General features: G+C 33.8%; 58 protein-coding genes. 36 read left to right on the top strand and 22 right to left on the bottom strand.

Annotation, left to right across the window (positions count from 1 at the left end; translation table 11 throughout):
* Positions 1-154 precede the first annotated feature (154 nt).
* Positions 155-682 (top strand): hypothetical protein, encoded by a 528-nt coding sequence (locus tag LNP22_RS11050; RefSeq protein ID WP_229973507.1) that lies wholly within the window; start codon positions 155-157, stop codon positions 680-682.
* A 104-nt stretch (positions 683-786) separates the two neighbouring features.
* On the opposite strand, the gene LNP22_RS11045 is transcribed toward LNP22_RS11050, so the two are convergent.
* Complete coding sequence (locus tag LNP22_RS11045; protein ID WP_229973506.1) at positions 787-1,497, bottom strand: hypothetical protein; 711 nt, start codon at positions 1,495-1,497, stop codon at positions 787-789.
* Positions 1,498-1,813: 316 nt separating this feature from the next.
* Here LNP22_RS11045 and LNP22_RS11040 point away from each other — a divergent pair, with 316 nt between their 5' ends.
* The 8 genes from LNP22_RS11040 (at position 1,814) to LNP22_RS11005 (ending at position 9,042) form a co-directional block, all read left to right on the top strand.
* Positions 1,814-2,734, top strand: a complete 921-nt coding sequence (locus LNP22_RS11040) for a DnaJ C-terminal domain-containing protein (RefSeq protein ID WP_229973505.1) — start codon at positions 1,814-1,816, stop codon at positions 2,732-2,734.
* Positions 2,724-3,029 (top strand): chaperone modulator CbpM, encoded by a 306-nt coding sequence (locus LNP22_RS11035; RefSeq protein ID WP_229973504.1) that lies wholly within the window; start codon positions 2,724-2,726, stop codon positions 3,027-3,029. Before LNP22_RS11040 ends, LNP22_RS11035 begins: the two co-directional genes overlap by 11 nt.
* A 151-nt stretch (positions 3,030-3,180) precedes the next feature.
* Positions 3,181-3,564, top strand: a complete 384-nt coding sequence (locus tag LNP22_RS11030) for a RidA family protein (RefSeq protein ID WP_229973503.1) — start codon at positions 3,181-3,183, stop codon at positions 3,562-3,564.
* A 139-nt stretch (positions 3,565-3,703) separates the two neighbouring features.
* Positions 3,704-4,939, top strand: a complete 1,236-nt coding sequence (locus LNP22_RS11025; RefSeq protein ID WP_229973502.1) for a voltage-gated chloride channel family protein — start codon at positions 3,704-3,706, stop codon at positions 4,937-4,939.
* A gap of 178 nt (positions 4,940-5,117) precedes the next feature.
* Positions 5,118-6,122 carry a DHH family phosphoesterase gene (locus LNP22_RS11020; RefSeq protein WP_229973501.1) on the top strand — a complete coding sequence of 335 codons (1,005 nt, stop codon included), beginning with the start codon at positions 5,118-5,120 and terminating at the stop codon, positions 6,120-6,122.
* A gap of 19 nt (positions 6,123-6,141) precedes the next feature.
* Positions 6,142-6,783, top strand: coding sequence for a gliding motility-associated peptidyl-prolyl isomerase GldI (gene gldI, locus LNP22_RS11015; protein WP_229973500.1), 642 nt, complete (start codon positions 6,142-6,144; stop codon positions 6,781-6,783).
* A gap of 14 nt (positions 6,784-6,797) precedes the next feature.
* Positions 6,798-7,880 (top strand): peptidylprolyl isomerase, encoded by a 1,083-nt coding sequence (locus tag LNP22_RS11010; protein WP_229973499.1) that lies wholly within the window; start codon positions 6,798-6,800, stop codon positions 7,878-7,880.
* Positions 7,881-7,920: 40 nt separating this feature from the next.
* A complete protein-coding gene (locus tag LNP22_RS11005; protein WP_229973498.1) occupies positions 7,921-9,042 on the top strand; it encodes a peptidylprolyl isomerase in 1,122 nt (373 codons plus the stop codon).
* A gap of 67 nt (positions 9,043-9,109) precedes the next feature.
* Here LNP22_RS11005 and LNP22_RS11000 read toward each other — a convergent pair whose 3' ends face one another.
* The 9 genes from LNP22_RS11000 to LNP22_RS10960 all read right to left on the bottom strand — a co-directional run bounded on the left by LNP22_RS11000 (position 9,110) and on the right by LNP22_RS10960 (position 18,479).
* Positions 9,110-9,553 carry a hypothetical protein gene (locus LNP22_RS11000; RefSeq protein WP_229973497.1) on the bottom strand — a complete coding sequence of 148 codons (444 nt, stop codon included), beginning with the start codon at positions 9,551-9,553 and terminating at the stop codon, positions 9,110-9,112.
* Between the two features lie 79 nt (positions 9,554-9,632).
* Positions 9,633-10,001, bottom strand: a complete 369-nt coding sequence (locus LNP22_RS10995) for a hypothetical protein (protein ID WP_229973496.1) — start codon at positions 9,999-10,001, stop codon at positions 9,633-9,635.
* 78 nt (positions 10,002-10,079) lie between these two features.
* Positions 10,080-12,413, bottom strand: a complete 2,334-nt coding sequence (locus LNP22_RS10990) for a GH92 family glycosyl hydrolase (protein WP_229973495.1) — start codon at positions 12,411-12,413, stop codon at positions 10,080-10,082.
* A 165-nt stretch (positions 12,414-12,578) separates the two neighbouring features.
* A complete protein-coding gene (locus LNP22_RS10985; protein WP_229973494.1) occupies positions 12,579-13,175 on the bottom strand; it encodes a GNAT family N-acetyltransferase in 597 nt (198 codons plus the stop codon).
* 14 nt (positions 13,176-13,189) lie between these two features.
* Positions 13,190-13,537, bottom strand: coding sequence for a hypothetical protein (locus tag LNP22_RS10980; protein WP_229973493.1), 348 nt, complete (start codon positions 13,535-13,537; stop codon positions 13,190-13,192).
* Positions 13,538-13,543: 6 nt separating this feature from the next.
* The gene (locus LNP22_RS10975; protein WP_229973492.1) at positions 13,544-14,173 is read right to left on the bottom strand and encodes a SatD family protein; all 630 of its coding nucleotides are present in this window, start codon (positions 14,171-14,173) and stop codon (positions 13,544-13,546) included.
* A gap of 75 nt (positions 14,174-14,248) precedes the next feature.
* The gene (locus LNP22_RS10970; RefSeq protein WP_229973491.1) at positions 14,249-14,605 is read right to left on the bottom strand and encodes a hypothetical protein; all 357 of its coding nucleotides are present in this window, start codon (positions 14,603-14,605) and stop codon (positions 14,249-14,251) included.
* Positions 14,606-14,764: 159 nt separating this feature from the next.
* A complete protein-coding gene (locus LNP22_RS10965; protein WP_229973490.1) occupies positions 14,765-15,943 on the bottom strand; it encodes an AIR synthase related protein in 1,179 nt (392 codons plus the stop codon).
* A 346-nt stretch (positions 15,944-16,289) separates the two neighbouring features.
* Entirely contained in the window at positions 16,290-18,479 is a 2,190-nt protein-coding gene (locus LNP22_RS10960) for a glutamine synthetase III family protein (RefSeq protein ID WP_229973489.1), read from the bottom strand.
* Positions 18,480-18,906: 427 nt separating this feature from the next.
* On the opposite strand from LNP22_RS10960, the gene LNP22_RS10955 reads away from it, so the two are divergent.
* A complete protein-coding gene (locus LNP22_RS10955) occupies positions 18,907-19,920 on the top strand; it encodes a glutamine synthetase beta-grasp domain-containing protein (protein ID WP_229973488.1) in 1,014 nt (337 codons plus the stop codon).
* 307 nt (positions 19,921-20,227) lie between these two features.
* A complete protein-coding gene (locus LNP22_RS10950) occupies positions 20,228-21,199 on the top strand; it encodes a TerC family protein (protein WP_210666437.1) in 972 nt (323 codons plus the stop codon).
* A 73-nt stretch (positions 21,200-21,272) separates the two neighbouring features.
* Here the strand turns inward: LNP22_RS10950 and LNP22_RS10945 are convergent, their stop codons facing one another.
* The 3 genes from LNP22_RS10945 to LNP22_RS10935 form a co-directional block, all read right to left on the bottom strand.
* Positions 21,273-21,782 (bottom strand): hypothetical protein, encoded by a 510-nt coding sequence (locus LNP22_RS10945; protein WP_229973487.1) that lies wholly within the window; start codon positions 21,780-21,782, stop codon positions 21,273-21,275.
* A gap of 86 nt (positions 21,783-21,868) precedes the next feature.
* The gene (locus LNP22_RS10940) at positions 21,869-22,744 is read right to left on the bottom strand and encodes an alpha/beta hydrolase (protein ID WP_229973486.1); all 876 of its coding nucleotides are present in this window, start codon (positions 22,742-22,744) and stop codon (positions 21,869-21,871) included.
* A 101-nt stretch (positions 22,745-22,845) separates the two neighbouring features.
* Complete coding sequence (locus LNP22_RS10935) at positions 22,846-23,718, bottom strand: AraC family transcriptional regulator (RefSeq protein ID WP_229973485.1); 873 nt, start codon at positions 23,716-23,718, stop codon at positions 22,846-22,848.
* A gap of 187 nt (positions 23,719-23,905) precedes the next feature.
* On the opposite strand from LNP22_RS10935, the gene LNP22_RS10930 reads away from it, so the two are divergent.
* The 3 genes from LNP22_RS10930 (at position 23,906) to LNP22_RS10920 (ending at position 25,872) form a co-directional block, all read left to right on the top strand.
* Complete coding sequence (locus LNP22_RS10930) at positions 23,906-24,316, top strand: T9SS type A sorting domain-containing protein (RefSeq protein ID WP_229973484.1); 411 nt, start codon at positions 23,906-23,908, stop codon at positions 24,314-24,316.
* A gap of 386 nt (positions 24,317-24,702) precedes the next feature.
* A complete protein-coding gene (locus tag LNP22_RS10925) occupies positions 24,703-25,113 on the top strand; it encodes a T9SS type A sorting domain-containing protein (protein WP_229973483.1) in 411 nt (136 codons plus the stop codon).
* A 372-nt stretch (positions 25,114-25,485) separates the two neighbouring features.
* The gene (locus LNP22_RS10920) at positions 25,486-25,872 is read left to right on the top strand and encodes a secretion protein (RefSeq protein WP_229973482.1); all 387 of its coding nucleotides are present in this window, start codon (positions 25,486-25,488) and stop codon (positions 25,870-25,872) included.
* 65 nt (positions 25,873-25,937) lie between these two features.
* Here LNP22_RS10920 and LNP22_RS10915 read toward each other — a convergent pair whose 3' ends face one another.
* Complete coding sequence (locus LNP22_RS10915) at positions 25,938-29,378, bottom strand: methylmalonyl-CoA mutase family protein (protein ID WP_229973481.1); 3,441 nt, start codon at positions 29,376-29,378, stop codon at positions 25,938-25,940.
* 304 nt (positions 29,379-29,682) lie between these two features.
* On the opposite strand from LNP22_RS10915, the gene LNP22_RS10910 reads away from it, so the two are divergent.
* The 3 genes from LNP22_RS10910 (at position 29,683) to purU (ending at position 31,980) form a co-directional block, all read left to right on the top strand.
* Positions 29,683-30,102 (top strand): cytochrome c oxidase assembly factor Coa1 family protein, encoded by a 420-nt coding sequence (locus LNP22_RS10910; RefSeq protein ID WP_229973480.1) that lies wholly within the window; start codon positions 29,683-29,685, stop codon positions 30,100-30,102.
* Between the two features lie 198 nt (positions 30,103-30,300).
* Positions 30,301-31,020 carry a DUF4197 domain-containing protein gene (locus LNP22_RS10905; protein WP_210666428.1) on the top strand — a complete coding sequence of 240 codons (720 nt, stop codon included), beginning with the start codon at positions 30,301-30,303 and terminating at the stop codon, positions 31,018-31,020.
* Between the two features lie 105 nt (positions 31,021-31,125).
* A complete protein-coding gene (purU, locus tag LNP22_RS10900; protein ID WP_229973479.1) occupies positions 31,126-31,980 on the top strand; it encodes a formyltetrahydrofolate deformylase in 855 nt (284 codons plus the stop codon).
* Between the two features lie 144 nt (positions 31,981-32,124).
* Here the strand turns inward: purU and katG are convergent, their stop codons facing one another.
* From katG to LNP22_RS10875, 5 genes are all read right to left on the bottom strand, one after another.
* Positions 32,125-34,317: a catalase/peroxidase HPI gene (gene katG / locus LNP22_RS10895; protein ID WP_305070145.1), complete on the bottom strand. Its 2,193-nt coding sequence runs from the start codon at positions 34,315-34,317 to the stop codon at positions 32,125-32,127.
* Between the two features lie 441 nt (positions 34,318-34,758).
* The gene (locus LNP22_RS10890) at positions 34,759-35,559 is read right to left on the bottom strand and encodes an ABC transporter substrate-binding protein (protein ID WP_229973478.1); all 801 of its coding nucleotides are present in this window, start codon (positions 35,557-35,559) and stop codon (positions 34,759-34,761) included.
* A 229-nt stretch (positions 35,560-35,788) separates the two neighbouring features.
* On the bottom strand, positions 35,789-36,352 hold the full coding sequence (locus LNP22_RS10885) for an adenylate kinase family protein (RefSeq protein ID WP_229973477.1): 564 nt from the start codon (positions 36,350-36,352) through the stop codon (positions 35,789-35,791).
* Between the two features lie 97 nt (positions 36,353-36,449).
* A complete protein-coding gene (gene pyrF, locus LNP22_RS10880; protein WP_229973476.1) occupies positions 36,450-37,277 on the bottom strand; it encodes an orotidine-5'-phosphate decarboxylase in 828 nt (275 codons plus the stop codon).
* 114 nt (positions 37,278-37,391) lie between these two features.
* A complete protein-coding gene (locus tag LNP22_RS10875) occupies positions 37,392-39,575 on the bottom strand; it encodes a DUF5723 family protein (protein ID WP_229973475.1) in 2,184 nt (727 codons plus the stop codon).
* A gap of 162 nt (positions 39,576-39,737) precedes the next feature.
* Here LNP22_RS10875 and LNP22_RS10870 point away from each other — a divergent pair, with 162 nt between their 5' ends.
* The 11 genes from LNP22_RS10870 (at position 39,738) to LNP22_RS10820 (ending at position 46,141) form a co-directional block, all read left to right on the top strand.
* Positions 39,738-40,211, top strand: coding sequence for a Dps family protein (locus tag LNP22_RS10870; RefSeq protein WP_210666422.1), 474 nt, complete (start codon positions 39,738-39,740; stop codon positions 40,209-40,211).
* Positions 40,212-40,317: 106 nt separating this feature from the next.
* The gene (locus LNP22_RS10865) at positions 40,318-40,503 is read left to right on the top strand and encodes a CsbD family protein (RefSeq protein WP_210666421.1); all 186 of its coding nucleotides are present in this window, start codon (positions 40,318-40,320) and stop codon (positions 40,501-40,503) included.
* A gap of 149 nt (positions 40,504-40,652) precedes the next feature.
* Positions 40,653-41,210: a helix-turn-helix domain-containing protein gene (locus tag LNP22_RS10860; RefSeq protein WP_229973474.1), complete on the top strand. Its 558-nt coding sequence runs from the start codon at positions 40,653-40,655 to the stop codon at positions 41,208-41,210.
* A gap of 15 nt (positions 41,211-41,225) precedes the next feature.
* Positions 41,226-41,672: a response regulator gene (locus LNP22_RS10855; protein ID WP_210666419.1), complete on the top strand. Its 447-nt coding sequence runs from the start codon at positions 41,226-41,228 to the stop codon at positions 41,670-41,672.
* A gap of 12 nt (positions 41,673-41,684) precedes the next feature.
* Positions 41,685-43,469: a sensor histidine kinase gene (locus LNP22_RS10850; protein ID WP_229973473.1), complete on the top strand. Its 1,785-nt coding sequence runs from the start codon at positions 41,685-41,687 to the stop codon at positions 43,467-43,469.
* Positions 43,470-43,601: 132 nt separating this feature from the next.
* The gene (locus LNP22_RS10845) at positions 43,602-44,171 is read left to right on the top strand and encodes a DUF4142 domain-containing protein (protein ID WP_229973472.1); all 570 of its coding nucleotides are present in this window, start codon (positions 43,602-43,604) and stop codon (positions 44,169-44,171) included.
* A gap of 39 nt (positions 44,172-44,210) precedes the next feature.
* Entirely contained in the window at positions 44,211-44,852 is a 642-nt protein-coding gene (locus LNP22_RS10840) for a porin family protein (protein WP_229973471.1), read from the top strand.
* A 33-nt stretch (positions 44,853-44,885) separates the two neighbouring features.
* On the top strand, positions 44,886-45,038 hold the full coding sequence (locus LNP22_RS10835; protein WP_229973470.1) for a lmo0937 family membrane protein: 153 nt from the start codon (positions 44,886-44,888) through the stop codon (positions 45,036-45,038).
* Between the two features lie 50 nt (positions 45,039-45,088).
* Positions 45,089-45,376, top strand: a complete 288-nt coding sequence (locus LNP22_RS10830; RefSeq protein WP_210666414.1) for a YtxH domain-containing protein — start codon at positions 45,089-45,091, stop codon at positions 45,374-45,376.
* A gap of 35 nt (positions 45,377-45,411) precedes the next feature.
* A complete protein-coding gene (locus LNP22_RS10825) occupies positions 45,412-45,780 on the top strand; it encodes a hypothetical protein (RefSeq protein WP_210666413.1) in 369 nt (122 codons plus the stop codon).
* Between the two features lie 22 nt (positions 45,781-45,802).
* Positions 45,803-46,141, top strand: coding sequence for a hypothetical protein (locus LNP22_RS10820; protein ID WP_229973469.1), 339 nt, complete (start codon positions 45,803-45,805; stop codon positions 46,139-46,141).
* Positions 46,142-46,429: 288 nt separating this feature from the next.
* Here the strand turns inward: LNP22_RS10820 and LNP22_RS10815 are convergent, their stop codons facing one another.
* The 3 genes from LNP22_RS10815 to LNP22_RS18465 all read right to left on the bottom strand — a co-directional run bounded on the left by LNP22_RS10815 (position 46,430) and on the right by LNP22_RS18465 (position 49,916).
* Positions 46,430-47,761 carry a DUF5723 family protein gene (locus LNP22_RS10815; protein WP_229973468.1) on the bottom strand — a complete coding sequence of 444 codons (1,332 nt, stop codon included), beginning with the start codon at positions 47,759-47,761 and terminating at the stop codon, positions 46,430-46,432.
* Positions 47,762-48,233: 472 nt separating this feature from the next.
* Entirely contained in the window at positions 48,234-49,310 is a 1,077-nt protein-coding gene (prfA, locus tag LNP22_RS10810; protein WP_210666410.1) for a peptide chain release factor 1, read from the bottom strand.
* A 333-nt stretch (positions 49,311-49,643) separates the two neighbouring features.
* Complete coding sequence (locus tag LNP22_RS18465; RefSeq protein ID WP_429670521.1) at positions 49,644-49,916, bottom strand: hypothetical protein; 273 nt, start codon at positions 49,914-49,916, stop codon at positions 49,644-49,646.
* A gap of 306 nt (positions 49,917-50,222) precedes the next feature.
* Between LNP22_RS18465 and LNP22_RS10800 the strand changes: the two genes are divergently transcribed.
* The 8 genes from LNP22_RS10800 (at position 50,223) to LNP22_RS10765 (ending at position 57,326) form a co-directional block, all read left to right on the top strand.
* On the top strand, positions 50,223-51,332 hold the full coding sequence (locus LNP22_RS10800) for a PD-(D/E)XK nuclease domain-containing protein (protein WP_229973466.1): 1,110 nt from the start codon (positions 50,223-50,225) through the stop codon (positions 51,330-51,332).
* A 159-nt stretch (positions 51,333-51,491) separates the two neighbouring features.
* The gene (locus LNP22_RS10795; RefSeq protein WP_229973465.1) at positions 51,492-51,989 is read left to right on the top strand and encodes a hypothetical protein; all 498 of its coding nucleotides are present in this window, start codon (positions 51,492-51,494) and stop codon (positions 51,987-51,989) included.
* Complete coding sequence (locus tag LNP22_RS10790; protein WP_229973464.1) at positions 51,986-52,633, top strand: hypothetical protein; 648 nt, start codon at positions 51,986-51,988, stop codon at positions 52,631-52,633. Before LNP22_RS10795 ends, LNP22_RS10790 begins: the two co-directional genes overlap by 4 nt.
* Positions 52,634-52,988: 355 nt before the next feature.
* On the top strand, positions 52,989-53,510 hold the full coding sequence (locus LNP22_RS10785; RefSeq protein WP_229973463.1) for a hypothetical protein: 522 nt from the start codon (positions 52,989-52,991) through the stop codon (positions 53,508-53,510).
* Between the two features lie 396 nt (positions 53,511-53,906).
* Complete coding sequence (locus LNP22_RS10780; RefSeq protein WP_229973462.1) at positions 53,907-54,476, top strand: Crp/Fnr family transcriptional regulator; 570 nt, start codon at positions 53,907-53,909, stop codon at positions 54,474-54,476.
* Between the two features lie 78 nt (positions 54,477-54,554).
* Positions 54,555-55,292, top strand: coding sequence for an SDR family NAD(P)-dependent oxidoreductase (locus tag LNP22_RS10775; RefSeq protein WP_229973461.1), 738 nt, complete (start codon positions 54,555-54,557; stop codon positions 55,290-55,292).
* 765 nt (positions 55,293-56,057) lie between these two features.
* Positions 56,058-56,543 (top strand): glycine-rich domain-containing protein, encoded by a 486-nt coding sequence (locus LNP22_RS10770; RefSeq protein WP_229973460.1) that lies wholly within the window; start codon positions 56,058-56,060, stop codon positions 56,541-56,543.
* Complete coding sequence (locus LNP22_RS10765) at positions 56,544-57,326, top strand: hypothetical protein (RefSeq protein WP_229973459.1); 783 nt, start codon at positions 56,544-56,546, stop codon at positions 57,324-57,326. It abuts the gene before it with no gap.
* The last annotated feature ends 345 nt before the right edge of the window (positions 57,327-57,671 follow it).

The following is a 57,671-nucleotide window of genomic DNA, read 5'->3' as shown; positions in this document are numbered from 1 at the left end:
TTCTAAAAAAGGTTCTGAAGTTCTAAGTTGCTAAGATTCTCAGTTTTGATATCTTGAAAAAAGAAAAAAACTTAGTTACTTAGCATCTTAGAAACTTCGTCTTTTTACAAAAACCGAATCTCTAAAAAAAACGTATTTTAAAAAAAACAAATTTATGAAATCAAAACTTATAGCCTTTGCGGTTTTTGCAACTGTATTTTTAAATTCTTGTAATACAGTTGATGATTTATTGAGCTTCAATATCTCGAACGATACTACAATCGAAATAAAAAGTACTTCGCCGATCAATCTGCCAACTGAAATCGTAACTCCAGATGTTACGACCAACTCTTCTGCCGAATTTGAAAATAATAAAACAAGAGCGAGTCTGGTAAAAGATGTTAAACTCAAAACATTAAAACTCAGCATTACCGATCCTGAAGGAAAATCATTTTCTTTCCTAAAAGAAATTCATTTATACATTTCAACAAATGCAAATGATGAGATTGAATTGGCCTATCAAACCAATATTTCTTCAACTTCAAATACTATCGACCTGATTTGTACCAGCGAAAGACTAGATCAATATATCAAGGCCGACAAATATACCATTAGAACCAAAGTGACCCTTAAAGAAACACTTACACAAAATGTAAAAGTAAAAGCCAATATGAATTTTAGAGTGACTGCGGATCCATTTTAATATCAGGTACAAAGGATCAAAGTTACAAAGGTTCAAGGGTTTTAAAAGTGTAAAAACTTTGTACCTTTGAACCTTTCTTAATTTTATAACCTCTTCTAAAAAACCTACTCTTTCGTCACAATAATTGATGCTTTAAATCCTGCAGCAAGATTGTCCCAATAGTCATTGGTAATCAATGTGCCTTTATCATCAAAAACTTGTATTTCGGCTGTATTTCCTCCTAAAGTACCAATATTTAACGCCTCAAAATCAAGCTTATTAAATCCCATAGCGAGATCAATTTTTACCTGTTTAAAATTACTATCCAAAAATAACTGATCTAGAATGACTCTGTCATTTGATGAAATTTTGACTAAATCACCATCAATTGCACCAAAATCTCTGAATTTAACGATAAAATATGCTGAATTAGTTTTGAAATCACCCAGAGAAATATTCTTTTTGACTAACTCTCCACGCCCCTCTTTCAAACCTGCTGCTCTAAGAGCCTTATCCAAATCTTTCTCCATTTTTGGAATATAACGATCACCGGGATTTGCAAAATGTGTTTCGGTAGACATGGTAAAAGTACTTTTCTTCTCTCCTATCTGATATTTAGATTTAGGCGTAATACTTGTGTTTTCAAAAACGTTAGGTGTTTTGATAGCAGGCATATCCAGATTATCCTCGGTTTTTTTAGCTTCTGGAGGAGGTATTTTTTTAGGCTTTGAACTAAACTTTGGAGCCGGTATAGCTTTAAAGCCCGAGTTGAACTCTGATTGAGCTGTAACTGTGGCAAAGGCAAAAAACAATATGAAAAAAAAGATGTGCTTCATTGAAAAAAGTTTATCGAATCGGCTTATATAATTTTAAAAAATGATCGTATAGCAAAGCAAAAATAGCATAATTTAATTACTCACTTCAACTTTAAGACTTTTATAACAATATATTAGGCTAATTTTTGGAAACAAAAAACCTGCCAAAACAGATCATTTTTCTAAAAAATAAATTCTTTAAAAAAATAGCTCAATTTAAAAGCAGTATCAATTATAATTTATTCATCTATCTGAAAAGAAAACACATCTTTTTGATAATTAACAACTTATTCTTAACTTCACTATTTTAGTTTATCTTTATTAAAAAATAAGCAAAATGGATTATATTGACTATTATAAAACATTAGAAATCACAAAAGCGGCAACGGAAGCTGAAATCAAAAAAGCGTATCGAAAACTGGCCCGAAAATACCATCCTGATTTAAATCCGAACGATAAAGAAGCGGAAAAAAAATTCAAGGAAATAAACGAAGCCAATGAAGTTTTGAGCAATGCTGAGAATCGTAAAAAATACGACAAGTACGGAAAAGACTGGAAACATGCTGACGAATTTGAAAAGGCAGGTTACAATCCAAATCAACAACAACAATCGAGACAACAGCAAAATAATCAAAATTATAGTGAATTTGGCGGAGGCGATTTTTCCGGAAATGATTTTTCTGATTTTTTCAACTCTATGTACGGAAGAGCCGGTAGTGGCCGTGGTCAATCAAAATATAGAGGTCAGGATTTTAATGCCGAATTACAGCTTGATTTGGCCACAGCTTATAACACTACGAAGCAAAATTTAACCGTCAATGGAAAAAATATTCGAATCACTATTCCGGCTGGTGTAGAAAATGGTCAAATTATAAAAATCACAGGACATGGCGGACCGGGAGCCAATGGGGGTCCGAATGGTGACTTGTATATAACTTTTGTTATTGAAAATAATTCTGATTTTAAAAGAGAAGGGAACAATCTGTATGCCGATGTAAACCTCGATTTATATACCGCCATTTTGGGAGGCGAAATTTATGTGAATACTTTTGATGGAAAAGTAAAAATAAAAGTACCGGAAGAAACTCAAGCCGAAACAAAAGTCAAATTGAAAGGAAAAGGGTTTCCGATTTATAAAAAAGACAATCAGTTTGGTGATTTATACATTACCTATAAATTAAAAACTCCAACAAAATTATCTCTAAAAGAAAAAGAATTATTCGAAGAATTAGCTAAATTAAGACATTATGAGCAGTAAAAACTTAATTCAAATCAACCAATTTTGCGTGTATCACGAAATTGAAGATACTTTTATAGCAGAGTTGCACAACTACGGTCTGATTGACATTATTTTTCAGGAAGAAGAGCAATATTTGCATCCCGAACAATTACCAACAGTAGAAAAAATGATTCGGCTACATTACGATCTCAAAATTAATTTGGAAGGAATTGATGCCATCGCACACTTATTGAACAAAATTGAAACTTTGCAACAAAATCTTACGAACACTCAAAATAAACTTCGCCTTTTTGAACATCATTTTAAAGAATAAAACGATTTAAAATATCACAAAAAAGCAATATTTAGCAATTGATTTTATGCAAATTCAACTCTTTTTAATAAGTATATTTTATAAATTGCAACCCAATTAAACAACTACAATTTGTTTGGTTATTTTGAAAAAAAACTCAAAAAAAATACAAATGAAACGAGAAAACATCTTAACAGGCTCTCCATGGGAAGATAAAATGGGATATTGTCGTGCGGTAAGAATTGGTAATATCATAGAAGTTTCGGGCACTGTGGCAATTGTTGATGGCGAAAAAGTAAAAGCCGATGATGCCTACGCGCAGACTTACAATATTTTGGAACGTGTAGAAAAAGTGCTGGAAGATTTAAATGTTGGGATGAAAAATGTAATTCGAACCCGCATTTTCACCACTGATATTACCACTTTTGAAGACGTCGCAAAAGCACATTCTGCATTTTTTAAAGAAATAAAACCAACAACGGGGTTTTATGAAATCAGTAAATTGGTTGCTCCCGAATATTTGGTTGAAATTGAATTTACAGCTGTTATCCAGTAAATTATTCTTGCTGCTAATTTGTTCTAATCATTTTTTCACAACAGTCGAACGATTAAAATGATTTATAATTTCTGCTTTTAAAATATTTAGAATTCATGAAAATTCGTGAAATTCGCAGCTAAAAAACTTCAAATTATTAATGACTTTTCAAAACCCAAAACAAATACTTTTTACAACTTTCAAATGGATTCTAATTTGCGCTTTGATAGGCATTTTGTCTGGATCAGCTTCCGCTTTTTTCTTAATTTCGCTAGAATGGGTGACTCAATTTAGAATTCAGCATGACTGGATTATTTGGCTTTTGCCCATCGGAGGATTATTGGTTGGTCTTAGTTACCATTATTGGGGCGCATCGGTTGTAAAAGGTAATAATTTATTGCTGGAAGAATACGAAAAGCCACAAAAAGTTATTCCTTTTAGAATGGCTCCTCTGGTGCTTTTAGGCACTTTAATCACTCATTTATTTGGAGGTTCTGCGGGTCGCGAAGGTACGGCTGTACAAATGGGTGGCGCGATTGCTGATCAATTCACGAAGCTTTTTAATTTGAATAATTCCGAGCGAAAAATTCTGATTATTTTAGGAATTAGTGCTGGTTTCGCATCGGTTTTCGGAACGCCTTTGGCGGGTGCTATTTTTGCTTTGGAAGTTTTATACTTTAGTAAAATCAATTTAAAAAGTATGCTTTTATCGTTTTTAGTAGCGTATGCGGCTTATTTTACGGTCGAATTTTGGCATATTAAACATACTCATTATCACATTCCTGAAGTGCCTGAAATTACTTTTACTAATTTACTCTATACCGTAATTATTGGTGTTCTATCAGGGTTGGCTGCTTTGCTTTTTTCCAGAACAACTCATTTTTGGGGTTCACTTTTTTCAAAAAAAATCAAATATCCGCCGTTTCGTCCTTTTGTTGGCGGGATAGTTTTAGCCATTGCTATTGCCGGTTTCGGATTTTCTAAATTTTCGGGTTTAGGAGTTCCTGTTATTGTTGCTTCTTTTTCGAGTCCAAATCCGTGGTATGATTTTTTACTTAAAATTTTATTTACGGGATTTACTTTAGGTGCCGGTTTTAAAGGCGGCGAAGTAACTCCTCTCTTTTTTGTTGGAGCCACCTTAGGAAGTGCGCTGTCACTTATTATACCTTTACCCATAGCACTTTTGGCAGGAATGGGTTTTGTTGCTGTGTTTTCGGGTGCTACCCACACGCCTATTGCGTGCACGATTATGGGATTGGAATTATTTGGAATACAACCTGGAATTTTTATTGCGATTGCGTGTACAATTGCGTATTTCTCGTCAGGTTCTGTAGGAATTTATAAATCACAAATTGTAAAAGGTGCCAAATATAAATTGTATCAAAAATGGCTCTAGCCTAATCGAAAATCTATTTTTTTTATGGTATCATTAGTATTTGATAAAATCAAAAAAGCTCAAAAAAAAAGAGCAAAAAAACAACAAAAACACCGACTAAAAACTCACAATTTATAAAAGTGTGTTAATCTATAAAATGATTTCAACATTACATTAAAAAAATGTAAATTCGCACACTATGAAAATACAAGATATTCAGGCGATAAAATTGCTGCTCGCAAGTCCAAAAAAAATCGCCATCATTCCGCACAGAGGTCCAGATGGTGATGCCATGGGCTCTACGCTGGCATTATACCACTTTTTACTAAAAAACAATCACCAGCCTACCGTGATTGCACCCAATGATTTTCCTGATTTTCTGGCTTGGTTACCGGGCTCAGAAACGGTAAGAATATTTGAAAAAGACACCGAAAATTGTACTACAATATTACAAGAAGCAGAGCTCATTTTTACACTTGACTTCAATGCTTTGCATCGTGTAGGCGATATGGAACATACTTTGGCTAAGCTAACCGCTCCGTTTATCATGATAGATCATCATCAAAAACCTGATGATTATGCGGCCTATACGTATTCAGATACCTCTTTTGGTTCGACTTGTGAAATGATTTACAACTTCATTTTATTTTTAGATAAAAAAGAAGATCTTGACAAAACCATTGCAACCTGCATTTACACCGGAATACTGACCGATTCCGGATCTTTTCGTTTTCCAAAAACAACAGGAAACACACATCGAATTGTAGCAGAATTAATTGATTTAGGTGCCGAAAACACTGAGATCCCTGTTTTATTATTCGATAATAGTTCGTACAGCCGTCTTCAATTATTGGGGCGCGCTTTGCAGAATATGAAAGTCTTCAAAGAACATAAAACTTCTTATACTTCGCTTACGCAAAACGAATTAGATTCTTTTGATTATGTAAAAGGAGATACCGAAGGAATCGTAAATTACGGATTAAGTATAAAAGGCATTATTTTTACTGCTATATTTATAGAAAATAAAGACGAGAAAATAATCAAGATTTCGTTCCGCTCTCAAGGTGGTTTTGATGTGAACCAGTTTGCCAGAGATCATTTTAATGGTGGCGGGCATATCAACGCTGCGGGAGGAAAATCTGAGGTTTCTATGGAAGAAACGTTGAAAAAATTTGAAGATTTAGTAACAAAACTAAAAATATAACCAGAAAACACAACTCCGTATGAATTACTTAAAAATAAGTATCTATACCTTGCTTTTTATCGTTTTGCTTGCCAGCTGCAAACATCACGAAGAAGCCAGAAAACCTATATCCAGAGCTTCGGGAAGTTTTATGAAAAAATCGGCTGACAGAAATAAAAAACTGGTTGCAACTGAAGAAGACATCATCAAAAAAATCATTAAAAGCAATCCGAAAGTAAAATATTTTGCTTCTAAAAAAGGATATTGGTACCACTATGAAGAGCGCAATTTGACCGATACTTTAAAACCAAAAAGAGGAGATATAGCCTACTATAATCTGGAAATAAGAGATATAAAAGGCGCCGTGATTTATTCTGAAGCTGACCTTGGCCCGCAAACCTATTATGTAGATAAACAAGACATTATGATGGGATTGCGTGACGGGATCAAACTGATGCACAAAAACGAAATCGTAACGTTTTTATTTCCATCTCACATTGCTTACGGGTATCATGGTGACAATAAAAAAATCGGTACCAACGAATCGTTGATGTGCACTGTTTCGCTTCGTAATTTTGTATCGGAAGAAGCATCAAAAACAGTTACTTCGGGCACACCAATTACCAAAACAACTGTTGTTAAACCTATTACTATAACAAAAAAAGACACTTTAAACCCATAAAAAAGTATTAAAAAATGAAAAAAAGTATTCTATTATTGCTATTAGCCGTTACCTCATTTTATTCTTGTAAAGACGAACACAGCAATTTACCTGATGGTTTATATGCTGAAATTGAAACTAATAAAGGAAACATTATTGTTGAATTGGATTATAAAAAAGCACCCGTTACCGTTGCTAATTTTATAACATTGGCAGAAGGCAAAAATGAATTTGTAACAGATGAAAATCTTAAAAGCAAACCCTTTTTTGATGGATTAAAATTTCATAGAGTGATAGAAGATTTTATGATCCAGACAGGGGATCCTTCGGGAACTGGATCGGGAGATACGGGTTATAAATTTAAAGATGAAATATCAGACTTACGATTTGATAAGCCGGGTGTTTTGGCTATGGCCAACAATGGTCCAGGAACCAATAGCAGTCAATTTTTTATTACACACGTTGAGACACCTTGGTTAGACGGAAAACATACTATTTTTGGCCATGTAGTCGAAAAAGGACAAGAAGTGGTTAATAAAGTGATTCAAGATGACCAACTGATTGCTGTAAAAATCATTAGAAACGGAGAAGCTGCCAAAAAGTTTGATGCTGTAAAAGTATTTCACGATTATTTTTCAGAAAAAGAAAAAGAAAAAGGAAAATACGCTGCTGTTCAAAAAGAAAAAGTAGCCTATTATGCTTCTTTACGATCAAAAGCGATCAAAACAACTTCAGGTTTAGAATACTTAATTACGCAAAAAGGCGCTGGCAAAAAGCCTGCTAAAGGAGCTCCATTATTCATTCCTTATGCCGGATTTTTGGAAGATGGAACATTGTTTGATACCAGTATTGAAAGTGTTGCGAAAACATTCGGAAAATTTGATCAACAAAAAGCTGACGCTAAAGCATACCAGCCACTTCCGTTTGAAGCTGGTCGCAAAGACGGCATGATTCCCGGATTTATCGAAGGTATCGAAAAACTTTCTTTTGGTGATAAAGCTGTCATTTTTATCCCTTCACATTTAGCGTATGGGGAAGCTGGAGCTGGCGGTGTAATTCCACCCAATGCTAATATTATTTTCGAGATTGAATTATTAGAAAAAATGCCGCAACAATAATTATTTTCAATAACTAAATAGTGACTTAAATTGAATCACAATGAAATTTAAAATTTTATTTTTATTTTGCCTGGCGATGTTAAACATTCAGGCGCAAAGCACAAAAAAACCTGTTGCAAAACCAAAAGCTAAAACGTCCGTAACTAAAATTGCTCCAAAAGCAGATCCAAAAGTGGATCCAAACGACGGTATTTTTGCTACAATAACAACCACAAAAGGTGATATTGTTTTGTCTTTAGAATATATAAAAGCACCCGTAACGGTAGCTAACTTTGTTTCTTTGGCAGAAGGAAAAAATCCATCTGTAAAAAAGGAAAGCTTAAAAGGAAAACCTTTTTATGATGGATTAAAATTTCATCGCGTCATCAACGATTTTATGATTCAGGGAGGTGACCCAGAAGGAAATGGTTCCGGAGGTCCGGGATATGCTTTTAAAGACGAATTTGTTCCTGAATTAAAATTTGAAAAAGGCGGTGTTTTAGCAATGGCTAATTCTGGTCCAGCTACGAACGGAAGTCAATTTTTTATTACTCATAAAGACACACCATGGCTCAACGGAAAACATACTATTTTTGGCCATGTTGTTACTGGAATGGACATTGTAAACAAAATTGTGCAAGATGATATCATTACAAAAATCACCATTACCCGCAAAGGAGCAGCAGCTAAAAAATTTGACGCCGTAAAAGTATTCTCTGACGAATTTAAAAAAGCAGAAATCAAAGCTGCTTATTTTTCAAAAATTAAAGCAACAGCCACAACTACAGCTTCTGGCTTGAAATATGTTGTCACTCAAAAAGGAACAGGTGTAAAAGCTGCAGAAGGAACAACTTTTTATTTTCACTACGCAGGCTATTTTGAAGATGGAAATCTTTTTGACAGCAGTATAGCTAATGTGGCCAGAACTTACGGAAAATACGATGCCAATAGAGATGCGAATAACGGTTATCAGGCATTTCCTTTCGTAGCGGGCAAAAAAGACGGAATGATTCCCGGTTTTATTGAAGCTTTGAATATGATGTCTGACGGAGAAAAAGCAACTTTCTTTCTTCCTTCAGATTTAGCTTACGGAGCAGCGGGTGCCGGAGGTGTAATTCCGCCAAACGCTACTTTGATTTTTGAAATCGAAACCTATAAAACACAACCTGTAGCAAAGAAATAATGCTCTAAGGTGAATTCAATAAAAAAAACCGACAATCACTTGTCGGTTTTTTTTATGTTTTTTATTTTTACTTTTTTGCTGGAAATTTCCAATCAAATTCGTCTTTGTCATTGATGATCGCGCCAATTTCGAATTTTACCACTTCGTCAAATTCAGTTTGTAGAATGAACCAATTTTCTTCATTAAAATAATTTTCGAAAGTATCAAAAGTCTCCTGAGTGTATTTTGTAAGTCCTTTTGTTGCCAGATCTTTCTTTATATCTGCAATTTTTCTTCCGATTATTTTGAATCCAAAAACTTCTAAATCATGGCTGGAAGCTACCAGATATCCTAATTTCAAATCTTCTTCTTGATAAAAAGTCAATCTTATTTTGTGTGCATTATACACAAAAATCACATTATCATCTTCATCTTTATAATTTTTATCAGGTTTACCAAAAACTGCTGTTACATCATTTTGCTTCATTCCGAAAAGCAATTTATCAATTCCCGATTTTAGATTTATTTTCATTTTTTTTCTCTATTTATTTAAAAGGCAAATTTCGTGAAGTTTTTATAAAATTGGTACAATTTACCTTTTTATTAATTATTTATTTTATGCGACCAACTTTTTTGGCAACTGTTATATATTCTTCGGATTCAACAAAATCTACAGCTTCTAAAATTATTCTACTTAACGAATTCTTTTCACTCTCAGCTATTTTTATTCCAAATTCAGCAGTTTTAACTTCTGAAAGTATTTCTTTTTCTACTGCTGAACGTATATCTAATTCTTTATTATTTAGCACAAGGCTACCAGGAAATAACTTATATTGAATTTCTCTTTTGCTTTTTTCTAAAAAAACTTTTTGTACAAATTCGACTTCATAAAAAAAAGAATCATTTTTTTTGATTTTTAACGTAATCGTCCCGCCATCCATCCAAAATCCTACATCTTCGATTGTTATTTTATTTTTCATATCAAATAATTTTTTCTATTAGTCCTTGAAATGCAACCTAACAGATTTTTAAAACCTATTAGGCTTGACTCGTAAAAGCTAGTAATTCTTTTTATTGGGTTTATTGCTCATATAAAAAGTGATTTTCCCACCGCTGATGACATCCGAATGTTTTAGAAAAGGCTGATGGATTTGTTTTCCATTTAAAAGCACTTTGCTCACAAATAGATTTTTATCCGATTGATTTACCGTTTCTACTTCAAATGTTTTACCATTTTCTAAATTAAAAATCGCATTTTTCACCAAAGGACTTCCCAAAGCATAATCCACTGAACCCGGTGCGACAGGATAAAACCCCAGACTACTAAAAATATACCAAGCACTCATTTGACCAAAATCATCATTTCCGCCTAAACCGTCTGCTCCGTTGCGGTACATCTTTTTTAAGATCATTCTAATTTTATCCTGCGATTTCCAAGGCGAATTTGTCCAATTGTACAAATAGACGACGTGGTGCGAAGGCTCGTTTCCATGCACATAATTACCGATAATTCCTTCTCTGGTAATATCTTCGGTGTTTTCAAAATATTTATCAGGCAAATTCATGCTGAATAATGAGTCTAATCGAACATTAAAGAGATCATTCCCACCCATCATTTTGATCATTTCTGTCGGATCTTGAGGAACATAAAGGCTATAATTCCATGAATTTCCTTCTATAAAACCTTGTCCATGTGTGTCCAGCGGATCAAACTCTTTTTTGAAAGATCCATCATTTAACTTCGGACGCATAAAACCTGTTTTGGCATCGTAAACGTTTTTATAATTTTTAGATCTTTCGATAAATTCATTATAAATTTCGGTTTTATCCAACTTCTTTGCTGCTTGGGCAATGGCCCAGTCATCATAAGCATATTCTAATGTTTTTGAAACCGAAGCACCATTTTTATCCTCAGGAACATAGCCTTTTTTCATGTAATATTCTAAGCCATCATAATAAGGAACTTTTGCTGTATTCACACAAGCCTGAAGTGCTTTTTCGGGATCAAAATTGGTATTGCCTTTTACAATTGCATCAGCCACCACAGCAACCGAATGATACCCAATCATACACCAATTTTCATTTGCATAATGCGACCAAATCGGCAACATTTTATGAACACTTTGGTCTGCATGTGCTAACATCGAACTAATCATATCCGAATTACGTTTTGGCTGCACAATATTAAATAAAGGATGCAAAGCTCTGTACGTATCCCATAACGAGTAACTGGTATAATTGGTAAAGTTCTCCGCTTTGTGCACATTCATATCCAAACCTTTGTAATTTCTGTCTAAATCCATGTATTCTGTTGGACCTAAAAAAGCATGATACATTGCGGTATAAAAGTTAATCAAATCCTCTTTTTGAAGGGTTTCTATTTGAATTTTATTGAGCTCTTGATTCCAAACTTCCTGACTTTGCTTTTTTACCTTTTCGAAATCCCAGTCAGGAACTTCTTTTTTCATATTTTCTAATGCGCTGGCGGAACTAGCAGGAGACAACGCCATTTTTATTTTGATCTTTTCGCCTTCTTCTGTATTAAAATCAAAAAATAATTTTAGGTTTTGACCTGCCATTTCTGGAAAGTTTTTGGTTTGATCAAATCTTCCCCAAAAACCTCTGTATACACTTTTTTCTTGCGCTGCTTGCCCGTAGCTTTTGATTGGTTTACTAAAAGACATAGCAAAATAGACTGTTCTAGTTCTCGCCCATCCCGATGTTTGACGATATCCTGTAATGAGCGTATCGTTTTCGACGCGAACAAAAGTCCAGACATTTTTTTTATCGTAATTGTAAATTCCGGAAGTTAAATCGAGAATAATATGCGCTTCGTCCGACTTCGGAAAAGTATATTGATGCATTCCAACGCGCGTTGTAACGGTCAGTTCAGCTTTGATGTTATGATCTTCCAAAAGCACGCTGTAATAGGCAGGAACTGCTTTTTCGGTAGCATGAGAAAATGCCGAACGATAACCCGACTCAGGTTTTGAAGCCACTCCGGGATTCAGTTGCAACTTTCCAGTTGTGGGCATAATTAGAAAATCTCCTAAATCAGAATGTCCGGTTCCGCTAAAATGCGTGTGGCTAAAACCAACAATTGTTTTATCTTCATACTGATATCCCGCACAGTATTTATAGACATCTCCGTTGTATTTTCCGTTTAAACCGTATGCAATCGTATCTGTTTCCGGACTTAATTGTACACTGCCAAAAGGCACCGTTGCACCCGGATAAGTATGTCCCATTTTGGCAGTACCAATCATGGGGTCTACATATTGAATTAAATCCTTAAGATTGTCTATTTTTTTCTGCGCATTAATTTTAGGCACACAACCCAGTATTAAAAGTAATAATACAAAAAGAAAAAATTTACTATTTAGAATATTCATCAAGTAGTTTATTTAAAAAATTATTTGAAAATTAAAATAAAATATGGTTCTAAAAAACAAAAAACTCAAATCTACTATGTTTTGGATAGGACAGTTAAAGCGGAGTTTACATGAAATGCTTTTACTCGAGAATCTTAAAAAAAATCATAAAAGAAAGGAGCTAGCCTATAATTTTTGCTTTAGATTTTCTTTTACCTCATCAAACCATTCGCTCCTAAGAATACTTAAAACAATCGAGTCGCGACGGATAGCACCTTCTCTGGTAGGCATATTGCTGCGTAAAATACCTTCTACCTTGCAGCCGATACTTTTCATGGCGGCAATACTTCGGACGTTATTGTTATCGGCACGAAATTCTACGCGCTCCATTCCGAGAGTTTCAAACGCAAATTGCAGCAATAAAAACTTGCAATGTTTATTGAGTCCGGTACCTCTAAAAGCTGCACCGTACCACGTATAGCCCAATTGAAGGGTTTTGAATTCGAAATTTATATCGTAAAAACGTGTAGAACCGGCGTATTTCTGAGATTTTTTATCGAAAACAATAAAGGGAAATTCTTTTTGATTTTCACGCGCTTTTATAGCCAGTTGTATATAATGAATAAGATTCTCTTTTCCGGCGGCAGTTACCAAAGAGAATTTCCATGTTTCGGGTTCGTTGAGTGAAATTTCGAGTAAATTATCGACATCTGACTCTTGCAAAGGGCGTAAAATAACACAATCGTCTTCGAGGATTATATTGGATGAAAAAGTAAAGTTCATGAAAAAAATAAGTTTTAATGAATGATTAGATGGTACAAATACGAATACAAAATCGCAACCGTGATAGATATAAAATTACCAAATAAATAAAAATCATTGTACAAAGATTCTTTTACTATATCGCCTTCGCTATCTCTTTTTAATCGTGTGGCTAATTTTAAAGTTCCGAATAAAGTCAGGGCGTGCGGATAATCATGGATAAAAGAAATCAGTAAAAACATTCTTTCTACAAACCCTTTGAGCAGTGATTTATAATCGATAATTTGTCTTTTTCGAATGGATTTTGGAGTAATAAAATAATAGAAAATACCTAAAAGACATTCGCTGGTTATCAACAATACTATAAATTTTAAGACATCCATACTGCTTTATTTTTCAGTTATCAATTGCATTATTTTTTTGGTCGCATTGTACGATTCTATGTTTAATGTTTTTTTACGTTTCCAGATTTGCGACCTTGTTTTATCGAGTTTTTCTGCCACTATTTTATAATCGTCTAAGATGATAAAATTTGAAACCAATTCGTAATCACTTTCCATATCCCATTTTTGTGTAATGTTTTCGAAAACTATAAACGCATTATTTAAAATATCATTTTGTAATTTATTCTCAATTGAAACACCAAATTTGGATTTATCTGTTTTTAAATTGGTTAGTTTGGCTCTTGCATTCGTCAAACCAGAACCTAACATTTCGTAGGCGATATCAGTGTTTATTGGCGTTTCTATTTCGCCCTGATACAAAATATAGCGAAGTTGAAAATTAAGCTTTTTATGAATGATATTTTCTTCTAAAGATAAAATAATTTTGACTGAAGTTGCCAAATCTTTTAGAATACCCTGAAATTCATCGCCCAAAGTGATTGTTAAAGGCGAAAGAATATCGTTTTTATAAGATTGATTGATATCGTGCACCAACTCTTTAAAAGCAATCATGAGCTGATTTTGATCTTTTTTGCCACTCGAAATGACGTCTGCCATTAGAATAAACTGTTTCATTTTTAGTGAAATTATTTAATTTATATCAAATATACTGAAATAAATAATATAATTTCATTTTTAATGAAATAAATCTCACTCAAACATTTCGTCGTAACGTTCTGGAACTTGAGGATCGTAAAGCGGGCATTTGAACTCGGCAAGCAAATCGACTAATTTATCCATGGTTTTTCCTTCGGTGCCATAACAGTCAATTTTGATGCTTTGTGACGTGGTGATTACCTGAAAAGCACCTTTTCCTGCGGTATTTTGCCAGCTATTTTCGTCTACTTTCTCCCAATCTGAAAACACAGAAGCGATCCTGTTTAGGATTACCTCAACAGGAAGAATTTCTAATCCCTCGATCTCTTGCTTTTCGACCAAAGCTTCGTACACTTCGTGGTGGTTTAGGTAAATTTCTTCTACATATTTCCAAAAAAGTAATTCGTACATAACTGGTGTTTTTAGCCCCGATAGTAGCGGTATCCTTTTTCTGGCTTCTTTAGCCGGGAAAAGATACAAGCGGATAGCGGGATTAGCTCCTGAAAAAGCTAATTATTAATAAAAAAGTTCCGTTGCAAACAGCAGTATAAAACCTTTGTATCTCAAAAATTAATATTCGAAAGTACCGTATTCGCTGGTAATTGTCAGTTTTTTGGCATCAGCAGCTTCTACTCTACCTACGATTTGAGCATCGACATTGAATGATTTTGAAATTGCAATAATATCTTGCGCAATGTTTTCTGGAACGTAAATTTCCATACGGTGACCGCAGTTGAAAACCTGATACATTTCTTTCCAATCTGTTTTTGATTGTTCCTGAATTAGTTTGAATAATGGCGGAACTGGAAATAAATTATCTTTTATGATGTGTAAATTCTGAACGAAATGTAAAATTTTAGTCTGCGCACCACCACTGCAATGCACCATTCCGTGAATTTCGTCTGGAGTATATTTATCTAAAATTTTCTTGATAATTGGCGCGTAAGTACGAGTTGGAGAAAGTACCAGTTGACCTGCGTTTATAGGACTATTTTCTACCTCATCTGTTAGCTTTACCTGACCTGAATAAATCAATTCTTCGGGTACAAGCGCATCGTAACTTTCTGGGTATTTTTTGGCTAAATATTTTCCGAAAACATCGTGACGAGCAGATGTTAAGCCATTGCTACCCATTCCGCCGTTATAACTTTTTTCGTAAGTTGCCTGACCAAAAGAAGCCAGACCCACAATTATATCGCCCGGTTTGATGTTGGCATTGTCTACCACATCGCTGCGTTTCATGCGGGCCGTTACCGTAGAATCTACAATAATCGTACGCACGACATCTCCAACATCGGCAGTTTCGCCACCTGTTGAATGGATGGTAACACCAAACGATTTTAACTCGTTGATAAGTTCCTCTGTTCCGTTGATAATGGCAGAAATAACCTCAGCAGGAATTAAGTTTTTATTTCTTCCGATGGTTGATGAAAGCAGGATATTGTCTGTCGCTCCTACGCACAACAAATCGTCGATATTCATAATTAAAGCATCCTGAGCGATTCCTTTCCAAACCGAAATATCGCCTGTTTCTTTCCAATACAGGTACGCCAAAGACGATTTTGTACCCGCTCCGTCTGCATGCATGATCAAGCAATACTGATCGTCTTGAGTCAGATAATCGGGAACAATTTTGCAAAATGCTTGAGGAAATAAACCTTTATCGATATTTTTTATGGCGTTGTGTACGTCTTCTTTTGATGCCGAAACACCTCTTTGCGCGTACCTTTTGCTAGAATCTGAACTCATGAAACTTAGTTTGTGTTGATGTGGTGCAAAGATAATCCCTTTTTTTAATTCTTTGAATGATTCGCATACTTGATTCTAAAAAAAGTTTTGCCACTAATTACACTAATTTTGACTAATTAAAAAAGGAGAGAAGCAAAAAAGCCACAGATTAAAATAATTTTATGGATTAAGGGATTGCGTAGAATTATTAAGCACAAATTTTTATAAAACAAAAATCATCCTTAGCGGATGATTTTTGTTTGTTTAAACTTTTTATAATTGTTTGAAAATACAGCTAATTTTAAATCGAATTATTTAGAAATAAAAAATAGATTCGTGAAAATTTGCGCAATTAGTGACAAAAAAACTATTTCGTAAACAATAATTCTCTGTATTTGGTCAAAGTCCAAGTTTGATCGTCTACCAATAACTCAAGTTTATCACAATGATTACGAATGTCTTCAAAATACGGTTTTACCTTATTACAATAGGCTTCTGCCATTTTTTGAGCATCTGTTAAAGTATTTGCTTTTTTTCTTTCGTTGGTCATCGCCGCCACTTTAGAACTAATTCCTTCTATATGACCCGAAATTTCTTTTATTAGAAGAATTTGTTCTTTGGCAATGGTTTCGAACTCTTTTCCGAAGATTTCTTTTAGACCTTTTACATTTTCAATTAATGTATTTTGATAACGAATAGCAGTCGGGATAACATGATTTCTTGAGATATCTCCTAAAACTCTGCCTTCTATTTGAATTTTCTTGGTATATTCCTCCAATTCGATCTCGTAACGCGCCTCGGCTTCTACGTGATTCATGATCCCCAATTCATCAAATAAATCAAAAGCTTGCTTAGATACTTTGGCTTTAATAGCTTCGGGAGTGGTTTTGAAATTGCTCAACCCTCTTTTAGCCGCTTCTTTTTCCCAGGCTTCGCTATAACCGTCACCTTCAAAAAGGATTTTTTTAGACTGTTTGATGTATTCTCTTAAAACATTAAAAATCGCGTCGTCTTTTTTCATGTCTTTCGACTCGATTAAAGCATCTACTTCAATTTTAAAATCTTTTAATTGTTTGGCCACGATAGCATTTAGCGTAGTCATTGCATTCGAACAATTGGCGTTTGAACCTACCGCTCTAAACTCAAATTTATTTCCTGTAAAGGCAAAAGGCGAAGTTCTGTTTCTGTCGGTATTATCTAAAAGTACGTCCGGAATTTTGCCTACTACATTCAGTTTTAAATCGGTTTTTTCTTCTGGAGATAATTTTCCGGTTGTTACACTTTCTAACTCAGACAAAACTTTGGTCAATTGTGCTCCGATAAAAACCGAAATAATAGCTGGAGGCGCTTCGTTTGCTCCTAATCTATGATCGTTACTTGCTGTTGCAATAGAAGCTCGTAACAACGTTTCGTAATCGTTTACTGCTTTGATCGTGTTGATGAAGAATGTTAAAAACTGTAAATTACTCATTGGCGTTTTGCTCGGACTCAACAAATTGACTCCTGTGTCTGTTGCCAATGACCAGTTGTTGTGTTTTCCTGAACCATTTACGCCTTTAAAAGGTTTTTCATGAAACAATACTTTAAAATCATGACGCTCGGCCACTTTTTGCATTACGTCCATCAAGAGCGAGTTATGATCGACCGCTAAATTGGTTTCTTCAAAAATGGGCGCCAGCTCAAACTGATTAGGCGCTACTTCGTTATGACGTGTTTTTACAGGAATCCCTAACAACATACATTCTTGCTCTAAATCTCTCATATAAGTAAGCGCGCGTGTAGGGATTGATCCAAAATAATGATCGTCTAACTGCTGCCCTTTTGCAGAAGTGTGCCCTAATAAAGTTCTGCCCGTCATGACCAAATCTGGTCGAGAATTAGCCAAAGCTTTGTCAATCAAGAAATATTCTTGTTCCCAACCCAAAGTTGCGGTTACTTTTTTGACGTTTTTATCAAAATATTTACACACTTCTGTAGCCGCTTCATCCATCGCAGATAAAGCTCTTAGTAACGGAATTTTATTATCTAAAGCTTCTCCCGTGTAGGCAATAAAAACAGTCGGAATACACAAAGTAGTGCCATAAATAAAGGCGGGAGAAGTAGGATCCCAAGCGGTATAACCTCTAGCTTCAAAGGTATTTCTAATTCCGCCATTAGGAAAACTTGAAGCGTCTGGTTCTTGTTGTACTAATTGTGCGCCGCCAAATTTTTCTACCGGATCACTCCCATCATAAGAAGTCTCAAAAAAGGCGTCGTGTTTTTCTGCCGTAGTTCCCGTCAAGGGCTGAAACCAATGCGTGTAATGGGTTACACCTTTCGCCAAAGCCCATTCTTTCATTCCCATAGCGATATAATCGGCTAATTTTCTATCGATTTTAGTTCCGTGCTGTATCGCATCCCGCACTCCTTTTAAAGCATCCGAAGTCAAATATTGCTTCATTGCTTTCTCATTAAAAACATTGGCACCAAAAAGTGTCGATTTTTTATCTAATTCTTCAAAGTGTACCGGCTTTCTTGTAGAAGCATCTCTTAAAGCTTGAAAACGTAATGTTGACATATCTAATTTTTTTAAAAATTGCAGTTAATTTCGAATTAAAACAAGAAACAAATATAAGCAAATAATGAGCCTTTAAAAAGGATAAATTTTCGATTTTTGAATTATAATCTTTCAACATAACGGTCTTTTATTGAAGAATAATAACTTTGTTTTGAAGATTTATAACAAAATACCGCAGTATAATTCAATAAATAAACAATTTTCCTCAATTTTAGCAAGAAGAAAATCAAAAAACACCCAGAATAATTACGAATTTATTTTTCTAATACTATAAAAATTGCTTTTTTAAAAATATACCCCTTAGAAAATTATGCTTCTGCAAAAAATTATAGTTCTTAATAAAAATACACCCCCTAATTTTTAGGACTAAAAAAATAAATCTATATTTGACCCAAGCAAAAAAACAAAAAAATAAATTTATATTATTATGGCTAAAATTAAGTTAGAGTACATTTGGTTAGATGGATATGAACCAACTCAAAATCTAAGAAGTAAAACTAAAGTTGAAGAGCATGACAATTTCAAAGGAACATTAGAAGAACTTGGAAATTGGTCATTTGACGGATCCTCTACTAAACAAGCCGAAGGAGGTTCTTCTGACTGTTTATTAGTTCCTGTTGCGATTTACCCTGACCCAACCCGTATCAATGGATACTTGGTTATGACAGAGGTTATGAACGCTGATGGTACTCCGCATTCTTCTAACGGTAGAGCTACTATTGATGATGATGGTGATTTCTGGTTTGGTTTTGAACAAGAATATTTCATCATGGATACTAAAACTTTATTGCCATTAGGTTTCCCTGTTGGAGGATATCCTGCTCCACAAGGTATGTACTATTGTTCTGTAGGTGGAAAAAACACACACGGAAGAAAATTAGTAGAAGAACATGCTGATTTGTGTATTGCTGCCGGAATTAACTTTGAAGGAATCAACCAAGAGGTTGCTTGCGGACAATGGGAGTTTCAATTATTTGCTAAAGGTGCTAAAAAAGCCGGAGACGAAATCTGGGTTGCAAGATACCTATTAGATCGTTTGACTGAAAAATATGGTTATTATATCGAATACCACCCAAAACCACTTGGAGACACAGACTGGAATGGTTCAGGAATGCATGCTAACTTCTCTAACGAAGTATTAAGAACATGTGGAGACCAAGCGACTTACGAAAAAATCTGTGAGGCCTTCCGTCCTGTTACTGCTGAGCACATTGCAGTTTACGGAGCTTACAACGACCAACGTTTGACTGGTAAACACGAAACTGCTTCTATTCACGATTTCTCTTATGGAGTTTCAGACAGAGGATGTTCTATCAGAATTCCTTTGATGACAGTTCAAAAAGGATGGAAAGGATGGTTGGAAGACAGAAGACCCGCTTCAAACGGAGATCCATACAAAATTGCCGCAAGAATTATCAAAACTGTAAAATCAGCGCTATAATTCCTAGTTCAAATTATACCCGAAAGTGCCATCGTAATTGATGGCACTTTTTTTTGTTATTAGGTTATAGGCTTGACACAATCTTGTCCTTTCGACGAATGACAAATCACATAAATTGAGAATAGATTCGCAAATCCTAGTAATAATAAACGCGACAGGTTTTAAAAATCTGACCGGTTTATCGAAACGCATTCTATACAAAATAACAGACTTAAACATTAACTAAATATGACAGGAATTTTCTAATAATTAATTTTTAAGTTAAACTTCAAAACCTATCTTTGTAAATCATTAAAAAAAAAGTAACATGATAGTCTGGATTCTCTTTTTATTAGCCGTCGTTTTTATTCTTGCCCTAGACTTAGGAGTGTTTAATAAAAACCCTCATATTATAAGCACCAAAGAAGCAAGCAAATGGACATTAATTTGGGTTACACTATCATTTCTGTTTTCGGGAGTTATTTACTGGCTTTATACTACAAATTATATTGCAAATCCTGATAAATTAGAACCAGCAGTGGCTTCTATGAAGTTTATTACGGGCTACTTAATAGAACTATCTCTAAGTGTCGACAATATTTTTGTGATCGCCATTATTTTTGCCTCTTTCAAAATACCACAGAAATACCAACACCGTGTTTTGTTTTGGGGAATTTTAGGAGCCGTTATCTTTCGTGGACTAATGATTTTCTTTGGCGTAATGATCATCAACAAATTTACTTGGACTACCTATCTATTTGGAGCTTTCCTAATTTTTACCGCTCTCAAGATGCTATTCTCAGGAGAAGAAGAAGATTTTCAACCCAAAGATTCTTTTGTTTACAAAACTTTAGGCAAAATTATTCCGATTACCTCTGAAATGGAACATGAGAAATTTTTCATCACCACAAAAACAGCCAAAAAAGCAGCTACTCCTCTATTTGTAGCTCTAATTGTAATTGAAGTAATGGATGTTCTTTTTGCTGTAGACAGTGTTCCTGCTATTTTAGCTATAACCTCAGATCCTTTTCTAGTATTTAGTTCGAATATTTTTGCTATTCTAGGACTACGTTCTATGTATTTTTTCCTCGCCAACATGCTTGCAAAATTCAGTTATTTAGAATATAGTCTGATCGCCATTTTAAGTTTTGTTGGGGTTAAAATGTTACTTCATGACTACATTCACATTCCGGAATGGGCTTCTTTAGGGTTTATTGCGCTTTCACTTTTAGTGGGAATTTTGGTTTCCTTAAAATTCGGAGAAGAGAAAACACTTACCGATGATGATGTAGAAGAATAATTTTTAGAGACATATATTCATAAAAAAAGGAAATCTTGCGATTTCCTTTTTTTATGAATATAACCTAATGCTATTATTTTGATCTTTTGATATTAGTATCATCAAGATTATATTTTTTAATTACCGCATAATAATCAGAATAATCGGGTTTAACAGCAGACTTATTCGTTAAAGCCGCAGGAATGATCACTACTCTAAAAATTTGGTTCACTCTGTTACCACTTGCAACTGTAGCCAAATCATTTCCAAACATATTAATGCTTACATCATTAATTGTAAAATCATATTCATAACCAAAATTCAATGTACCGTCAGGAAAATAATATGTTTCCGGAACTAATTTCCACACATCTCTACCATTATCAACACCTGTCAATCTGTAAACCAACACCATGTCTGAAGTAAAAATTGCAGGACTCAAATTAATTAAAGCACTATAATTGTTAGCTCCACTGAATGTGATAGTTCTTTCAAAAACTTCACTAATTGTATCGTTATCGATACCATCATTATTAGTATCATCGGAACAACTAGAAAACGCAAATAATCCAACAACTGCGAAAAGGGTGAGTATCTTTTTCATAATTTTTATTTTTTTAAGATTTATAAAGGTATTCCAAAAACCAAACCAAAAAAATGATTTTGGCGATTCTTACTTAAATTATTTTATTATTTTTTTGCAACCTGCTGATTTTTAATTAAAATATCATTAAAAAATAATACGTGATAAGGTAAAGAATTTTCCCAATATACCCAAGTATGCGCACCAGGTCTTTCTATATAATCGTGTTCTACCTTATTATAAACCAATCTTCGGTGTAATTCTTTATTCGATTCGATCAAAAAATCATCAACACCACAGTCTATTATGAGCGGTAGCTTATTTGCTTTTATTTTATCCAATAAATTCAAAACAGCATAAGGTTCGTATGCTTTTACATCATTGCTTCTGTCTCCTAAAATAGGCTGCATAAGTTTTATAACCTGCTGCGCTGCGTTAGGATCGCGCGTAAGCATGACACTCATATCTACAGCGCCACTCATACTGCCTGCAGCACAAAATAAATCGGGATGTTTAGCCGATAAATAAAGAGCTCCGTGACCGCCCATTGAGAGTCCTGTAATAAAACGACCATTTTTATTGGCTATTGTGCGGTAGGTTTTATCAATTTTCTGAATAACTTCCTGAGTAATAAAAGTCTCAAACTGGCTTTCTTTGTTTACAGGGCTATCCAGATAGAAACTAAAAGTTTCGCCTTCCGGCATCACAATTATAATATTATATTGATCGGCCAGATTTTTTACTAAGTCTTTATTAGGAGTACTTTTTAGCCAGTTATCAAAATGACCATAAGCCCCATGCAATAAATACATAACGGGTAGTTTTTTTTTGCTTTTAGCATACGATTTTGGCAAAACAACGGCTGCTTTGTAGGTTTTACTCATTGCAGCACTCTCTATTTTAAGCGTATCAACTGTAGCCGAAAAGGATAAAGTTGATGTAAATAAAAGTACTGCAACTATTAAATTTTTGAATTTTTTCATATTTATATTTTCAGATTAAGGTTTGTAAATATACCTTTTTCTAAAATAAAAACATCAAAAAAAGTAAGTAGAATCTTGGTGTTTTTTATTAAATAAACCAGTTACATAATAATCGTTTTATGTTCTTGACGGTATTGTGAAGCACTTTTTCCTGTGTATTGTTTGAAAGATTTGCTGAAATGACTAAAATTATTAAAGCCACTTTCATAGCAAACATCATTGATGCTGATAGATTTTTCTGCCAATAATTTTGAAGCATGTACCAACCTGTACTCGTTTACAAACTCGGTAAAGGTTTTATTGGAAATTTTTTTGAAATAACGACAGAAAGAAGGCGTTGTCATGCTTACCAAACTCGACACTTCATCAACAGAAATAGGCTCCTGAAAATGATCCTTTACATAATTGAAGATAACATTAATACGATCGTTATCCTGAACATGCAATCCTAACGAAAATCCGTCAGCATTGAGTACCGTGTATTCTACAGAAGATTCTAATTCGTCCAGAATACTCAAAAGTGCAAACAATCGTTCCAGCGGTGCCTGATTTTCCATCATTTCGATCTTAGCCCCTATTCGTCTTTTGGTTTCGCCTCCAAATGCGATTCCTGCTTTGGCCTGATTCAAAATATTTTGCACTCTTTTCATCTCAGGTACGCCAAAAAAATCATTCCCTAAAAAATCAGGTTTGATATGAATCACAGTCTCATTGGTATTTCCCGTATTTTCATTAGTAAAGCCACAATGAGGCAAATTAGATCCAATCAAAAGTAAGGTTCCGTTGGTATAATAGGAAATATGACTTCCTATTTGCCTTTTCCCCGCACCACCATTAATAAAAACCAATTCAATTTCTGGGTGATAATGCCATAAATGTGATTTTAGATTAGCCTTTTGCGCATGTTTTGTGTAGGCAAAAGAACTACCATGCGAGTTGGAAATCACTTCAAGAGCCGGCGCATTTATCTTCATCTGAATTGTTTGAAAAATAATAGCAAATTTAACAAAAACACCTAAAATAATTCAAATTTTAACCTATAACGGTTTCGTAAATGAGAATACAGCATAGAAATTAGTCAATAGAGTTGCGAAAAACACATTTTTATTAAGGTAATTTAGCATCAGAGAATTAGAACTATTAATCTTAAAAATTTAAGTCATGAAAAAGATGTTAAAATTAAGTTTGCTTTGCGCACTGCTTTTCACTGGAACCAGTACTTTTGCAATTGACGGAAATGGAGATCTTGCTCTTCATGTAATAAGAAATAATGATGGTAAATTAATCAGTTTTGCTTTGAACAATATCACAAAAGCACACTTATCAATTTATGATCAGGATGGAACTCTAATTTATTCTGAAAATGCTTCAGGAAAAGATGGAATTTTAAGAACTTTCAGCCTAGAAGAATTTCCGGAAGGAACTTATTTATTAGAAATTGAAAATAATGAAAAAATAATTAAACATGAAATTGTAGTAAATAATGATATCTCAACATTATCAACCAAAGCAATTTCAGCAGTTTATAAAGCAGGTTCTTCTGCTAAAAATGTTAGCGTAGCAGTACGTTAAGTAGTTTTATACTCTCATAAAGTATAAAATGAGGTTAGATAGTTAGTAAAGTTAAAACGTGATTGTTTTAAAAACAGCTCTTGGTGGTTCTCGAGCTGTTTTTTTTATGCTTATTTTTTTGAATTTTGATCCAAGTTTGATCTATGAATGTGTAAAAATTTATTTACAAAAAAAATACTCCCTATCAAAGTTTACAATTTCTTAAACTTTAAAAAATAGTAAGTGAATTAACAAAAATACCTAAAATAATTCAAATTTTAACCTATAACGGTTTCGTAAATGAGAATATAGCATCGAAATGCATCAATAGAGAGGTGCTTAAAAACCAAGTCTTGAAGTAATTTAGCATCAGAGAATTAGAACTAATTAATTTAAAAATTAAGGTTATGAAAAAGATGTTAAAATTAAGTTTAGTGTGCGGAGTACTTTTCACAGGAATTAGTGCTTTTGCGATTGACGGTAATGGAGATCTTGCTCTTCACGTAATTAGAAACAGTGATGGAAAGCTAATTACATTTGCATTAAACAATGTAAAAAAGGCAAATTTGTCGATCTACGAAAAAGACGGTACTCTAATTTACTCTGAAAATGCTTCGGGTAAAGATGGAATTTTGAGAACTTTTAGCTTAGAAGAATTTCCGGAAGGAATTTACTTTTTAGAAATTGAAGATAATGCAAAAAGAGTAAGACACGAAATTGTGGTAAATCATGATAAGTCTATTTTATCATCTAATGCAATTTCTTCAGTTAACAAAACAGGTAGTGCTGCAAAAAACACGAGCGTGGTAGTACGCTAATTAATTATACTTTTTTAAAGTATAAAAATGAGGTTAGATAGTTAGTAAAGTTAAAAACTTTTACAGTTTTAAAAACAGCTCTTTGTGGTTATTGAGCTGTTTTTTTATGCTTTTATTTTTGATAAAATCCTAATTCCTAATTTTTTTGAAAACCAATTCTTAATAATTTATAAGTATCTGATTTTTAGGTGTTAAAAAAAAATAGCTAAAAAACATCCATTAAGTCAAAAATTACGTATATATATCAAACAAAACATGTAAATACTTAAAATTCTGCAACTTAACACTTCGTAAAAGAGTTAATTTTGCAAATAATTCAATTTCTATTTGTATGTTTGTGGCACCATCAATATTATTTAAAATTAAAAAAACATGAAACAAATTTTCAAATTGGGGCTTGTTGTAGCCTTATTTCTAACAACAACTTTTACTTATGCACTTGGTGAAAAAGGGGATTATATCTTGTATATAAAAACCGGAAATGGAAAAGTAATTAGCTTTACTTTAAACAACGTTGAGAAATCAAGTTTTGCCATTTATGACGAAAATAATAATTTGTTGTGCACAGGAGTTTCTGATGCAAACGAATTAGAAATTTCAAAAACATTAAGTTTAGAAGGTTATCCTGCTGGAACTTATATTTTAGAAGTAAAAGAAAACACTAAAGTTGTTAAACATGAGATCCTTGTTTCAAACAAAAAATCAAAAACAGTTCAATTAGAGCAATCTGTAAACGAAAGTCCTGCCCTTCGTCGCTAATAATTGATTTTTTGCCTCAAGATCAAAAAAAAGCAGCTCAATGAGCTGCTTTTGGTTTTTTATAATTACATATTCCTTCTATACTGCCCACCCACTTCAAACAACGCCGAAGTAATCTGACCCAGTGAGCAAACTTTTGTCGCTTCCATTAAGTGGTCGAATAAGTTTTCGTTTTTAATGGCGGCTTCCTGCAATTTGTTTAAATGCTCGTTTACTTTTGCTTCGTGAAATTGATGCAGGTTGTCCAACATTGTAATCTGATATTGTTTTTCTTCTTCGGTAGCACGAATGACCTCAGCAGGAATAACGGTTGGCGAACCTTTTGAGCTCAAGAATGTATTTACACCCACAATCGGAAAATCTCCGTTGTGTTTTAAGGTTTCGTAATACAAACTTTCTTCCTGAATTTTAGAACGCTGGTACATGGTTTCCATAGCTCCTAAAACACCTCCACGCTCTGTAATTCTATCAAATTCTTGCAAAACAGCAGCTTCAACCAAATCGGTTAGTTCTTCGATGATAAATGATCCCTGAATTGGGTTTTCGTTTTTCGCTAATCCTAATTCCTTATTAATAATCAACTGAATTGCCATTGCACGACGCACCGATTCTTCTGTTGGCGTAGTAATAGCTTCATCGTATGCATTAGTATGCAAGGAATTACAGTTATCATAAATAGCATACAAAGCCTGTAAAGTCGTTCGAATATCATTAAAATCAATTTCCTGTGCGTGCAAAGAACGACCAGATGTTTGAATATGATATTTTAACATTTGAGCTCTTTCGTTGGCTCCGTATTTGTTTTTCATGGCTTTCGCCCAAATTTTTCGTGCTACACGTCCGATAACAGCATATTCTGGATCTACTCCATTTGAAAAGAAGAATGATAAATTAGGTCCAAAATCGTTGATGTTCATGCCACGGCTCAAATAATATTCCACGTAAGTGAAACCATTTGACAGCGTGAATGCCAACTGCGTGATAGGATTGGCACCCGCTTCGGCAATATGATACCCAGAAATAGAAACTGAGTAAAAATTACGAACGTTTTTGGTAATAAAATATTCCTGAACGTCGCCCATTAATCGCAAAGCAAATTCAGTCGAGAAAATACACGTATTTTGCGCCTGATCTTCTTTTAAAATATCTGCCTGAACGGTACCGCGAACTTGCGATAATGTTCTGGCTTTTATTTCGTTATAAACATCCAAAGGCAATACCTGATCTCCGGTAACACCCAAAAGCATTAATCCTAAACCATTATTTCCTTCTGGTAGATCACCTTGATATTTAGGACGCTCTAACCCTTTTTCTTTATAAATTTGGTTGATTTTGATCTCAACTTCTTTTTCTAAATCATTGTTTTTGATGTAATATTCGCATTGCTGATCAATAGCGGCATTCATAAAAAAGCCTAACAACATTGGTGCTGGACCATTGATTGTCATACTTACAGAAGTCAAAGCATGCACCAGATCAAAGCCTGAATACAGTTTCTTAGCATCATCCAGACAACATATTGAAACTCCGGCATTACCAATTTTTCCGTAAATATCTGGACGTACATCGGGATCATTTCCGTACAATGTCACACTGTCAAAAGCTGTAGAAAGTCGTTTTGCAGGCAATCCTGCACTCACATAATGAAAACGCTTGTTGGTTCTTTCTGGTCCACCTTCTCCGGCAAACATTCTTGACGGATCTTCGCCTTCGCGCTTAAATGGGTATAATCCTGAGGCAAACGGAAATTCTCCTGGAACATTTTCCTGTAAATTCCAACGTAAAATATCACCCCAAGCTTCGTACTTTGGCAACGCTATTTTTGGAATTTGTTGGTGTGACAAACTCTCTGTATGTGTGGCAATTTTAATTTCCTTATCACGAACTTTAAAGCTATAAACTGGATTCTTGTATTTGTTTACTTTTTCATCCCAGTTTAAAATTATCTCCCAATTGTAAGGATCTAAATCCATTTTTACTTTATCAAATTGATTGAGCAAAAGGTTAAGGAAAATTCTGTTTTCATCATGTTCCTGAATTCCGTTAGGTAAAACAGTTCCATCGTCTATTCCTGCTTTATTAATTTGTGGAAGTATTCCTGAAACCGATTCTATGGTTTTGAAAATTCCGTATAATTTTTGTGCTACTTTTTGTTGAGAAAGAGCTATTTCATCATAATTCCTGTTACTCTCTGCGATTTCAGATAAATAACGTGTTCTATGAGGAGGAATCACGAAGATTTTCTCGCTCATTTCGCGGGTAATTTCAAAAGTCGAATGTAGGTTTGAAGCCGTTTTTTCGACAATTGTATCCATAATCGCTTTGTACAGCGTATTCATTCCGGGATCGTTAAACTGAGAAGCTATAGTTCCGAAAACAGGCATCTCGTCTGGATTTTTGTCCCAAAGATTATGATTGCGCTGGTATTGTTTTTTTACATCGCGAATGGCGTCTAGAGCACCTCTTTTATCAAATTTATTCAGCGCCACCAAATCAGCGAAGTCCAGCATATCAATTTTCTCTAATTGCGTAGCTGCACCAAATTCGGGTGTCATGACATACAAAGAAACATCAGAGTGATCCATGATCTCCGTATCTGATTGCCCTATTCCCGAAGTTTCAAGAATAATCAAGTCATATTTTGCTGCTTTTAAAACCTGAATCGCTTCGGCTACATATTTTGACAAAGCCAAATTTGATTGTCTAGTTGCCAGCGAACGCATGTAAACACGAGGATTATTGATTGCATTCATTCGGATTCTGTCTCCTAAAAGCGCTCCTCCTGTTTTTCTTTTCGAAGGATCGACAGAAATTAATCCGATTGTTTTTTCTGGAAAATCGATTAAGAATCGACGTACCAATTCGTCAACTAAAGAAGATTTTCCTGCACCACCCGTTCCGGTTATACCCAAAACAGGAATCTTAGAGTCTTCGTTATTTGTATGTATTTTATCAAAAACTGGTTTTGCAATTTCTGGAAAATTCTCAGCCGCCGATATCAAACGAGCGATTGCTGTAGGATTTTTATCTTCGATATGATCGAGTTCTCCTTTTAACTGATCTCCAATAGGGTAATCAGAACGCTCAACCAAATCGTTAATCATCCCTTGTAAACCCATCGAACGCCCATCATCGGGAGAATAAATTCGGGTAATACCATATTCGTGCAGTTCTGAGATTTCGCTTGGCAGAATTACGCCACCACCACCACCAAAAATTTTGATGTGACCCGCTCCTTTTTCGTGAAGCAAATCAAACATGTATTTAAAATATTCGTTGTGCCCGCCTTGGTAAGAAGTCATTGCAATTGCATTGGCGTCTTCCTGAATAGCAGTATTTACAACTTCTTCAACGCTTCGATCGTGACCTAAATGAATCACTTCGACACCTGTTGACTGAATAATACGGCGCATGATATTAATAGCTGCATCATGCCCATCAAAAAGTGAAGCAGCGGTAACAATTCTTACTTTATTTTTAGGAATATATGGTTTTTGTTGTTCCATTTTATGAATATGATAATTTTAAGGGAGCAATTTACAAAATATTTTAATATTTGTATCTTCTTTACAACCGTATGTTAATAAAAAAAGCAACTATTAGTTTACAAATAAGGGTAAAAATTTAAAACAATCATAAATAAATCTAGTAAAATTAGCATTTATACAGATGTTTATAAGAGAGAATGAACTTGGACTTTATTTTCGCAAAGAAAATGTTACTTTGAATTAAAAAACTAAAATTTGAATTTATATTTAGAAGAATACTAGTATCTTTCAATTATTATTCTTTTAATTTTTTATTTTAAATATGCACGACGATCACTATCAACCGAAAAAAAGCTGGTGGGACAGGAACTGGAAATGGTTTGTACCCACAGGATGTGTTAGTATTTTAGTACTCATCGGTTTGTTTATAAGCGCTATTTTCTTTGGAGTCACTTCTATGATGGAGAATTCGGATGCCTATCAAGGTGCTATGAATACTGCACAGCACAACCAGCTTGTAATCGACAAACTAGGAAAACCTATTGAAGCTGATGGAATGACTTCTGGAAGCATCAATGTGAGTGACAATACCGGAAATTGTAATTTAGAAATTCCGATAAAAGGTTCTAAAGGCACAGGCATTTTATTTGTAGTCGCTACAAAAAAAGTAAAATGGAAATACAGTGAATTGTCTGTTTATATAAAAGCCACTAACGAAGAAATTGATTTGCTCAAAAGATAAAACAATACGCCTTATAGATAACAAAACCTCTAATCTAGCCCCGATGGAAGCGATATCCCGCGCTTTTTCTGCGCGGAATTTAGCGGACAGCGGGACAATTGTTAGTTATGAAACAAAATGTTACTGCTCCTGAAAGAAAAAAATAGTTTGGTTGTAGATTAAATAGTATTTTTGAATTTGATAAAACCCCCAATTTACATGAAAAAATTAGTAATAGTTATGCTCGCATTTTCGCTAACATCATGCGCACAAATGCCGAAAATATTGAATCAGTTGCCTCAAATTACCTCGCAAATACCAGGTATGGGCGGAGTGGATATTGCATCGGGGCTGAAAGAAGCGCTGAACAAAGGAATTACGGTGCAGGTGAGTAAACTGACCGCTGAAGACGGTTTTTATAAAAATGAAGCGGTAAAAATTTTGATGCCTGCGGAGTTGCAAAAAGTAGATGCTACTTTGAGAAAAATAGGTCTGAGCTCACTTGCAGACGAGGGAATAAAAGTGCTAAATCGTGCTGCCGAAGATGCTGTAAAAGAAGCGACACCTATATTTGTTTCGGCAGTAAAAAACATGTCTTTTAAAGATGCCAAGAATATTTTACTAGGAAATGACAGCGCCGCAACGACCTATTTGCAAGGCAGTACTACGACTTCTTTGTACAGCAAGTTTAATCCTGTGATAAAAAGTTCTTTTGAAAAAGTAGGTGCCGATGTGGTTTGGACCAAAATTATAACGAAGTACAACACGATTCCGTTAGTAAAAAAAGTAAATCCAGATTTGACAGATTACACCACCAATCAAGCCTTGGTAGGTGTTTTTAAAATGATTGCTGTTGAAGAAAAAGAAATTAGAACTAATATTAGTGCGAGAACATCTCCTTTGTTAAAAAGTGTTTTTGCAATGCAGGACAAAAAATAAAAATTATGTTTAATCGGTTAATTGTTTGAACGCATAATCACTAAAAATTCTAGCAATTTTCGATTAAACAAATGAAATGATTAACCGATTAAACACTATATCGAAATGCAAAAAATAACCATTCTGATTCATTGTAAAGACCAAAAGGGAATTATTGCGGCAGTAACGACTTTTATTGCAAAAGTAGAAGGGAATATTACCTATATCGACCAACATGTTGAACTGGATCAAAATGTGTTTTTTATGCGATTGGAATGTGAATTAACCAATCATCGCATTACGATTGAAAATTTAAAAACCGATTTTGAACAAACTATTGCCACCGATTTTGAGATGTCATGGGATTTGTACAATCAGGAACAGAAGCCTAAAATGGCGTTATTTGTCTCAAAATACGATCATTGTTTGTTTGATATTTTAGGACGTTACAGCGCAGGAGAACTAAATGTTGATATTCCGGTGATTATTAGCAATCACAACGATTTACGATCGATAGCAGAACGATTTGATATTCCGTTTCACTGTGTTCCTTTTACAAAAGACAATAAAGAAGAAGGCGAAAAACATCAAATTGAATTGCTGAAAAGATTTCAGATAAATTTTATCGTTTTGGCGCGCTACATGCAAATCATTACTCCTAATTTGATTTCGCTTTACGAAAATAAAATTATCAACATTCATCATTCTTTTTTACCTGCTTTTCCTGGTGCCAAACCGTATCATTCGGCTTTTAAAAGAGGGGTAAAAATTATTGGTGCAACCAGTCATTATGTTACCGAAGAATTAGACGAAGGACCAATTATTGAGCAGGATATTGCAAGGGTTTCGCACATTCATTCTGTTGATGATTTTATTATGAAAGGTCGAGACTTAGAGCGTATTGTTTTGGCAAGAGCGATAAAACTGCATGCCGAACGCAAAACGATGGTATATGGAAATAAAACAGTGGTTTTTTCGTAAAAAAATATAACTCAAAAACTTAAAATAGCAAACCCGACAGATTTTAGAACCTGTCGGGTTTTGTTTTAATGTGAACTTCAAAAAAACAGTATTTTCAATTCATAAAAGTTTTTACTTTTAAGATTGTATCACATTATTTTTGGTTTATTTAGCCAAATCAAATCGATCAAGATTCATCACTTTTGTCCAAACGGCAACAAAATCTTTTACAAATCTTTCTTTAGCATCGCTAGACGCATACACCTCTGCGATGGCACGAAGCTCAGAATTAGAACCAAAAATAAGATCCGCACGTGTTGCTGTCCATTTTATTTCACCTGTAGCACGACTGCGTCCTTCAAATATTTCTCCAGAATCATTGGTCGCTTTCCAAGCCGTACTTAGATCTAATAAATTAACAAAAAAATCATTGCTTAAGGTATCGGCATGTGCAGTAAAAACACCATGCTTAGAACCATCATAATTTGTATTTAATGCTCTTAATCCACCTAGTAAGACTGTCATTTCTGGTGCAGACAAGGTTAATAATTGTGCTTTGTCAATTAATAATTCTTCGGTAATCAGGTCTGTATGTGCATTTTTATAGTTTCTAAATCCATCTGCTTTTGGCTCTAAAACCGCAAACGAATGTACATCAGTTTGTTCTAAAGTAGCATCTCCTCTACCTCCGCTAAACGGCACTTTTACATCGAATCCAGCATTACTAGCTGCTTTTTCTATCGCTACAGAACCTCCTAAAACTATCAGATCGGCTATAGAAACTTGTTTTCCTGAACTTACATATTCGTTTTGTATCGTCTCTAAAGTGTTTAAAACATTTTTGAGTTGGGATGGATTATTTACCTCCCAATTGATTTGAGGTTCCAGACGAATACGTGCGCCATTGGCTCCACCACGTTTGTCCGAACCACGAAAAGTAGATGCGGAAGCCCAAGCGGTAGTTACTAACTGAGAAACTGAAAGCCCGCTTGAAAGAATTTTATCTTTTAAAGCTTCGATATCATTATGATTCAACTCATATTTTGCCGCTGGAACCGGATCTTGCCAAATCAAAATCTCACTAGGTACTTCTGGACCTAAATAACGAGAAATTGGCCCCATATCTCTGTGAGTAAGTTTGTACCAAGCTCTTGCAAAAGCATCAGCAAATTTGTCGAAATTCTGGAAATAATCTCTCGAAATACGCTCGTAAGCAGGATCCATTCTCAAAGCCATATCTGCAGTCGTCATCATAGGTGCATGACGTTTGTTAGGATCATGCGCATCTTCTACAGTAGTCGAAGCACTTTCATCTGTTGGTGTCCATTGGTGTGCGCCTGCAGGGCTTTTTGTTAGTTTCCAGTCGTACTTAAATAATGTTTCAAAATATCCGTTGTCCCAAGTCGTCGGATTGGGTTTCCAAGCTCCTTCGATACCACTTGTGATAGCATCTCCTCCTACTCCAGAACCAAAGCTGCTTTTCCAACCAAGTCCCATTTGTTCGATACTTGCTCCCTCTGGTTCTACTCCTACTAACGCAGCATCACCTGCACCGTGCGCTTTTCCAAAAGTATGTCCTCCGGCAATCAAAGCCACAGTTTCTTCGTCATTCATGGCCATTCGAGCAAAAGTTTCTCTAATATCTCTACCAGAAGCTACAGGATCAGGGTTTCCGTTTGGCCCTTCAGGATTTACATAAATGAGTCCCATTTGTACCGCTGCCAATGGGTTATCGAGCTCACGATCTCCTTTATAACGTGTATCTCCCAACCAAGTGGTTTCGTTACCCCAGTTGACATCAAGTTCAGGTTCCCAGACATCTTCTCTACCACCGGCAAATCCAAAAGTTTTAAAACCCATCGATTCTAATGCACAGTTACCTGTCAAAATCATCAAATCGGCCCATGAGAGTTTTTTACCATATTTTTGTTTGATAGGCCAAAGCAAAAATCGGGCTTTATCTAAATTACCATTATCCGGCCAACTATTTAAGGGAGCAAAACGCTGATTACCTGAACTCGCACCACCTCTACCATCAGAAATACGATAGGTTCCTGCACTGTGCCACGCCATACGAATAAACAAAGGACCATAATGACCATAATCTGCCGGCCACCAATCTTGAGAATTTGTCATTAAATCAAAAATATCTTTTTTGACTTCTTTTAGATCTAAAGTTTTAAAAGCTGCTGCATAATCAAAACCCTCTTCCATTGGGTCTGACAAAGAAGAATTTTGGCGTAATATGCTTAAATTTAAACGATTTGGCCACCAATCTTTATTAGATGTTCCGCTACCTGCAGTTTGTTTCATTTGCCCGTTGTGAAAAGGACATTTACTTTCGTTTGAATCACTCATTTTTGTTACTGTTTTTGGGTGTGTAATAAAGTTATATTCTTAAATCGTAATTTTTCATAAAAATCACATTTACTTGATATTTAACGTTTTATCAAATATACAAACAAATAACTGTTATTTCAATAAACAAAATTGATTGTTTTTATGTTTTAATAGTCAAAAATTATGAAAAATTCAATAAAAGGTAAAATGATCACTTCTTAAATCTTAACTTATGCCCAACAAAGTAATAACAAAACATTAACAACAAAACATACAGATATATAAGACCTTTGTAAGGTAATAAACTGGTTATTTATTATTTTGGTTTTGGTTAGTTAAATGATGCCGGCGTCTTCGAGATGCCGGCATTTTTTTTAGTATTTTTTGCTTCACTTTGGGTTTTATGACACCTGTTTTCTTGAGAATTGAAAAATTAAAAAGGTGATTTTTGTAGTAAAACTATTTTTTTAATCTCTCATGAAGTAATTTAAAATATGGAAAAGCCTTTAACAGTCGGCTTCCGTGCCAGGAAAACATTTCGCCATCAACAAAAATGGTTTTGGCATGATGGGTAAAACGACCAATCTCAAAAGCATCCTCTTCTTTGAAAGGATATGGTTCTGAAGAAAGTAAAACCAAATCAGGATCACCTTCTAAACGCATTTTTTTGAGTTCAACTTCGGGATAACGGCCTTGCTCCTCATAAATATTCTCAAAATGATTCAGCTTTAATAATTCATTAATATAAGTCTCTTTTCCGGCCACCATATAAGGATTTTTCCAGATAAAGTAAGCCGCTTTTTTTTGTGGAATATCCTGAATGTATTTTTTAAAATCGCTTAAAGCGAAAGTCAACTTGTCGTTCCATTTTTGGGCCTCGGTTCTACAATTGAAGAGTTGACCAAAATCATGAATCATCTGAAAATTATCTTCGATCGTAACAATATTGGTAACCCAAACGGGGCAAATCATACTCAATTGAGCCACTATTTCCTGGGTATTTTCTTCTTTATTACAAATGATAATATCCGGTTGCAATAATTTTATTTTTTCAAAATGAATCTTTTTGGTACCGCCTACCACTTTTTTGGTAGCCTTTAAATGATAAGGATGTACACAAAATTTGGTAATTCCAACTATTTTTTCTTCTAAACCTAAATCGTACAACAACTCAGTTTGGGAAGGTACTAGCGAAATGATGCGAGTTGGAGCGGTCTCAAAAGAATGTAAAGTACCCAGCTGATCAAGAAATTGTTTCATATTTGTTTTGTTTCAGGTTTCGCTTTTTTAAATTGTATTAATTTAACCGCAAAGTTCGCTACGGTCTTTATCTAACAGTATTTTTAGAAAACGCAAAGTTCGCAAGGCTAGAATAACCGTTTTGCAGCTTTGAGATGGCTGGATATTCGTAACCGCTCCATTTTCGGCTTAACGAAAACTTAATGTGAAAGGGAAATTCCACTAAATTCTAACTAGCTCAAAATGGCTCTTACAAGCTGGCTTTTATTCTTTTAGTAATTTCGTCAATCGACCCAAGTCCATCAAAAGTCTCAACTTTTATTTTTGATTTCATATATTCTATTGCTGGTCTTGTTGATTCTTCAAAAACTTCAATTCTTTTTATATGAATTTTTGCATCTTTATCGTCTTTTCTGTTAGATGTTTCTGCTCTCTTTTTTGCACGTGCTAAAAGTTCAGATTTAGGAACTTCAATATTTAGAACTTTTCCAATTTTCATCTGTTTTGAATTTACAAGTTCAATTAAGTCATTAACTTGTGGTTGCGTCCTTGGATAACCGTCTAAAATAACTCCAATATTTGATTTGTTTTCATTAAGTATTTGGCTAAAAAGGTCTTTCATAATAGAGTCTGGAACTAAATCTCCTTTCTCTTCATATTCGGACATTATTTTTCCAATTTCAGTTTCATTTTGTTTTTCTAATCTACATCTATCCCCAGTTGATATATGTTCAAAGTGTAAATAATTTTTTAGAATCTCACATTGTGTTCCTTTACCAGAATATGGAGGACCAGTTATTATCAATATTTCCATTTATATTTCGATTTATATTTTTTTAAGCTTCCTTGTAACTAAAAGCTTTGTGTACTTTGCGTTAAAATTTTGGATAAAAGTTAAGCAACTTGAAACTTTAAACCTGAAATTTGGAATTTAGAATCCCTTCCATTTCTTTCTGAACCAACAATGCTTCTTCTCTGGCTCTGTCTGCAAAATCAGTGCCTTTTGATGCATAAATAATCGCTCTGGCCGAGTTGACCAATAAACCAACTTTATCATTCATTCCGTATTTGCATACTTCTGATAAGCTTCCGCCTTGAGCGCCAATTCCGGGAACCAACAAGAAACTGTCTGGCACAATTTTTCTAATCTCAGCAAAATATTCTGCTTTGGTAGCACCCACTACGTACATTAAGTTCTGACTGTTTTTCCATGTTTTAGACGTTTCCAAAACTTGTTTGTACAACTCTTTTCCGTTTGTAATTAAGGTTTGAAAATCAAAAGCACCTTCGTTTGAAGTCAAGGCCAACATGATTGTAAACTTGTTTTCGAATGCCAAAAATGGCTCGACAGAATCTTTGCCCATATAAGGAGCAACGGTTACACTATCAAAATTCAAATCTTCAAAAAATGCTTTTGCATACATGCTTGAAGTGTTTCCAATATCGCCACGTTTTGCATCAGCAATGGTAAAAATTTCAGGAAAGTTTTGGTTGATATACTCGATTGTTTTTTGCAAAGTAATCCAACCTTTTATGCCATACGCTTCAAAAAAAGCGGTATTGGGTTTGTAGCCTACTGCCAAATCATGTGTCGCATCAATTATGGCTTTATTAAATTCGAAAATAGGATCTTCTGTTGCTAATAAATGAGGAGGAATTTTACTAAGATCGGGATCCAATCCTACGCATAAAAATGATTTTTTTTGTAAAATTTGTTCGTGTAGTTGTTGTGTTGTCATTCTTGTTTTTTTAGAACTTCTATTGCAAAGAAATAATTCTTTTTAGAAAGTATGCAAAAATAAAAAAAGCCACTCAATTAAGAATGGCTTTTTTGGTATTATATTCATTTAGGCTTATAAATTGCCTAAATAAACAATTTCTGTTCTTCTATTTTCTGCTCTTCCTGATGCTGTTTTGTTTGATTTAACAGGTTTTGTAGCACCATAACCTTTAGAAGTTAAGTTGGCAGGATTTACTCCTTTCTCTATCAAAAGATCCATAACCACTTTAGCTCTTGCCTCAGATAATTTTTGGTTTGCTTTTGCATTTCCAACATTATCTGTATGACCGTTAATCGCAAATTTAGCATTTGGATAGTTCTTCAAAATTTCTTTTATAGCGTCTAATCTTCCTGATGTTTCTCCTTTTTTTGCATCGCTTAAAGTAGCTTTACCTGTTGTAAAAAAGATCGATTTTGCTTCTACTCTCAATTGCTCTAATGTTGCTTTTGAAACTTCAGGACAACCTTTATTACTTGCTGGACCATAAATCAAAGGACAATTATCCTCTTTATCTGAAATTCCATCTTTATCAGCGTCTAGATTCGGGCAACCTTTGTTTTCTGGTAATCCAGCTTCGTTCGGGCAAGCATCGTCTTTATCTAAAACCCCATCTTTGTCTGTGTCAGGCCAAGGACAACCTTTGTTTTCTACAGGTCCCGAAATTGCAGGACAAACATCTACATTATCTAATAACGTATCGCCATCAGAATCTTTCCAAGGACAACCTTTATTTTCTACTGGACCCGCAAGATCTGCGCATGCATCGTCTTTGTCAAAAACACCATCTGAATCTGAGTCTGGCCACGGGCAACCTTTATTTTCTATTGGACCTGCTACTTTTTTACAAGTATCTTCCTTATCTATAACACCGTCTTCGTCTCTATCTCTAAATTTCTTTTCGTACACCGGTATCTTAATCCCTAAATGAAAATCTACTGCTTTTGACTCTTTCGAAACTAAATTCGTAAGCACAGAACCTGATCCTACAAAGAATGCTCCCACTCTCAAACCAGACCCCACTTGCATGCCGCTGTATTGCATGTAAGTCATTGGTACATAAAAACTAAACCATCTGCTTTCGTAACGAGGTGTTAAAGATACTCGGTTTGCAATTCCGTAACCGTTTACTTTATTAGCAGCAACCATATTAATGTCTCCGTTAAGATTCAAATAAAATTTTCTGTACATGTTCCAGTCTACGTCGGCATGAAGCGCTGTTGGCAAATTTGCTTTCATACCAATTTTAGAAGATGTTTTGGTATAATTATCCTCAAGAAATTCATAAAAATTACCTGCGTCATTAATCATTTCCTGTGTGATCGTACCATTTACATCATAGGTGTCTTGTCTTGCTTTTTTGTAATTAATTGATCCTATATCTGTTACCGACAATCCGAAACGTAATTTGTATTTATTTAAATCTCTGAAATTATTATCCGCTCGTTTCGCTTTGCTCAAATCATATTGTTCGTAATCTGGTCTCCATTCGTAAACAAGTCCCAAATCAAAACCAAATCCGTTGGCATTAGAATCAAATTTATAATCTTCATTTGCTTCAAAATCCTGACTCGTACCAACAGTAATTTGTCCGTTTGAAACCAAGGTACCTCTATCAGGATCTACTGTATTTTCGTTAAAAGCTACATTAACATCCTGACCTTTAATATATCCATTTACACCACCTTGCAAATATTTGGCTGTTAAACCTCCTTTTAGAAAGTGTTGATTATTTTGGTACAAAACTGCTGCATACGAAATTCCGAGTTCGCCCCAAGTATTAGAAGCTCCATTTACATTTCCCGCATTAAAGTTAAAATCGTTTGCTTCATCTAAACCTTCTTTCACCTGATCTATTAGGTTTCCGTTAACATTTCTAAGGTTAGTAACTGATCTCGCTCTTGTAAAAACCGCAATTGTATGTTTTGGAGCGATGTTAAACATAAAGGAAGGTCCCATAATATCAAAATTTACAAGAGCATTATTTTGATTTAATGGTGATCTCTTAGCCTCGCTATCAAAATCATAACCGTCTTTATAAACATCAAAAAGTTTTACTCCATACAAATCATTTTGAACTGCACCACTAATGGAGAATAGATTGATATCTGTTTTAAAACGAGAATCTGCTATAGAAGCTGGATTAAAAAGCACACTTTGAACTCCAGCATAATTATCATGAAAATACCCCATATAAGACTGGGCTTTTGCTGATAATGCAGCTACAAAAAGCATTAAAATAATTACTGTTTTTTTCATTAAAATTTAGGATTTTGGTTTTATTTGGCGCCAAAACTACAACATTAGATTTAGAAATGTGTTAAGACAACATTGAATTTCTATAATATCTTTATAAAATGATGTAAGAAAAAAGGCGTATTGATTGTTTAATTTTGTAAAACAACATTTAATGAAATTATTATGAGCCCAAACATCGGAATTACAACAAAAAACTTAAAGAAAAGCGCCACCATATTAGCCACGATTTTATCTAATGAAATGACATTGTATGTAAAAACCAGAAAATTTCACTGGAATATTTCAGGAAATAGTTTTATGGAATTGCATAAATTATTTGAAGAACAGTACCGCATTTTAGAACAAAATATTGATGAAGTAGCGGAGCGCATTAGTCAACTGGGCGAAAAAACAATTGGTACAATGAAAGAGTTTATTGAAAACTCTACTCTCAAAGAATCTCCAAAGGAATATGTGTCTCAAAAAGTGATGCTTGAGGAACTTTTAAACAATCACGAGCAATTGGTAACAGAGTTTCGTGATTATATTCCGCAATTTGAAAATGACAATAATGACATAGGTTCTGCCGATTTTATCACGGGATTATTACAACAACACGAGAAAATGGCCTGGATTTTACGCCGCTATTCTATTTAGAAAATAATAAATGTGAATTATAGAAGAATCTCAAAAATAAATATAATACATATTAAAGTGACAATTTGCAATTTTACAAAACTATTAATTTTAAAAAAATAAGATCATGAATACTACAGAAATAAAAGGAAACTGGAACGAGCTAAAAGGGAAACTAAAACAAAAATATGCTGACCTGACAGACGACGATTTATTGTACGAAGAAGGAAAAGAAGATGAGTTATACGGAAAGATTCAACAGAAACTAGGAAAAACCAAAGAGGAATTACAAGATATTTTCTCAGGTTTGTAACTTTTTTTATTCAAACAAGATACCGTCTAATACGCTAATTAGACGGTATTTTTTTGATTTTGAAACATTTATATCTTTTAACTTTTCATGCCTTTTTTAAATTTTAAACCAAAAATAAAATAAGTATCTTTAACCATTATTTATTTATCATGAAATTATTTATCAAGTTTGACATCAATACTATTTGTTCTCTTTATTTAAAACAAAAATTAGAGGAAGAAAATATAAATTTTACCACTTTAGGCTTTGGAGAAATTGAGCTTGATGAAAACCTTAGTATTGAAGCATTAGAGACTTTAAAAAAGAACTTGAGTCCCTACGGTTTTGAGGTTGTCGAGAATCAAAAAAGCGTTTTGGTACAAAAAATAAAAGATGCCATTATTGAGCTCGTATACATGGAAGACAGCAATAATTATAAAAGTTCTGTTTTTTTAGCAGAGAAGTTAAATCATAGTTACGGTTATTTATCCAACATTTTTTCTGAAGTAACGTATTCTTCAATTGAAAATTTTATCATATTGCAAAAAATTGAGCGAGCCAAACAATTGATGTTGGTCAATGAGATGAGCTTAACCGAGATTGCTTTTTTACTTAACTACTCAAGTGTTGCCCATTTGAGTACGCAGTTTAAAAACACGACAGGAATTACACCATCTGCTTTTCAGAGGATTATCAAGAAAAGGAGAGAACATTTAAAACAAAACTAAATACCATACAAATCAATGCAAAAAAACGCATTACATATCTTACTCGCTGATGACGATGAAGATGACCGCTTATTTTTTAAGGATGCTTTTGAAGAAGTAAAAGTACAGACTAAGGTAGAGTTTGCTTTTGATGGGATGCAGTTAATGGAATATTTAACGCAACCAGATGCAAAATTACCGGACATACTGTTTCTGGATTTGAATATGCCAAAAAAAACTGGTAAAGAGTGTCTAGCAGAAATTAAACAAAACGAGCGGTTAAAAAATATTATTATCGCCATTTATTCTACTTCTTCTTCTGAGCAGGATATAGAAGATACTTTTGTACAAGGAGCTAATATTTATATCAAAAAACCAAGTGATTTTAATGATTTGAAAAAAATTATTAATGAAGTCCTAACAGTAAATTGGCACTATCAAACATCTGGCCTGAACCGTGATAACTTTTTGTTACGACTATAATAGTGATTAACAATGAAGTGGATTCCAAAGTTTAATTCTTCAAACTCATTAAGAGTTATTTTTGTAATTGCTATTTTCATTTTATTATTTCTTTCATCAATAGCTTACAAACACACCAGGGATTTGAACGAATCCAGTAAGCTATTGATGCATAATTACGAAATAAACATTCAGCTAGAACGCTTGATGTCTGCGATAAAAGATGCCGAAACAGGACAGCGCGGATACATTATTACCAGAAACAGCCGCTTCTTGAGTCCTTATCTTTTTTCAAGAGACAAAGTAAACACCTCTTTTATTGCTTTACGAAAACTTACGGCCGACAATCCCAAACAACAACAAAACCTTCAACGGTTATTCAAACTCATTATTCTTCGTTTTGCTTCTTTCGAAAATTGTTTAAAATACAGCGAACCTGACAATTATGATAAAAGAAAACTAGACAATCACATGTTTGGCGGCAGAATTCTGATGGAGAACATTCGGTTTCAGGTCGATGAAATGAATGATATTGAGAAAAAATATTTACAAAAGAGACTCAAAATATACGATCAGGAAACTTCATTAGGCCCTGTCTTTTCTATCTCTTTGTTTTTGGCTGCTATGACTTTTATTTTACTGGCCTACCGACAAATAAGCAAGGATATTGTTCGATTAAAAATATACAACCGAAGACTCTTAATTTCTTCCGGTTTAATGGCAGAATCTGAGAAAATTGGAAAATTCAGCACCTGGCAATGGGACTTAGAAACCGACAAAATAATTTATTCTGACAACCAATTTCGTTTGTTGGGTTATGAACCCGGAGCGTTTCTGCCTACAAAAGAGACTTTCTTAGAATTTGTGCATGCAGATGACAAAGCGATGATAGAAAAATCAATGGAAGGAATTGTCAACCACAAATCGCTTCCGTTTGTTTATTATAAAATTGTTCGTCCCGATCATCAAATTAGGTACTTAAAATCTACCGGAAAACTTTTGGTAGACAGAAATGGAAGTAAAATTTTATTGGGAATCAATTTTGATATAACAGATGAGCATTTGCTGAATATCGAACTGCAAGAGCGAAATAGCGAACTTGAAAAAAGCAATAAAGAACTGGCTTCCTTTAATCACGTTGCAAGTCATGACTTGCAGGAACCACTCAGAAAAATTCAAACTTTTATTTCGAGAGTTTCAGATGCCGATAAAGCGGTAATGTCTGAAAGCGGAAAAAATTATATTTCTAAAATTGAAATTTCTGCCAAAAGGATGCGTGTTTTAATTGATGATCTGCTTTTATTTTCCCGAACCAATACAACAAAAAAGGAATTCATAAAATCGAGTTTGACGGAATTATTCGAAAATGCACAATTAGAATTAAACGAAACGATCGAAGAAAAAAAGGCCGTTATTATCACCACAAAATTGCCTAAACTAGACGTAATTCCGTATCAAATAGAACAGCTTTTTATCAACTTGATTGGAAATTCTTTAAAGTACAGCCAAAATGATATTGCACCAAAAATTGTGATCGAATGTGATAAAATACATTCCACTTTGTATCCCGAATTACTGGATCAATCAGTAAAGAAATTTTATAAAATTACTTTTTCTGATAACGGAATGGGTTTTGACCCTCAGTTTAAAGAAACCATTTTTATTCTTTTTCAACGTTTACATTCTAAAACAGAATATCCGGGTACCGGCATTGGTCTTGCGATCTGTAAGAAAATTGTAGACAACCATAAAGGGTATATTATTGCCGACAGTACACCAAATAAAGGGTCGGTATTTACTATTTTTCTTCCCGAATAAAAACCCATAATACCAGCAAAACAGCGTTATATAAGTCCTTTATGGGAATTATATAACGTTTCTTTTTTATGCTGTAAAGCAAAAGATACATTTCGTTAGCACCTTTGTAATGTAATCTTTTAGAAAGCAAATATGAGAGTTAAATTAGTATCGGAATCATTATTTTACAAAATAGCTCTTTCCGTTTTAATTCTTTTTTCTGCTGAATCCTGCAAAGAAAACGATACTCTGGAAGAGGAAACTAAAAGTGAAATTTTAGAAAATAATACGGAGGAAGAAAGAGAAGCACATTTTTTTATTGCTACAGCAAATATCAGTAAAAAAATGGTTTCGAAAAGTCAGATTGCACAGCAAAAAACGTTGCAACATGATATAAAAGAATTGAGTAAAAGACTAGAGCATCAACAAAATAATATTTTTCAGGAAATCACGAAAATGGCCAATAAAAAACTCATTATCATTTCTGAAATCAATGCGGCGGGAAACGATGATCTCTACAAACTGATGAATGCAAAAGAAAAGAATTTTGACAAACTGTATCTAAATGATATGACAAATGCATTGTCTGATGAAATTACTTTACTTCAAACAATAACAAAAGAAACAGCAGACATTAGTATTTTAAAATTAGCCAACTCAATTCTGCCAATACAGTATGAGTTTTTAAGAGAAACAGAAAAATTAAAAGAGAGAATCAATTAAATACAATTATAAATTAACTAACATTTAAATTTTAACACTATGAAAATGCAATCAAGAATTTTATACGCCTTAACACTATTGATGACCGCTTCTTTTGGAGTGATGCAGGCACAGGATGATAACATTTCTACCGAATTTGGTATAAAAGGTGGTCTGAATATGTCTAACCTCTATACTGATGATGCAGATGACGAAAACATCCTTTATGGTTTCAATGCCGGTCTATATGCCACATTGCCGATCTCTGATTTTATTGCTATTCAACCTGAAATTTTGTTTACTACAAAAGGGGCTGAATTAGAGTACAACAATGCTTTTGCTTCTGGAAGCTCAAAATTCAAATTAAACTATATTGAAGTTCCTTTATTAGTAAGAGTAAATATTACTAAAAACTTTAATGTTCATGCAGGTGGTTATGCCTCTTATTTGGTAAGTTCTAAATTAACGGGTGAAGGAGATTTTAATTTTGAAGAAGAAATTGATACCGACGATCTGAACAAATTTGATGCTGGTATTGCAGCGGGTGTTGGAGTAGATTTTAATCCTATTAGTATCGGATTACGTTACAATTACGGATTAACTACCGTAGGAAAAGAAAGAACCGTTGGCGGAACTACTTTTACTTATCCAGATGCAAAAAACAGTAACTTATCGTTATATCTAGCTTACAAATTAAACTAAAAAAAGTAATTAACCCTTTAAACCCAAAATATTATGTCAAATTTATTATACACAGTCGCAGTCATTTTAGTTATTCTGTGGGCACTTGGATTCTTTGTTTACAGTCTTGGAAACATCATTCATATCTTATTGGTAATTGCAGTAATAGCAATACTATTTAGACTTATCAAAGGTCGAAGTATTTAAACATCAATAAAAATTATACAAACAAATTATTAATTACTAAATCAAATATTATGAAAACGAGTAACACAATCTTAGGAATTTTAGGAGCTGCAGCTGCAGGAGCATTATTGGGAGTATTATTTGCACCGGACAAAGGTTCGAATACCAGAAAAAAAATCAAAGACAAATCAAAAGATTACGGAGATGATCTAAAAGGTAAAGTTGATGGGATCCTACACACGCTTTCCAGCAATGGAAAAGATATGATTGAAGAGGGTAAAGCTAAATTTAATCAGGTTAAAGACGAATTTAACGCTGCTAAAGATGAAGCAAAAAACACTGTAAAAACTAACTATTAATACGTGAAATTTTTAAATCATAAACTATCCCTACCATGGAAACAAATGCAACAACATCGGAAAATCTGAACATTTTTGAAAAAGCTGAAAACTATACCCGAACAAGTTTAGAATTAGTTAAACTAAGAACGGTAGCAGCATCAGCAGATGTTTTATCAACATTAATCTCTAAAATAGCAGTTTTCGCTGTTGTTGCCATTTTTTCAATGTTTCTGAATGTTGGTTTAAGTTTATGGATAGGATCACTTCTGGGCGCTTATTATTATGGTTTTTTTGCAATGTCTTTTGTCTATCTCATTTTTGCAATTGTACTGTATACCAATCAACACCGATGGATTAAAAATCCTATTGGAAACATGATTATATCCAGTTTGCTGAATGATAAAAAAAATAATTCAAATTAAACCCTAACTAAGAACGACCGATATGGAGACTGTTTACGATACCGCCAAATTAAATCAGATGATTTTGCAGACCAAAGCGCAACAACGCGCAGATTGGAATGCTATTGTAGCCGAAATTGATGAAATTAAAGATAATTTAAGACCTATCAATCTAATCAAAAATACTGTTGAAGAAATAAACGAAAGTGTTGGCTTCAAAGGTAGTTTGGCTCAGTCAGCGATTAGTATCGGCATTGGCTATCTGGCAAAAAAGTTTGTAATCGGTAAATCTGATTCTAAAATCAAAAACATTTTTGGTTCTTTATTGCAGCTTGTCGTAACCAATCTAGTCTCTAAAAAACAGGAGACGTCACATGAGTAACGGTCTAACTTAATAAAAGTATTATGGAAAAACTAAGCGAAATAGTATTGAAAAATGGTGTGTACATGTACTCGAATATCTATAAATGTCTCGAATACACAAGAGTATTTCTAGGTATCTAACTTGCTTTATACGTTTTATAAAAACGGTTAAACAGTTAATATCCTTCCCTATAAATCTGATTTTCGTAGAAAGTCAGAGCCTTAGAAAAAAAGCAAAGTCTGCATCAGCCGACTTTGCTTTTTTGTTTTTAAGAACTAGAAAACTTTAGGAGTTAAAGGTCATTCTTTAATTATAATTTTGATAAATAGGGAGTTTTAGACCAACGTAAAGATTACAGGCTTTAGAATTATTCGAAAATAAATTAGAAACCAAAGATCCCGAACCAACAAACAAAGGACCTGCCCTAAAACCCGTCCCTATTTGAAGACCGCTGTACTCCATCCAGGTCACCGGAATATAAAAACTAAATTGTCTGGTCTCATATCGTGGCGTAAGGGTTGCCGAATTTGCAATCGTGGTGCTGTTTAGCTTTTTGGCATCTACCAATCCAAAATCAGTACTTAGATTCAGGTAAAACCTATTATCAATGTTCCAATCAAAGTTGGTGTGCAGCGCTGTTGGCAAATTTGCGTGTACCCCTTTTCGTGATGACGTTTTGGTATAGTTGGCATCAAAAAACGCAAAGATATCATCTGCATTTTCAATATCATCTTGTGTGACTCTACCAGTTAGATCATAGGTGTTTTCGACAGCATTTTTATAATTTAGTTTCCCAATATCTGTGACTGCCACTGCTGCTTTCAGCTTGTACCTATTTCCTGCACACGAATGACAGTTGGTACGATACTCATACGTAAAACCCAAATCGATACCTACACCGGCCGAAGTAGCATCAAACTCCTGATTCTCTCCGTTTGCATAATCATAGCTTGCAGCCGTCTTTAATGTTCCTGTAGAGTAATATTCGCTCAAAGCGGGATTGACATCGTTTTTATTAAAAGCAACACTCAGATTAGTTCCGTTGATGTAACCGTTGCTACCCGCCATTAAGTATTTTAATGTAATACCTCCTTTTATAAATTGTTGATCATCATCTAACAATACTGTACCATAACTGGCGCCAATTTCTGCCCACGAATTGGTAACTGCGTTAGGATTGCCCGCTGTTATCAAGAAACTATTCGATACATCGACATCTTTATTGATTTCGTCAAACAGCTCACCATTTACGTCTATCAGATTGGTTATGCTTCGCACTCTCGAAAAAAGAGCAATACTGTGCGTAGGTGTAATATTCAGCATAAAAGAAGGGCCTAAAATATCTACATTAAGATTTCCTCTGTTGTTGGTTTTTATGTTTTTGCGTGCATCTTCCTGCAAGTCAAAACTGCCGTCTAATACCTGCGCAAAATTGACACCGTATAAATCATTCTGACCCGTTGCACTTACAGAGAAGAGCGTAACATCGGCTTTGTATTTCGAGTCAACAACCGCAGAAGGATTAAACAAAACCGACTGTATTCCGGCATAATTATCGTCTCTAAATCCAAAATACGATTGCCCCTGTGCACATAAAAAGCTTCCAGCGAAGCAACATAATAGTAAAGTTCTCTTCATAAATTATTTTTTAAATGGTTGGCTGTTAACCCTTTTTCACTTAAAAGGTCTTTACAAATATTAACAAAAAAAACGAAAAAAAAGCCGAACTAAATTAATTTAGCCCGACTTCCCTACTCTTTTTATTTCTTGCCTCTTTATTCTTTTTTTCTCCATAAAAAACCTCAGAAGGTTCTTTCTTTTTTTTAAGCTTCTGAGGTTCTGAGTGGCTAAGGTTCTGAGGGACAAAGGGACAAAGGGACAAAGGGACAAAGGTACAAAGGGGCAGAGCCTTTTTAATTTATGCACAAATAAAACTTAGCCACTTAGAACCTTAGCCACTCAGAACCTCAAAAAAAAAGACTGCCTTCACAATTAAGTAAAACAGTCCTTTTTTATATATAAAAAAAACCTCTGAGCCTTTGTACCTCTGAGCCTTTGCACCTCAAAAACACCTTAGTAGCTCAGAACCTTAGTAACTTAGTAGCTTCTTTTAAAAAACCTCCGAAGCTTCTTTCAGTTTCTCCATGTTGTTCACCAATTGAAGCTCTGCCACAATTTTCTGAATATCACCATTCATGATATTTCCTAAATCATACAAAGTCAAACCTACTCTGTGATCGGTTACACGACCCTGAGCATAGTTGTAAGTACGAATCTTAGCAGACCTGTCACCAGAACTTACCTGAGAGGTACGTTTTGTAGCATCTTCGGCTTCTTTTTTGGCCAGCTCTTGCTCGTACAAACGCGAACGCAAAACATTCAGCGCCTTATCTTTATTCTTGTGTTGTGATTTCTGATCCTGACATTGCGCCACCAATCCAGTCGGAATGTGCGTCAAACGTACCGCAGATTTCGTCGTATTTACCGATTGTCCTCCAGGTCCAGACGAACAAAAGAAATCAACACGTACGTCGTTCATATCAATCTGTACATCAAACTCCTCTGCCTCTGGCAACACCATCACGGTAGCCGCAGATGTATGCACACGACCCTGAGTTTCGGTCTGAGGAACACGTTGTACACGGTGTACACCAGCTTCAAACTTCAAAGTTCCGTAAACATCTTCTCCCGAAACCTCAAAAATAACCTCTTTAAATCCGCCAGAAGTTCCTTCGTTCATATCTACAACCGAAGTTCTCCAACCCTGATTCTCACAATATTTGGTGTACATTCTAAACAAATCTCCGGCAAAGATACTCGCTTCATCCCCACCCGTTCCGGCACGAATCTCGACCATTACGTTTTTGGCATCTTCAGGATCTTTCGGAATCAACATAAACTTAATTTCTTCCTCAAGTTCTGGCAGTCTTTCTTTTGCTTCATCCAATTGCATCTTGGCCATTTCGGTCATATCTGCATCACTTCCATCGGCAATAATTTCGTTTGCCTCCTCTATATTAGCCATCAAAAGCACATATTCATCACGCTTTTCAGCCAATGCTTTTAGGTTTTTGTACTCTTGATTCAATTGCACATAACGTTTCTGATCAGAAATAACATCCGGCTGGATAATCAAATCCGAAATCTCGTCGAAACGTTGTTTTACTATTTGAAGTCTATCTAACATTTTCTAAATCCTTTTATTGGAGTGCAAATTTACGAAATTTTTGTTGAAAATTCTATCATTCCGCTTTTGAGTTTTTTAGCCCCCATTTCAAGAGCACTTTCGGGAGTATCAGATTCTTTTTCAGGAGCTGAATCCTGCTATCCGCTCTATCTTTTTAGGCAGACTATTTACGGTCGAATTAGCCCTTTTTTGTGTGCCTAAAAAGGATGCCGCTCCTATCAGGGCTAGGGCATCGCGTCGCACCAGCAATTTATGCACAAGCCACAACATTCGCACTTACATCCATACAAATCAAACACAGCAACTACACATCAACAAGTAAGAAACACACCCCTATCGTTCAAAAAACAGCTCGTTTGGGGTTCTAAGCTCCATCGATGGGGTGCTGAGACCCAAATTTGGGGTTCTAGACGTCAAATTTGGCGTTACAGACGTCAAATTTGGCGTTCCTGATGTCAAATTTGACGTTTCTGATGTCAAATTTGACGTTTCTGATGTCAAACTTGACGTCTCTGATGTCAAATTTGGGGTTCCAGACGTCAAATTTGACGTTCCTGATGTCAAATTTGACGTTCCAGACGTCAAATTTGGGGTAAATTCGATCATTATTGCATGATAAAACCGAAACACTCCATCAAAACACGTATAAATACCTGCTACCCACTATTTATTTAGTGGTATACTTGTCTCCAAATAAATAATCACCCATTACGGTTTCCCGTAAAGATGATAATTCTGGAATTGGGATATTTGTTTTTAGAATGAATGAGGCAGCTGTGATGCTTTATTATTAAAACGGAAACGTATTACAAAACGAAACTGAGCCTCACATATACTCCTTAATTAGGGTAGATTGGCGAATATTTGGTTCGTATATATACAAGTTGTGAAGCTTTTTAAAAAAAAATACAAATGAAATTATCCGAACAAATAATTGAACTAAAACTGAATATTGAAAGATTAGAAACAACTTATTTATCGCGTTTAAATGAAATTGAGAAAGAATTAGTTGAACTTACTAATCAATCTAATATATTTAGTGAAAATTGGGCAGGAAATTGGTTTAAACATTCGAATGTCTATAAAAACTTTTTAAATAGATCTAATGAGTACATAACTATTGACTACAAAAAGCTTTTTGATTATGTTGCTAAGAAATCAAATATTGATTTTAAAGCTATAGATGAAGAAATAAAAGAAATATTTAAGGAGTTCATCTCTAATAAAGAAAATTTAATTGTAGAATTAAGTATTCTAAAAACTAATGAGCAGTTTTCTGAACAAATAAAGATTTTGAATAAATTAGAAGAGTATGAATGGGGTTTTCCTGCCTTTAAAATCATTGATTCGCAAAAACCAAAAAAATTTATGGGCGATTATAATACAGCCCAAAAAATTCTAGCAAATGGATTTGATACGCCACCTCACATTGCATTTTCTGCAAATTTAATTTCAAGCGCTAGTCAAATAAATTCATTGAAAGAGTATTTAAAATTATCATATAGACTTTTAAGAGAAATAGAATTGTTATTAAATGTTGAGAATGATGAATTTATTGGGACAGAAAATCCTATACTAAACATAAAAAAAATATTTGATAATTTTCACGATATTGCACGTTTACTAATTAATCGTCACGGAAATAGAGAAACAATTAAAATTACTGACGAATATGACGTTCAAGATTTGCTTCGTTCATTACTTAAAATATTTTTTGATGATGTCAGACCTGAAGATTACACTCCAAGTTATGCAGGAAGAAATACTCGAATTGATTTCCTGTTAAAAAAAGAAAAAATAGTTATTGAAGTAAAAAAAACAAGGGAAACTTTAAAAGACAAAGAAATTGGAGATGAATTATTACAAGATATAGCGAGATATAGAAATCATCCAGACTGTAATATTTTATATTGTTTTGTTTATGATCCTCAAGGACATATTGTAAATCCAAGAGGACTTGAAGATGACCTTTGTTCTGAATCTAATAAAAAGATGGCTGTTTATGTAAACATCAGACCATAAAAAAAGCTACAGAACAGGCGTTTGGCAAGATTGCGAATTTTGTAATAAATTCACGTTTATATTTCGCAAGAAATTTTATCTTTAACAGAAAATAATCAGTTCCGAACTTCGCAACCTCACCAAGCGCTGGAACATTAGCAGTTATTTTGCCTCAGAATCATGAAAATTAATAAAATGAACTATCAAATAGTAAATTATCAAGAAGTTGAAAACAAACTAAAACAATTAAATTTTGGTTCAAATAATACGTTATTTTTTATCCCTGAAAATATAACCGAAAATATAGCTAGTTCAAATTACATATACTCAGAGTCAACAACTGATATAAAGAAATCATTTAAATCTGAAAATATACTTGTTGAATATTTAACGAAAGATAAACCTTTATTACGAACAAGAAAAAGTGCTGATTGGTTTGGACCAACCTTATTTATAACTTATTCTTTGCTTTCAGAAAATTCAACAATGATTGGAATTTCATTAAATTTAATCTCAAGTTATCTTTATGATCATTTTAAGGGAACTGTGGGGACAAAAAAAATAAAATTTGAAATCATCATTGAAAATGAAAAAGATGGATTTAAAAAGATAAATTATGATGGAAGCATCGAAGGTATTAAAGAGCTTGAAAATGTAATAAAAGAACTTACAAAATGATTATTATTAATATCGAGGTTAAAAATATATTTGAAGAGTTTGATGTAATTGCTGAAAACGCACAAAATATTGCAATCTTCACAAGAGATATAGAATTACAAAAAAATGAAGTTTTAATAATTAATCTATTTATTGAAAAGATAGATTCCTTATTACTTAAAACAGGATTAATAGAAGAAGAATTAAATTTACTACTGTTCTTGAAATTTACAATAGAATCCGTTTTACTTGAAATTCAGATGATTATTTGTCTAAAAGAAAACAAAATTGATTTAGCTTGGTCTGCATTGATTCAAGCTCAAGGACAAATATCTATTGCAGCAAAAAATCATCCTTTCAATCCGAGTAATTTAGATGGATTTATTAACAGACTTAATTTATATGAAAAGTTACTTTTTCCAAAAATAATGTTTGCTAGTGTGGGAGGAATAATAAAAGAAACAAAATGTACTATATGCAAACTTGAATATGAAGAATGCGAACATATGAAAGGAAAATTTTATTCGGGAAAATTATGTTTGAGAGAAATTCATGAAATGGAGTTAGAAGAAGCATCTATAGTTGAAAATCCCGCAAGTAAAATGAATAGAATTTTAACTACTACATATAATGGAAAGGATGTAGATATTTTCACATTAATTTAGAAAAAAATACCTCAGCTCTGCGAAGTGTTCTTCTTATATGTTGCGATTGCTGTGCGAAGTCTCCCGACTTCGTACTTTGCCCCACAGTTTTTATTTAGGGTATACTTGTCTCAAAATAAATAATCTCCAATTACGGTTTCCAATAAAGATGATGCTGCCAGAATTGTTATATTTGTTTTTAGAATGAATGGGGCAGCTCTGTTGCTTTGTTCTCAAAATAGAAACACAAAAAAGCGATACAAAACTACGTGTATGCACCAAAATAAGGGTTGATATGCGTAACTTTGTAGCGAGGATATACAAGTTAGCAGATAGCTTGGAAGACCGAAATAGAATCAATAAAAATTTAAAAAAAATGTTAGAATTAATTTGGGGAATATTAAATATAATTTTACTAATCTACTTCATAATAGTTTGCTTAAAATCAGTAAAACTTATTAAAGAAAAAATTGGTGTTTTGGCCTCTTTTGTTTTTGTAATTGGATTACTATCATTTGTTTCAAAATCAGATGAAAAAAAAGTTGCAAACAAAAATATTGAGATTCTTAACCAATCAAATCCAAGGAAAGCTTTTGATGGAAATTCTTACTCGAGGTTTGCTACTTTAGAAGACAATTTAACATCAAAAATTGAATTGAGAATACTTTGTGGCGAAAAAAAATCAGATAAAGAATTGATAATATTAGATGCTAACTGCAATAGAACTGGATTTATAAGTGGAACTTATTGGAACGCTTTAAATATTGATATTGACAAAGAAAAAGGTAAAAATTATTGCAGATATAATGTTAGCGGAATTAAAGAATGGAAAATACTCGGAATAACTATATTCTCAGAAGCAAATGATTTTACTGGAAATGTATTATTGAAAAAATAAAGCCCAGCTCTGCGAAGTGTTCTTCTTAAATGTTACGATTGCTGTGCGAAGTCTCCCGACTTCGTAGCTTGCTCCACAGTATTTATTTAGTGGTATACTTGTCTCAAAATAAATAATCTCCAATTACGGTTTCCAATAAAGATAATGCTGCTGGATTTGTTATATTTGTTTTTAGAATGAATGGGGCAGCTGTGTTGCTTTATTCTCAAAACGGAAACGTTGTGTAAAACCAGACTGAAGTCCGTATATACACCTCAATAAGGGTTGATATGCGTAAAATTCTAGAGAGTATATACAAGTTGTGTGCAACTTTAGCAGACCGCTATAAAAGACCGACAAACTAACTTTTTGCCAAATGACAAGTGCCACAAAAATGATATTGACTACCTTGTCGCAATGAAAGAATTTATTGACTACGTCTTACAGTTTGGAAACTTAAACCAACAGCAAATTGACTTGATTTCAAAAAAAGCAACCGAATTAGAACTTCGTAAAGATGACTATTATTTGGAAGCAGGAAAAGTTTCCAGACAATTCGGCTTCATCGTTGAAGGCATTGCTCGAGTTTCATACTACAATAATAAAAGTGAAGAAATTACAAAATATTTCATTGACGAAAATAATATTGTGGTGGACTTAGAAAGTTTTGACAATGAAATTCCTTCTATTGCTTATGTGCAAGCTATGACCAATTGCAAAATTGTTGTCTTCTCAAAAAGAGATTGGCAAGAATTGCTGAACACTATTGTTGGTTGGGATGCGATTGTGCGTAAAATTATTTCAAAAGCATTGCTTCAAAAAGTAGAAAGAATTAGCTCAATTGTAGCGCAAGATGCGACAACAAGCTATTTAACTTTTTTAGAAAAATATCCCAATCTTGCTAACCGTATTCCACTTTCTTATTTAGCATCTTATTTAGGCATTACACAATCTTCATTGAGTAGGATTAGAAAAAATATACGATAAATTGCTTTTTGCCAAATGGCAAATGGTTTCATTTTTAAACGATGCATTTTTGCATCATTAATTTAAAAAAATAAAAAAATGAAATCAGTATTAATTACAGGAGCAAGCAGAAGCATTGGTTTAGAAACAGCCAAACAACTTTCAAAAAAAGGTTTATTTGTCTATTTAGGAAGTCGTAACATTGAAAAAGGCAACTCAATCGTAAAGGAATTATACGATAATGGCTTTAATAACATCAAGGCTATTGAAATTGATGTTACAAATCTTGATACAATTGTTGATGCCAAAAATATTGTAGAAAGAGAACAAGGGAAATTGGATATTTTGATAAATAATGCAGGAATAAGTAAAGGCTTTCCCGAAAGTGTTTTAACAACTTCCATTAAAGATATTCAAGAAGTATTTGATACTAACTATTTTGGAATAATTAGAGTAACACAAACTTTTATGGAATTACTCAAAAAGTCAGAAAATCCAAGAATTAGCAATATTACTTCGGGGCTTGGTTCATTAAACTTACATAGCGACCCAAATTGGAAATATTATAATGTTAAACTTGCAAGTTATGTTCCTTCAAAGGCTCTTGTAAATGCTTATACTATCCTTCTCGCTTACGAGCTAAAAGACTTGCCATTTAAAGTAAATGCGATTGACCCAGGCTATACTGCGACAGATTTTAACCATCATAGTGGACCAGGCACAGTAGAAAGTGCAGCAAGCTTCATCGTTAAACATACATTAACAGACGAGAATGCACCAACTGGAAAATTTTTCAGCAACGACATAGAAGATAAAAGTGAAGTAAGCCCTTGGTAGAAAAGCTGCACACAACAGTGCACAAAACTTCATTGCTGAGTTTTCGGTAAATTGTTCGTTTCTTTTTACAAAATTCGTTTTGTGCCCAGCTCTGCGAAGTGTTCTTATTAAACATCGAGATTGCTGTGCGAAGTCTACCAGCTCTGCGAAGTGTTCTTCAAAAACACTTCGCAAAGGTCTCTGATTTTTCGTGATTTTTTGTTCCTAAAAACTATAAATATGTGATTACTAATTTTCAATAAATTGAACTTGTATTTCCAATAAGAAAGTTTATCTTCGAAAGAGAAAACTTACCCCTGATAGCGCCATAAGAATAAAACTTTAAAAAAATGATGTAAAATAATCGGTACATCCAAATCTGAATAAATGAAAAATAAAAAACCAGTTTTACAATATAGTATCCTAATTGCGAGTATCCTACTTTTAATTATAAATGTTGTCACTTTTGATTTTCAGAACGAAAAAATTACATCCCTTTTATTAAGAATTGGTGGCTCTGTATTAATTAGTATTGCAATGATTCTAACCATACGTGAAATAAATAAAAAATCGAAAATATAAGTGCTATTTACATTTGAATAAACGAGATGAGTGAATTACAAACCAAATATCAAAAGGCAATAAAGTTTGCAGCAAAAAAGCAATCAGCACTACGAAGTGTTGTTCTTAAATATAGCGATTGCTGTGTTAAACCCCGCTATTGAACCAGAACTTTAGCTGTCATTTTTACGCAACGCATACAAATATTGAGATTAAAAGAAAAATATGACTGACGAACAAATGAAACTTTGGAATGAAATTAAAAACTTTGAATTAGATGAGCCAGAAATTTCATTAAGTTTTACTGACCGACTCGCTAGAGAAAATGGTTGGACAATAGAATATTCAATAAGAGCAATATTAGAATACAAAAAATTTATTTTTCTATTAACCATTACAAATCATCCATTAACTCCGTCAGACCAAGTTGACCAAGTTTGGCATTTACATTTGCTTTACACTCAATCATATTGGGAAGATTTTTGCGAAAAAATAATCAAGAAAAAAATTCATCATGGACCAACAAAAGGTGGAGAAACTGAAAAGACTAAATACACAAATTGGTACGACAAAACTAAAGAATTATATTTAGCAACTTTCAAAACAGAAACTCCAAAAGATATTTGGCCAACAAGTGAAATAAGATTTTCAGAAATTGAATTTGAACGAGTAAACTTAAAAAGAAACTGGATCATCAAAAAACCTTTTTAAATGAACTATTTATCAGAACTTACTCCAGCAGAAATTTTAATTTTAACTAAAGAAAATGTAACCCAACAAGAAATTTTAAAAATAACTCTTATCGATTTATTATTTAAAAATGTTTTGAAAATTTTTGAAGTAGAACGTCAGGCTCACATCAGACAAGAAGTTAGAGTTTACAAATATGTTTCGACTGGAGAAAACTATAACAATTATTTTTCATTAAATCATGAAAGAGTATTCCTTTCAACTTTTGGAATGGATAATTCAATAGAAATATTGTTTAGAAATTTGGTTAAAATTGGCCATCAAAAATCAAAGACTTTATCTGATTTAAAAAATGACATTATAAAAAGTCCTACATTAAAAAAATGTTTTTCTCAAAACATTTTTCAAAAACTATTTTATGGCTGCAGTTTCACAGGATATGGAACTGAATTAAAAGAGAACGTTCAAAAGGAAATTCAAAACCTTGGTAACGAACTTTCAAATATCAATAATATTAATAACCAAAAAGCAATTGAACTTATTAAAGTAATTGGAGCAAATATTTTTTTACTTATAAACGTTGATTATGAATTATTACAACAAATCGATAACGATTTAGGAATCGAAATAAATAAAAACAATTCAATTGTCGGAGGAAGCGGTTGTAATGGTAGTGGTTCAATTTTTGATGACTATTCTTCAAGTTTTGATAGCGGTTGTGGAGGTCATAGTGGCTGTGGAGGAAATAGCGGATGTTCTGGCTGCGGAGGTTGTGGAGGTTGTGGAGGTTGTGGAGGAGATTAAGAAATAAAAATAAAAACAACACATAAAAGCTCGAAAGGATTTGAGCAATTGTTTAACAGGTAGTTGCTTTCGTATTTGTGATGATTTGGTTTGCTTGTTCGCTATCTTGGGTGGTAAACCCTAATGATGGGCTTAAATTAATACTAAAAGAAATTATCTTTACTACTTAGCTTTGGTTAAATATAATGCTTTGCTTTTGATAGTGAGATTGCTTCGTTCCTCGCAATGACCCATTATAAATGAATATGTTGCAAAAAAACACTTCTTGTAAAGATGACTGTGGTAGCAAATTGCATAATTTAGGCACCATAAAAAACCAAAACTTCTTGTAAAAATCAACCCGCT

Origin of the sequence: Flavobacterium flavipigmentatum, from assembly GCF_020911905.1 — a bacterium.
GTDB classification, from domain to species: domain Bacteria; phylum Bacteroidota; class Bacteroidia; order Flavobacteriales; family Flavobacteriaceae; genus Flavobacterium; species Flavobacterium flavipigmentatum.
The sequence above is the reverse complement of the archived record's forward strand: the minus strand, read 5'-3'. Positions and strand labels throughout refer to the sequence as shown.

Excerpts from the sequence above, each read along its gene's own strand:
- LNP22_RS10795 (WP_229973465.1), top strand. The coding sequence starts at position 51,492 with ATGAAAATTAATAAAATGAACTATCAAATAGTAAATTATCAAGAAGTT.
- LNP22_RS11030 (WP_229973503.1), top strand. The coding sequence starts at position 3,181 with ATGAAACGAGAAAACATCTTAACAGGCTCTCCATGGGAAGATAAAATG.
- LNP22_RS11020 (WP_229973501.1), top strand. The coding sequence starts at position 5,118 with ATGAAAATACAAGATATTCAGGCGATAAAATTGCTGCTCGCAAGTCCA.
- LNP22_RS10905 (WP_210666428.1), top strand. The coding sequence starts at position 30,301 with ATGAAAAAATTAGTAATAGTTATGCTCGCATTTTCGCTAACATCATGC.
- LNP22_RS10975 (WP_229973492.1), bottom strand. The coding sequence starts at position 14,173 with ATGAAACAGTTTATTCTAATGGCAGACGTCATTTCGAGTGGCAAAAAA.
- LNP22_RS10875 (WP_229973475.1), bottom strand. The coding sequence starts at position 39,575 with ATGAAAAAAACAGTAATTATTTTAATGCTTTTTGTAGCTGCATTATCA.
- LNP22_RS10955 (WP_229973488.1), top strand. The coding sequence starts at position 18,907 with ATGGCTAAAATTAAGTTAGAGTACATTTGGTTAGATGGATATGAACCA.
- LNP22_RS10930 (WP_229973484.1), top strand. The coding sequence starts at position 23,906 with ATGAAAAAGATGTTAAAATTAAGTTTGCTTTGCGCACTGCTTTTCACT.
- LNP22_RS10830 (WP_210666414.1), top strand. The coding sequence starts at position 45,089 with ATGAAAACGAGTAACACAATCTTAGGAATTTTAGGAGCTGCAGCTGCA.
- LNP22_RS10980 (WP_229973493.1), bottom strand. The coding sequence starts at position 13,537 with ATGGATGTCTTAAAATTTATAGTATTGTTGATAACCAGCGAATGTCTT.
- LNP22_RS10825 (WP_210666413.1), top strand. The coding sequence starts at position 45,412 with ATGGAAACAAATGCAACAACATCGGAAAATCTGAACATTTTTGAAAAA.
- LNP22_RS10800 (WP_229973466.1), top strand. The coding sequence starts at position 50,223 with ATGAAATTATCCGAACAAATAATTGAACTAAAACTGAATATTGAAAGA.
- LNP22_RS10915 (WP_229973481.1), bottom strand. The coding sequence starts at position 29,378 with ATGGAACAACAAAAACCATATATTCCTAAAAATAAAGTAAGAATTGTT.
- LNP22_RS10990 (WP_229973495.1), bottom strand. The coding sequence starts at position 12,413 with ATGAATATTCTAAATAGTAAATTTTTTCTTTTTGTATTATTACTTTTA.
- LNP22_RS11010 (WP_229973499.1), top strand. The coding sequence starts at position 6,798 with ATGAAAAAAAGTATTCTATTATTGCTATTAGCCGTTACCTCATTTTAT.
- LNP22_RS10835 (WP_229973470.1), top strand. The coding sequence starts at position 44,886 with ATGTCAAATTTATTATACACAGTCGCAGTCATTTTAGTTATTCTGTGG.
- LNP22_RS18465 (WP_429670521.1), bottom strand. The coding sequence starts at position 49,916 with ATGATCGAATTTACCCCAAATTTGACGTCTGGAACGTCAAATTTGACA.
- LNP22_RS11050 (WP_229973507.1), top strand. The coding sequence starts at position 155 with ATGAAATCAAAACTTATAGCCTTTGCGGTTTTTGCAACTGTATTTTTA.
- pyrF (WP_229973476.1), bottom strand. The coding sequence starts at position 37,277 with ATGACAACACAACAACTACACGAACAAATTTTACAAAAAAAATCATTT.
- LNP22_RS11040 (WP_229973505.1), top strand. The coding sequence starts at position 1,814 with ATGGATTATATTGACTATTATAAAACATTAGAAATCACAAAAGCGGCA.
- LNP22_RS10925 (WP_229973483.1), top strand. The coding sequence starts at position 24,703 with ATGAAAAAGATGTTAAAATTAAGTTTAGTGTGCGGAGTACTTTTCACA.
- LNP22_RS10965 (WP_229973490.1), bottom strand. The coding sequence starts at position 15,943 with ATGAGTTCAGATTCTAGCAAAAGGTACGCGCAAAGAGGTGTTTCGGCA.
- LNP22_RS10780 (WP_229973462.1), top strand. The coding sequence starts at position 53,907 with ATGAAAGAATTTATTGACTACGTCTTACAGTTTGGAAACTTAAACCAA.
- LNP22_RS11035 (WP_229973504.1), top strand. The coding sequence starts at position 2,724 with ATGAGCAGTAAAAACTTAATTCAAATCAACCAATTTTGCGTGTATCAC.
- LNP22_RS10985 (WP_229973494.1), bottom strand. The coding sequence starts at position 13,175 with ATGAACTTTACTTTTTCATCCAATATAATCCTCGAAGACGATTGTGTT.
- katG (WP_305070145.1), bottom strand. The coding sequence starts at position 34,317 with ATGAGTGATTCAAACGAAAGTAAATGTCCTTTTCACAACGGGCAAATG.
- LNP22_RS11005 (WP_229973498.1), top strand. The coding sequence starts at position 7,921 with ATGAAATTTAAAATTTTATTTTTATTTTGCCTGGCGATGTTAAACATT.
- LNP22_RS10860 (WP_229973474.1), top strand. The coding sequence starts at position 40,653 with ATGAAATTATTTATCAAGTTTGACATCAATACTATTTGTTCTCTTTAT.
- LNP22_RS10910 (WP_229973480.1), top strand. The coding sequence starts at position 29,683 with ATGCACGACGATCACTATCAACCGAAAAAAAGCTGGTGGGACAGGAAC.
- LNP22_RS10865 (WP_210666421.1), top strand. The coding sequence starts at position 40,318 with ATGAATACTACAGAAATAAAAGGAAACTGGAACGAGCTAAAAGGGAAA.
- LNP22_RS10775 (WP_229973461.1), top strand. The coding sequence starts at position 54,555 with ATGAAATCAGTATTAATTACAGGAGCAAGCAGAAGCATTGGTTTAGAA.
- LNP22_RS10950 (WP_210666437.1), top strand. The coding sequence starts at position 20,228 with ATGATAGTCTGGATTCTCTTTTTATTAGCCGTCGTTTTTATTCTTGCC.
- LNP22_RS10845 (WP_229973472.1), top strand. The coding sequence starts at position 43,602 with ATGAGAGTTAAATTAGTATCGGAATCATTATTTTACAAAATAGCTCTT.
- LNP22_RS10920 (WP_229973482.1), top strand. The coding sequence starts at position 25,486 with ATGAAACAAATTTTCAAATTGGGGCTTGTTGTAGCCTTATTTCTAACA.
- LNP22_RS10790 (WP_229973464.1), top strand. The coding sequence starts at position 51,986 with ATGATTATTATTAATATCGAGGTTAAAAATATATTTGAAGAGTTTGAT.
- LNP22_RS11025 (WP_229973502.1), top strand. The coding sequence starts at position 3,704 with ATGACTTTTCAAAACCCAAAACAAATACTTTTTACAACTTTCAAATGG.
- LNP22_RS10940 (WP_229973486.1), bottom strand. The coding sequence starts at position 22,744 with ATGAAAAAATTCAAAAATTTAATAGTTGCAGTACTTTTATTTACATCA.
- LNP22_RS10885 (WP_229973477.1), bottom strand. The coding sequence starts at position 36,352 with ATGGAAATATTGATAATAACTGGTCCTCCATATTCTGGTAAAGGAACA.
- LNP22_RS10770 (WP_229973460.1), top strand. The coding sequence starts at position 56,058 with ATGACTGACGAACAAATGAAACTTTGGAATGAAATTAAAAACTTTGAA.
- LNP22_RS10840 (WP_229973471.1), top strand. The coding sequence starts at position 44,211 with ATGAAAATGCAATCAAGAATTTTATACGCCTTAACACTATTGATGACC.
- LNP22_RS10815 (WP_229973468.1), bottom strand. The coding sequence starts at position 47,761 with ATGAAGAGAACTTTACTATTATGTTGCTTCGCTGGAAGCTTTTTATGT.
- LNP22_RS10970 (WP_229973491.1), bottom strand. The coding sequence starts at position 14,605 with ATGTACGAATTACTTTTTTGGAAATATGTAGAAGAAATTTACCTAAAC.
- LNP22_RS11045 (WP_229973506.1), bottom strand. The coding sequence starts at position 1,497 with ATGAAGCACATCTTTTTTTTCATATTGTTTTTTGCCTTTGCCACAGTT.
- LNP22_RS11000 (WP_229973497.1), bottom strand. The coding sequence starts at position 9,553 with ATGAAAATAAATCTAAAATCGGGAATTGATAAATTGCTTTTCGGAATG.
- LNP22_RS10820 (WP_229973469.1), top strand. The coding sequence starts at position 45,803 with ATGGAGACTGTTTACGATACCGCCAAATTAAATCAGATGATTTTGCAG.
- LNP22_RS10960 (WP_229973489.1), bottom strand. The coding sequence starts at position 18,479 with ATGTCAACATTACGTTTTCAAGCTTTAAGAGATGCTTCTACAAGAAAG.
- LNP22_RS10765 (WP_229973459.1), top strand. The coding sequence starts at position 56,544 with ATGAACTATTTATCAGAACTTACTCCAGCAGAAATTTTAATTTTAACT.
- prfA (WP_210666410.1), bottom strand. The coding sequence starts at position 49,310 with ATGTTAGATAGACTTCAAATAGTAAAACAACGTTTCGACGAGATTTCG.
- LNP22_RS10935 (WP_229973485.1), bottom strand. The coding sequence starts at position 23,718 with ATGAAGATAAATGCGCCGGCTCTTGAAGTGATTTCCAACTCGCATGGT.
- LNP22_RS10945 (WP_229973487.1), bottom strand. The coding sequence starts at position 21,782 with ATGAAAAAGATACTCACCCTTTTCGCAGTTGTTGGATTATTTGCGTTT.
- LNP22_RS10785 (WP_229973463.1), top strand. The coding sequence starts at position 52,989 with ATGTTAGAATTAATTTGGGGAATATTAAATATAATTTTACTAATCTAC.
- LNP22_RS10850 (WP_229973473.1), top strand. The coding sequence starts at position 41,685 with ATGAAGTGGATTCCAAAGTTTAATTCTTCAAACTCATTAAGAGTTATT.
- LNP22_RS10995 (WP_229973496.1), bottom strand. The coding sequence starts at position 10,001 with ATGAAAAATAAAATAACAATCGAAGATGTAGGATTTTGGATGGATGGC.
- LNP22_RS10855 (WP_210666419.1), top strand. The coding sequence starts at position 41,226 with ATGCAAAAAAACGCATTACATATCTTACTCGCTGATGACGATGAAGAT.
- LNP22_RS10890 (WP_229973478.1), bottom strand. The coding sequence starts at position 35,559 with ATGAAACAATTTCTTGATCAGCTGGGTACTTTACATTCTTTTGAGACC.
- gldI (WP_229973500.1), top strand. The coding sequence starts at position 6,142 with ATGAATTACTTAAAAATAAGTATCTATACCTTGCTTTTTATCGTTTTG.
- LNP22_RS10870 (WP_210666422.1), top strand. The coding sequence starts at position 39,738 with ATGAGCCCAAACATCGGAATTACAACAAAAAACTTAAAGAAAAGCGCC.
- purU (WP_229973479.1), top strand. The coding sequence starts at position 31,126 with ATGCAAAAAATAACCATTCTGATTCATTGTAAAGACCAAAAGGGAATT.